Source organism: Rheinheimera sp. SA_1 (genome assembly GCF_001669775.1).
In the GTDB taxonomy this organism is placed as follows: domain Bacteria; phylum Pseudomonadota; class Gammaproteobacteria; order Enterobacterales; family Alteromonadaceae; genus Pararheinheimera.
The window spans coordinates 288,357-346,027 of record NZ_LXWK01000015.1 but is presented as its reverse complement, the minus strand read 5'-3'; the positions used below and the strand labels follow the sequence as shown (position 1 = coordinate 346,027).

Here is a 57,671-nt window from a genome sequence, read left to right as displayed (position 1 = left end):
GCGCCATCCAGGAGTCGCTGTTGCAGACTTTCCGGCAATAATAATTCATCACTGACATCAATCACTTGAAGACCAATAAAATGTGCGGCTTTGGAAAAAGCGGTAATCTCATCCACCGGATTGTCTACTTGCGACAGCGGATGATAGCTATTCGCAACATACTGCATCGCGACATCAGATCCATCGCAATAAGCACTAAAACGAGAACGCATCAATTGTTCGGCTGTTGCTGGTAGCTGTTGCCCCTGAATAAACAGCTGACAACAGTCATCAAAATCCCGGCCTGATTGGCAATAACAATTCATTTTTCACTCCCAACATTTGATCTGCGGCAGTGTACTGTGTTTATCCATGGTTGCCCAAATGCTCTGGCTATATCACTCAGTGTGTGGTGGTGACTGTATGTTGGTTGTTGGTATTTACATTGACTAAAGCGGTACCATATTTGGCAGAAAGATACTGATAGTCTTCCAGTTGTGGGTGTTTTGCAGCTAAAAAGCTGACGACGGCGCAACAAGTGGAACAGGTTAGCGCGTCCCGCATCAGATTATCAAAATGGCTAATTTGACGTTGTTGAATGACTAATATGCGATTGCTGTTGATATTCAGCTGTCCGAGTATTGATTTAGTCAGTGGTTGCGGTGGGGCAATCACCAACAACCAACCTTGTTGGGTATCGGTTTGCGCGGCGAGAGCACCAATAAGCTGTAACAGATCCGCGGTGTCGACCTGATTGCTGCCGGAGTCAAACTGTCCGGCAGATGAGCGGCCCAGTAACGGGTTGACGAAAGTACCACTTTGAAACTGATGGTTCTGACTGATTAACATGTGCTGCTCCGCCCTTGATATGAAACTGTGCATTTATACAGTGGATGTATATACAGTAATCAAGGTCGGTATAAAAAGCAAGCATGAACTGTTTAAATATACAGTGTTATTTCACCAAAGTACTGTATGTGAAAACTGTTTGAGATTATTTTACGTCAGATCAGTAGCTTAGTGGATTTTGCTCGCAACTTCGGTTAGCTTGGGTATAACGAAGTGTTTGGTCAGATACTGGTTAAACCATTTACCGCAGCCGGCTGAGGTAAACTTCCCGGCTGAAGTTGAGGAAGAGATAAAAAATGTTGTTACAGAATTTTGTGCAGCAGCAGGGTGAACTATTCTGGTTCAGCCGGCAGCAGGCCAGTCAGTTTGCCAAGCAGGTGGCGACGGATTTTAATCCGATCCACGATGAAGACAGTAAGAGATTTTGTGTGCCCGGTGATCTGTTATTCGCCTTTTTACTGCACAAATATGGTCTTTCTGAGCAGTTGAGTTGCAGTTTTAACGGCATGGTTGGTTCCGATGTGCAGTTGCATTGCCAGCAGCAAGGCGACACAGTGCAAATTCTTGATCAGAATGACAAATCTTATCTGAGCTTGACGCAAAGTGGGCAGGTTCATCATAGCTGTCAGTTTATTGAAGCGTTGATCCGCGATTACGTGCGTTTTTCCGGTCAGAATTTCCCGCATATTTTGCAACCTTTGATGGAACAACATCAGGTCATGATCCACCCGCAACGGCCGTTGGTGATTTACCAAAGTATGGCTTTGCACTTTTTCCGATTCAGTGACAACTGTCCGCAATTGCAATTGTCTGGTTCTAGTCTGCAAATTGAAGGTAAACGTGGCAATGTGCTGTTGGAGTTTCAATTGCTGGATGGTGACGAAGTGATTGGCGCTGGTGAAAAACGGATGATCTTAAGTAATCTGGTGCCCTACGATGCCGTGCTCATGCAGGGTTTAGTTGATCTTTATAATGAGCGAAAAGCAACTTTAGCGATTGCCAGTTAAGCCAACACCCACTGCCTGCGCTACGCAGGCAGTCTTTTTTACTGATGTTCCCGCGTTATTATCCATAGAGCACTCTGTCCCCATTCGACTATTGTCCACGCAATGTTAGGTAATCTGCCTGATCAGCAAGCTCACTGCAGTCTTAGCTTATACCTTTAAATCAATATTTTATCTTTGAAGTGACTGGCAAAAGCAACCAGTCGTTTAACGCAGTCAATTGGAAAATGCGGTGGCTATCTGGTATCTTCGAACAAAGCGCAAAGGGAGCCGATATGTATTACATGATCTATTCTGAAGATGTTGCCAATAGCCTTGCCCAACGCAAATTAACGCGTCCGGCGCATCTGGAGCGTTTGCAACTACTTGCTGCTGCAGAGCGGTTGTTACTGGCCGGGCCATTACCGGCAATCGATGCCGAAGATCCACAAGATGCCGGATTCACCGGATCACTGGTGGTGGCGCAATTTGATTCACTAGCTGAAGCCGAGCAGTGGGCGGCAGCCGATCCGTACCTTGCCGCTGGTGTATATGCGCGCAGCACCGTCAAACCATTTCGCAAGGTTTTACCAACAGTTTTGCCATAAGGAAGACCAGGATGTCGACAATTTTATTGACCGGCGGTGCCGGCTATATTGCCAGCCACACTGCAATTTGCCTGCTTGAGGCTGGTTTTGAGGTGATAGCACTGGATAATTTCTCCAACTCTTCGGCCGAATCGGTGCGAAGAGTGGAGCAGATCAGCGGTCGTCAGGTAAAACTCATCGCGGGTGATATTCGCGACGAAGCGGCGCTTACTCAGTTGTTTAGCAGTCATCACATCGATGCAGTGGTGCATTTTGCCGGGTTAAAAGCAGTCGGAGAATCAACCGAAAAACCTTTGGCTTATTATGATAACAACGTCGCTGGCACCGTCACTTTGTGTCGGGTGATGGCCGCGCATGGCGTGAAACAGCTGGTGTTCAGTTCTTCGGCAACCGTCTATGGTGACGCCAAAGTGATGCCTATTCGCGAAGATGCACCTCGTTCAGCCACCAACCCATATGGCCAGAGTAAGTTGATGCTGGAATATATTCTGGCTGATTTACAGGTATCAGATCCAACCTGGCGCATAGCAGTACTTCGATATTTTAATCCGGTCGGCGCGCACAGCAGCGGCCTGATTGGTGAGGATCCAAACGGTCCGCCAAATAATCTGATGCCGTTTATCAGCCAGGTGGCGGTTGGCAAACGTGCGCAATTATCGGTGTTTGGGGCTGATTATCCGACTATTGATGGCACCGGTGTCCGCGACTATATTCATGTGATGGATTTAGCCGACGGTCATGTGAAAGCGCTGCAATATTTACAGCAAAATCAGGGCTTTGTTGCAGTCAATCTAGGCACTGGCCAAGGCTACAGCGTACTGCAGATGGTCAAGGCGTTCAGCGAAGTGAATGATGTGGCGGTGCCTTATCAGGTGGTTGCTCGCCGGCCCGGTGATATCGCGGTTTGTTATGCCGATCCGGCTTATGCCACCGCTTTGTTAGGCTGGCAGGCGCAGCGTAGTCTGACCGATATGGTGCGCGATGCCTGGCGCTGGCAACAACAAAATCCGGATGGTTATCCGGCTGCAGGGTAATCCGCAGCGCTATTGCAGTCGCGGCGATAAATAATAAGGAGCTGATGGTTGTCTGATCCGAATCCAACACAGTTAAAATATTTTCAGACACAACGCCAAACATGGCGTCAGTTGGCTGAGAGGTACTGTGTCGGATGGGCATTCGCCAGCTTACTGAGTTACTCCGGTTTGTCGTGGGCCGGCGACAGTACGAAATTCGATCAGTTAATTTTGCAACTTGAACAAGGTGAAATCATTTTCACCAATCGTACCGAGCTGGATGCGTTTACCCAACAGTTAAAAGCGATGGTACCGGTTGATGATCCGGCTCGTGTGCTGCGGTTAAATCGCGAACTTTGTTTTGGTGATTACCTGGACAAACCAGAGCAAGGTATTGTTTTTGCAAACAAATTTATTGGAGAATTGGCAGAAAAACAGGAAGTGGTGAATTTAAGCCACTTTTATCTGTGCCGGGCGCAACATTATGCCAGCCAGAACCGCAACCAAGAGCAGGAGCAAGATTTAACCAAAGCGCTGGAACTGGCAAACCGCAGTGAAGACGCGCTGTCTCAGGCACTGATGTTGTCAGGCAATGCTGAAATGTACTCCGCGCGCGGCCAACACGCTGATTCATTGGTGTTGTTATTCAAAGCACATGATTTATATAAAAGACTGGGTCATCGTTATGGCATTGGTTTTAGCGTTGAAAATATTGCCACCGCTTTTCGGCGAATGGGCGAATATGAAAAAGCCATTGAATATTTAGATCTCAGTGAAAAAGAATTTGCGGCACCAGGTGACCAATACCGTCTTGGATTTTTACTGCAGCAAAAAGCATTTGTCTATGGTGAACTGGGTAAACCTGCCATCGCCAAACAGTTGTTTAGCCGGGTCCGGCAAATTTATCAGCAAATTGAAGAACCAGCTTTTGTAACGGCGACCGACATCGACCTGATGTGGATTGCCAATATGGAGCAACGCTACAGCGAAAGTCTGGAACTCGCAGATAAAGTCAGCGCGCAGCTTGCGATTTATCAGCAACAAGGCGAAGGTCAACAAGTGGTCAACCAGGGATTATTTCAGCTGTACCGTGCTGAAGCTCTGGCGGGAACCGGTAAGTTGCCGCAGGCATTGCAGCAATTTGAACAAGCGAATCAAGTGATTGGCGCGTTGAATAATCCGCGTTACATGTTGTGGCTGCTGCGTGCCTGGTCAAAGGCGCTGGCTGATGCTGGTATGCATGATCAGGCTTATCAGCGGCTGCTGCAGGCAAATCAATTGCAGGACGAACTGAATTCACAGTCCAAACAGCAGCGTGAGTCGTTGTTGCGTTATCAGTTTGATACGGCGCTACAGGATGAAAAAAATAATCAGCTGAAAGCGGAAAATCAGCTGTCGGCGCAGCAGGTTTTGGTACTTGAATCGGCACAACGTTGGCAATATATTGCGATAGGCTTGTTTATTATTCTGGCGCTGATCGCGTTGTTTTATGCGATATCGCAAATCCAGCGCAACCGCCAATTACATCGTTTGGCGATGACCGACGAACTGACGCAGGTTGCAAACCGTCGCAGCATCTTGTGGTTTGCGGAACAAACCCGGCTTAAAGCCATCAATCAACAACAAACTTGGTGTTTATTGTTGATTGATATCGATTATTTTAAACAGTGTAATGATAGTTTTGGTCATGATGCCGGTGACCAGGTGTTGGTGCAAACCGCGGCGGCGATGAAAAGTTTGCTTCGAAACTCCGACCGGGTTGGTCGCACTGGTGGTGAAGAATTTTTGCTGGTATTGCCAGATTTGGATCTTCACGCTGCAACTGCCATTGCCGAACGATTGCGTCAGGTCGTCGCGCAACTGACCTTTGCACCTTATGGCGAAGTTAAAATTACCGTCAGTGTTGGCGTGGCTGAAGCGGGTCGACACGAAGATGTACGTGAAGCCATGAGCCGCGCCGATGCTGCGCTGTATCAGGCTAAATCATTAGGCCGTAACAAAGTAGTTTCAGCCTGAGTTGTTTTCGCCTGAACTGTTGCCCTGTCTGACAACTTCTATCAAAAAGGACTTACTGGTTGTTTAACCCCCACCTGACTGCACTGACCCCCGGTTTTTTAGTGGTTCATGCCAATTTGCCCGAACAATTGCGTGCTTTGGTCGTTTCCTGGACCAAAGCGTACCCGTTGGCGGTGCTCGAAACCGAAACTGTGCTGGTGCAAAGTAATGGTATAGCGCAGTGGTTAAAACTGGCGCTGGCGGCTGATCCTGATTTAAACGACCCAACCGAAGGTGGTGCCGGGATTGCCAGCAACCTGAGTCTGCAAATGCCTGGCCGTTTTATCTGGCATCTGTACCGCTGGTTATTACCTGCTTCTGAAATTCCGGAACAATCCGGATTTGATAAAAATCAGCTGCGCTGGCGCTTGTTTCGGTTGTTGCCAGTGCTTGCATCGCAGGAAGAATTTTCGGTGCTGCAAAGTTATCTGGCGGCAGATGAAGGGCAGCGCAAACAGCAGCAACTGGCGTTTAAGCTGGCCGATTTATTTGACCAGTATCAGGTGTATCGGGCGGACTGGCTGGCGGCCTGGCAACAAGGCAAAGATGTGCTGTTGGATCACCAGGGTCAAGCAACGCCGTTAACCGCAGATCAGCGCTGGCAAGCGGCATTATGGCGCGCCATTATTGCTGATGTGCCAAGCGCCGAGCAGCAATTTAGCCGGGCGATGTTGCACCGGAATTTTCTGCAAGCCGCGAAAAAGTACAGCATGGATAACCGACCTGCCGGTTTACCACGGCGGGTGATTGTGTTTGGCATTTCCAGTTTGCCACAACAGGTGTTGGAAGCGCTGGCAGCTATCGCGCCTTATACCCAGGTGCTGCTGGCGGTGCATAACCCTTGTCAGCATTATTGGGCTGATATTATTGCCGACAAAGATTTACTGAAAACCCAGCAACAACGGCAGAGTCGTAAAACGCCGCTGCCTGAGACATTGGCGACGCAAGGCCTTGCTGCTGAGCAATTAGTGCCGGAGAGTTTAGCGCCAGAGCAACTGCACAATCATGCCCAGCCATTGCTGGCAGCCTGGGGTAAACAAGGCCGGGATTACATCCGGTTGCTGGATCAATTTGATGACACCCAGGCTCATCTTGATTTATTCCGCGGTCAGCGGATTGATTTATTTAGCGCCAACCCACCAACGCATCTATTGGCACAGCTGCAAAACGATATTCTGGAGCTGCGTCCAGCGGCGGAAAGTGCCGCACATTGGCCAGCATTAAGGCCGGCGCAGGCGCAAAGTTTGTGTTTTGCCACGGCGCATAGTGCAATGCGGGAAGTGGAAATTCTGCATGATGATTTATTGGCGCAATTTTCTGTTGATCCGCAATTGAAACCGGCTGATGTGATGGTGATGGTGCCGGATATTCATTTGTATGCCGCCGCCATTAGCGCGGTGTTTGGCCGGATCAGCAAAGACGATCCCCGTTATATTCCTTTTACCATTGCCGACCAAAGCGCCGTGCAGCAAGAGCCGTTATTACAGGCGCTGCAATTATTGCTGCAACTACGCACCGAGCGTTTTACCGCCAGTACCGTACTGGATTTATTGCAACTACCAGCACTGCAACTGCGGTTTGGTTTTACCGAAACTGATATTCAACTACTAAAAAGCTGGATTGAAGCAGCCAATATTCGTTGGGGCTTAAATGCCGCTCAGCGCGAAAGTCTGGGCTTGCCGGAAGGTTTTGCTCAGAACAGCTGGCATAGCGGCTTACAGCGGATGTTATTGGGGTATGCCATTGGCCAAAGTGAACCCTGGCAGGGCATTGCCCCTTGCGCGCAAGTCGGGGGGCTGTCGGCAGCATTGGCCGGGCAACTGGCGCAGTTACTGGATAAATTACAACAAGCCTGGCAGCAAAGTGCGATAAAACGCTCACCGCAGCAATGGGCGGCTTGGCTGCAACAGCTGTTGATCGATTTTTTCGAAGCCGACGACGAGCCGCAACAAAGCTTGTTGGATAAATTGCAACTGGCACTGACAGAGTGGCTGGAGCAATGTCAGCAGGCGGATCTTACTGATGAGCTGGAACTCAGTGTGGTCAGCGTGGCCTGGCTGGAAGGTTTTTCGGCGCAAGGGCTGGCACAGCGCTTTTTGGCCGGCGCGGTGAATTTCGCCACTTTAATGCCAATGCGGGCTATCCCTTTTGCCCAAATTCATTTGCTCGGCATGAACGACGGCGATTTCCCACGGCAAATGATCAAACAGGATTTTGATTTGATGGCGCTGAATTATCGGCCGGGCGATCGCTCGCGCCGCGATGATGATCGCTATTTATTCCTCGAAGCGCTGCTATCTGCCAGACAGCGGCTGCGGATCAGCTGGGTTGGTTATAGTGTGCATGATAATAGCGAACGTGCGCCGTCGGTATTGGTGGGGCAGCTAAGAGATCATCTGGCCGCGGTGTGGCGGGTTGACGCTGGTGCAAGCCAGGTGCAGCAAGGTGAAGCTGTGCTTGATGCCATCACCGTGCATCACCCGTTACAACCATTTAGCCGGCGTTATCTGGCGGCAGATTCAACACTTGTAAGTTATCAGCATGAATGGCTGGCGCTGCATCAGTCAGCGACAAGCACAGACGTTGCTCCTGCCAATAACCTACTGAGCGCACCAGACCAAGTGCTGGTGTGGGATCTTGACCGGCTCAGCGGCTGGCTAAAAGATCCGGTGAAGTTTTTCTTCCGCCAGCGGCTGAAAGTTAGTTTTGAAACTGACAATCTCAGCCAGCAAAACACCGAAAATTTTGGGCTTGATGGCCTGGAACGTTGGCAACTACAACAGCGATTACAGCAGAAAATCAGCAAAGCCATTACCGCTGGCGCACCTTGGCAGAGCGCGTTAACCCAGGAATTAGCACTGATCGGCGCCGAAGGTTTATTACCGGTGGCGTCAGCGGCCACTTTACTGGCGGAGCAATTTATACAATTGTTATCGCCGCAAGCCGAGCAATTACAGCAGTTAGTCAGCCGCTATGGCGCACCTTTGCCGCAGCCAAACTGGTGTGAGTTTGCAGCGGACGGCCAACAAGCCGGTGACTGCTTGCGGGAGCTGCGGCCGTTATCAGTATCCGCTTTGCATGCAACAGATCCACAGCAGCCGATGGCAAACTTTGTCCAGCTGCATTGGTTAGTCGGTGCTTTATATAAAGATAAACAACTGGATTATAAGCAGCTATTAAAGCCATGGTTGCAACAACTACTGGCGGCAGCCAGTGGCGTAGCGCTGCAAACTGACATTGTGGCGGTCGATGCGGTGATTAGTTTACCGGCATATCAGGCTGTGCAAGCAAAAACGCAGTTACAACAACTATTTGGCTGGCTCAATCAGAGTTTATGCCGACCACTGCCAGTAGAATTAGGTTGTGCCCGGCTGGTATTGCAGGCTGAACTGGCAGTGGGTACTGCACCGGATGACAAGTTACTAAATCAGCTGGAAAAGCGTTATCAGGGCGATGGATTTAACGCTGGCGTGCTGGCGCGTAACCCATATCTGGCGCGGGCTTTTCCGGACTTTGCTGCCTTATGGGCGGATGGCGAACTGGTGCCGGTATCGATGGCGCTGTATCAGGGGCTGCGTGATTATCTGGCAAAAGCCGGTATTGCGGAGCGGCAATAAGATGCGCCAGGGCTGGAGCCACTTTTTATGCAAAAACTAGATTTACTAAAATTACCGCTGGTCGGCAATGCGCTGATTGAAGCGAGTGCCGGTACCGGTAAAACTTACACCATTGCCGCTTTGTATTTGCGAGCCGTGCTTGGTCATAGCGGCGGACATGGCGAGCAGCGGCCATTGTTACCACCAGAAATTTTAGTGGTGACTTTCACCGAAGCCGCCACCGGCGAATTAACCGAGCGGATCCGCCAGCGACTGAATGGCGCGGCGCGCTATTTTCGCGGCGAGCTGCCGGACGCCGATCCGGTGCTGCAACAGTTGGCGGCATCTTACCCGCCAGGGCAGTGGCCACATTGCGCCATGCAACTGGAGCTGGCGGCGCAGTGGATGGATGAAGCGGCGATTTCTACCATCCACGGCTGGTGCAACCGGATGTTGTCCGAACATGCCTTTGATAGCGGCAGTCGCTTTGAAGAAGAACTCAGTACCGACCAATCCGAGCTGATGACTCAGGTGGTCGAAGATTATTGGCGCTGTTTTGTATATCCGCTATCCACCGAAGCGTTATTACGCTGGCAACGCAGTTTCCAAAACCCGGCTTCGCTGCAAAAAGCGCTATACGCGGTGTGGCGGGAGCAGCCGTTGCCGGTCAGCAATGAGCCCAAGGTGTTAATCAGTACCGAACAACAGCTGAGGCAACAACAGCTTATTGCCCTCAAAAAACCATGGCCAGCCTGGGTGCCGGAGCTCGCGGTACTGATTGAACAAGCGCGCAGTGAAAAAAGGCTGAACGGCACCAAAATGCGTGCCGATTATGTGCAAAAGTGGCTGGATGGCATTTTAAAGTTCGCCAATGATCCGGCGGCAGATTCGCTGGATATTGGTAGCGGCAGCAGCCGGTTAACACCGGAAGGTATCGCTGATGCCTGTAAAGGTGAACCCTTGCAGCATCCGGCTTTTGCCGCGATGGCTGCTTTAGTCGAAGCGCTGCAGCAACTACCGGATTGCACTGAAGATTTACGTCAGCACGCCCTGGCCTGGTGTCAGCAGCGTTTTGAAAATACCCAGCGCCAGCTGGGTTGTTTTGGCTTTGATGACATGCTGGACCGGCTGCATCAGGCGCTTAAAAGTGAACGGGGCGCGGCTTTGGCCGAACGAATTCGCGCGCAATTTCCGCTGGCATTGATTGACGAATTTCAGGACACCGACCCAACACAATACGGCATTTTCCAACAGATTTACCCGCTGGCGACGCCACGTACCGATTGTGGTTTATTGCTGATTGGCGACCCCAAACAAGCGATTTACGCCTTTCGTGGCGCCGATATTTATACCTATTTGCAGGCAAAACAAGCGACAGCGCCACGGCATTATTCGCTGGATACCAATTTTCGTTCCACCAGCGCGATGGTCGAAACGGTGAATTTATTGTTCTTAAAGGCCGAGCAGCGTGACAGCGGCTGTGGCGCCTTTTTATTTCGCCAGCAACAAAATCTGGTGCAGTTTGAGCCCGTCAAAGCCAAAGGCCGCGACGAGCAATTGGTGCAAAACGGCGAACCGCTACCGGCGCTGGATTTGGTGTATCTCGACAGCTCTGACAAAGTGCTCAGCAAAGCCGCTTATTTTGACGCCATGGCCAGGCACTGCGCCGGACAAATCAGCCAGTTGTTGCAGGAAGGGCAGTTGCAGCAAACCGGTTTTTGCAAAACCGCCGCAGATGGCAGCAGTAGTTTTAGCCCGTTGCAACCGGCCGATATTGCAGTGCTGGTGAATAATCAGCAGGAAGCATCGGCGATCCGCAGCGCGCTGGCGCGGGTTGGCGTGCGTTCGGTGTATTTATCCGATCGCGGTTCGGTGTTTACCACCGCCATCGCCCACGATTTATTGTTATGGCTGGAAGCCTGCGCCGATCCTTTGCATGAACAAAAAGTGCGTTCGGCGCTGGCCAGTCAAAGCCTGGGCTGGAGCTATGCTGAACTTGCCCGGTTACAGCAGGACGAGTGGTTTTTCGAACACTGGTTAGCCCGTTTTAGCCATTTTTCGCAGCTATGGCAACAGCAAGGGGTACTGCCGTTGGTGCGGCAGTTATTGCTGGAATTCCAACTGGTACAGACTTTTGCAGCGCAAGCCGATGGCGAGCGGCAACTGACCGATTTACTGCATTTAGCCGAGTTATTACAGCAAGTTAGCCGCACCTTAGAAGGTGAGCTGGCGCTGTTACGTTATTTTAAAGAGCATTTAGCCGGCGAGCAGCAACTGGATGCCGATCAGCTAAAACTACGGCTGGAAAGTGACGAAGCGCTGGTACGGGTGGTGACCATTCACAAATCGAAAGGGCTGGAATATCCGCTGGTGTTTTTGCCATTTATCACGGCGGCTCGATCGCTGGATCCAAAGCAGTTGCCGTATCGTTATCACGACGAACAACAGCAATTACAGCTTTGTTATCAACAGGATGAACAGATTTTTGCGCAAGCTGAATTCGAGCAACTCGGCGAAGATTTGCGCAAATTATATGTGGCGTTAACCCGCTCGCGGCATTATTGCTACCTGGGTTTGGCAGCACTAAAAGAACGTTCCGCCATTGGTTATTTATTAAGTGACAGCGGTTTGTTGGAACCTACCGGACTGGCGGCACGATTGGCGTTATTGCAACAGCCGGATCCACATGCTGCACTTTTGATCCGGCCCTGGCAGCTTCCAGAATCGCCAAACTTGGCAACTGTGCCGGATCCCCAGTTCGAAATTCAGCCGCCGTTACGTAGCTATGCAATCATGCCACAGCGCCCACGGTATCAATGGTGGGCGGCCAGCTACAGCGCTTTGGCTGAAGGCGCCGGTGAATCCAAAACCTCGGCAACTCAGCCGCTGGCGCCGGGCGGGGAGTGGTCTGGCGTTGATTTAGTTAAAAATGCCGAGCTCTATCAGGAGCTTAAAGCTGAGAAAACGCTACAGGCGGAGCCTGGTAGCCAGCAGATGACTGATGTTGCCAGCATTGCAGTCGTCGCTACCACTTTGCCGAGCCGAACTGACGCAACAGATTTCAGCCAGCTGTATCTGCGTGGCGCTAAAGCCGGTACCTTTTTACATGACACGCTAGAATGGGCGGCGGAACAGGGTTTTACTACGGTGTTGGCTGATCCATTGCTGCTGCAAAAGTACTTGCTACAGCATTGCCAGCAACAACATTGGTTGTGGCTGGAGCCTGGAACAAATCGCTGGCAACGGCGGTTATTGGTGAGCGACGCCACCGATCTCACCAGCTTCGACACGGCCGAACAAGCGATCGAACCTTTGTACCAATGGTTGTTGGTGCTGCTGCAAAGTCAGTGGCTTTGCAGCGACAAGCCAACGTCGTTGAGCAGTCTGACGTTGTATAAAGCCGAACTGGAATTCTGGTTTGCCGCCAGTGAGGTGCCAACCCGCGCTATTGATGCCTTGTTGCAGCAATGGTTATGGCCAGCCGAGCCACGCCCAGCCTTACAACCACGCACCGTCAACGGTATGCTGAAGGGGTTTATCGATTTAACCTTTGCGCAAGATGGTCGTTATCATGTGCTTGATTATAAAAGTAACTTTATCGAAAGTGGCCAATATAGCGCCGATAATATGCGACTGATCATGCTGGAAAAACGTTACGATTTACAAGCCGCTTTATACGCGCTGGCTTTACACCGGTTATTACGCAGCCGTTTACCGGATTATGATATCAGCCAACATCTGGGCAGTGCCTGGTATTGGTTTGTGCGCGGTTGTCCGCTTGAAGCAACGGCAGCAGCATCGGTTGCAGCAACCGCAGACCAAGCAACGCAGGGTATGCTGCAACTGGAAATTCCGCCACAGCTAGTGCTGGCGCTGGATGCGTTATTTGCTGGTTGTAAAATCAAACCGCTGGCGGAGGTCGAATGACGAGTGTAGCGACATATCCTATTACAGAAACAGCAACCCTCAGGCCGAAACTACAACGCTGGCAGCAGCTTGGTTTATTGCGGCCGCTGGATGTGGTGTTGGTGCAGATGTTACAGAGCACAATGTTACAAAGCACTTCGTTACAAAATCAAGCGTCAGCGCAGCCAACAGCGGTTGCAACGAATGAAATGCCGGACGAATTTTGGTTATGGCTGGCCCTTGGCAGCAGCCAATTGGCACAAGGCCATCTTTGTCTCGATTTGACCCAGGCCTTTTTAAAGCCCGATTGCTTACAAAGTGCCAGTCAGTTTGCCAAAGCCGGTAGTGCTGAACTACATGCTTTTGTCCGCAAGCAACAATTGCCAAAAGTGCTGGAGTTATTCAGTCAGGGGCATCCTTGGGTTGAAGTCTGCAACGGTGCAGCTAGTTCCAGCACAGCTATCCACGCCGCAGCGAGTAACGAATCGGCAAAACTGCCGTTAACCACACCTTTTGTGCTCAGCGGCGAACGGTTATATCTGCGCCGTTATTGGCAGTATGAACAACATATCGCTGATTTTATTCAACAAAGCAGCCAGCTGACGCAGCAAATGCGGCAACAATTCCCGGCGAGCCAGGTGCAAAACTGGCTGGCCCAGCTGTTTCCGGCAGCTGGCAAATCTGCACAGCCGCACACCGATTGGCAGCAACTCGCTTGCGCGATGGCGGTCAGCAGCAGATTTGCGGTGATTACCGGCGGCCCCGGCACCGGTAAAACTACGACTGTGGTGAAGTTACTATTGTTGTTGCAGCAAGTGCAAAACGCTTTGCATCAGGTCTCCCGGCCACTCACCATCCGCTTAGCCGCGCCAACCGGCAAAGCAGCAGCGCGGCTTAGTTTGTCGGTAACGCAGGCGCTACAAAAACTCACACCAGATCTGGGCTGGGACCCCGCGGTCACCATCAGTATTCCCACTGAAGCACAAACGCTGCACCGGTTATTGGGCAGCGGCCCGGATCGGGCGCAATTTCGTTATCATCGTGATTTTCCATTGCCGCTGGATGTGCTGGTGGTCGATGAAGCTTCGATGGTCGATGTGACGATGTTTGCGGCCATGCTTCAAGCACTGCCTACCTCAGCGCGGTTAATTTTACTGGGTGATAAAGACCAACTAGCTTCAGTAGAAGCAGGCGCGGTGATGGCGGAACTGTGCCGTGACGCGCAGCAGGGCGGTTACAGCCAGCACACTGCCGACTGGTTGGCGCAGCTAACCGGCCAACAGCTGCCGGCTCAATTTATCAGCGCAGCGCCACAATTGCTGGAGCAACAACTGGTGATGCTGCGCACCAGTCATCGTTTTGGCGCCGACAGTGGCATTGGGCAGCTGGCGACTGCAGTCAATCTTGGTGACGATGTAACAGCGCTTAAAATTTTACAGCAACCGCCTGCGGACTTGCGCTGGTTACAATTCAGCCCGGAAAGCGCTGATTTTAGCTTTTTAGTGCAACACGGTTCACCAGATCAAGCGCTGGCCGAGGGATTTGCAGGTTATTTAGCCTTGGTTAAAAATCCACCGGCGGCAACGGCGACCGCCGCTGATTTTGATCGCTGGGCGCTGGCGGTGCTGCAAAAATTCGCAAGTTTTCAGGTGCTGGCGGCGGTGCGGCAAGGTAAGTTTGGTGTTGAGCAGCTAAATTTACGGATCGCCGCTATTTTGGCGAGGCAGCAATTGATCCCGCGCACCGAAGGCTGGTACCCGGGGCGGCCGGTGATGGTGGTGCAAAATGACTACAGCACCGGGCTGATGAATGGCGATGTGGGCATTTGCCTGCCACGCGCAGAAACGGCAGCTGGCGAGCCACAGCTACGGGTGGTGTTTGTCTCGGCCGATGCGAAAACGCCGGTGCGCTGGCTGCTGCCAAGCCGCTTGCCGCAAGTAGAAACCGTCTATGCGATGACAGTGCATAAATCCCAAGGATCGGAATTTGGTCATGTGGTGTTGGTATTACCGGAGCAGGGCAGCAGTTTGTTAAACCGTGAGCTGATTTACACCGGCATCACCCGGGCTGCCCGGCAATTCAGTTTATTATGTGCCGATGGCAATGTGCTGCAACAAGCAGTGCTTCAGCGTACCGAACGTAGTGGCGGCTTGCGCTTGTCGTCTTGATATACCCGTCATCCTTGAAGGTTCGGGGTTGTTGCCTTCGCTCTCTCGCTGAAGCGTCAGTCCGACCCGTCACATAGACAGCTATGCTCCTGGGGTCTCGCTTACTCGTCGCCTACCCGAATCTTCAATGATTTTGGGTATATTAAGCCGAGATCAACAGTGTCAAGCCTTTGATAACAGCGCCAGCTCCGGCAATAACGAGCTGGCCGCCTGTTGTTCCAGCCAATCGGTGAATACACCAATCGCCTGACGTTGCAAACTGTCCTGACGAAAATGGATTTGATACTGGCCCCAGGGCAGCAAATATCGCCAGTCGGTAATGGCGTGCAATAAACCCTGCCGAATGGCGTCACCGGCGATAAAACTGTTACTGAGTGCCAAGCCGCTGCCAGAACTGACCGCTTTGGTAGCGAGCAGCGCTAAACTCACCTGAAACATCTGGCTATTGGCGGGCTCGCGTAATTGCAGTTGTTGCCGCCACAGTTGCCAGTCTTCGCCTTGCTCCGAGCTATACAGCGGAAACTCAAACACCGACTCTGGCTTGGTTAAATCGAGTTTTTTAAATTGTGCTGGCGCACAGACCGGAAACCACCATTCAGTGCGTAGGCGTTTGGCGACAAAACCTTCAGGTGTTGGCCAGGTGCCGATGATCACATCAGCTTGCGCCGGTTGCAGGCTGTCGGCGCTCGATTCCATATGGAGTAAAGTGGCGATGTCCGGATACTGTTGCTGAAACAGCGGCAAGCGTGGCGCCAGCCATTCCACCGCGATTGAAGTTTGCGCGACAATCCTAAGCGGCTGGCTTTTGCTTTTGGTCAGATGGTGACTGACCGAATGTAGCCGGAAAAAACAGTCACCAACCACCGTATATAAAGTGGCGCCAGCTTCGGTCAGCTGCAGTGGTTTGGCTTGTCGCAGCAACAAACTACAACCGATAAAATCTTCTAAGCTTCTGATTTGATGGCTGATGGCACTTTGACTGACACAAAGTTCGTCGGCAGCTTTACTGAAACTTTTTAAGCGGGCGGTGGCTTCAAATGCTTGTAATGCTTTAAGGGGCGGTAAACGCGACGGAAACATAGTCTGTGCCTTTAGTTTTTTTACTGTTCGTTGGTTTGCTGTTCGTTCATTTGCAGCTACAGCGTGAATCTAATTCATACCAGGCTGAATTCATATCATTTTTATTCATAAGCCTGCATGGTGATACTGAATGCATCCTCGAAAAAAATAATCCCGGAGCAAAGTATGACCTTAGGCGTGGGTGGAACCAGTAAAGAGACGGCGTTAGCCAGTTTGCACAATATGACCGGCGGCGCAACGCCGATTGGCCGGGATGAATATCAGGCGCGAATTAACAAAGCCTGTGCGCTGATGCAAAGTCAGCAATTGGCGGCGGTGTATTTAAATGCCGGCACCAATTTAAAGTATTTCACCGGCACCGCTTGGTACGCCAGTGAAAGACTGGTCGGCGCTATTTTAACCGCAAGCGGCGAGCTGCATTACATTGCGCCGGTGTTTGAGCTTGGCACCTTGCGGGATTACTGGGTGATCGAAGGGCAGTTACACGGCTGGCAGGAAGATGAAAGCCCGTATCAGCTGGTGGCCAAAGTGTTGCAGCAGCTTGGAATTGCACCTGATGCGGCGGTCGGTCTTGATGAAAGTACCGCATTTTTTATTGTTGATGGCCTGCGTCAGGCCGCACCAGCGCAGCGCTGGACCAGCGCCAAAGCAGTGACCGCTGGTTGTCGCCAGCAAAAATCCGCGGCAGAACTGGCGTTGATGCAACAGGCGATGGATATGACACTCGCAGTACATCGCGCCACCGCCAGTATGTTATATGAAGGCATCAGCACTCGTGAAGTAGAGGCATTTATTGCTGAAGCGCACCGCAAAGTCGGCGCGCCTGGTTCGTTTTTTGTCATCGTACTATTTGGACCGGCCACGGCATTTCCGCATGGCGTGAAAGAGCCACAAGTGCTGAAAAACGGCGATACCGTGCTGATCGACACCGGCTGTAAACTGCATGATTATATTTCCGACATCACCCGCACCTATGTGTTTGGCGAACCATCAGCGCGCCAGCGTGAAATCTGGCAACTGGAAAAAGCAGCTCAGGCAGCGGCTTTCGCCAAAGCGCAAATTGGTGTTGCTTGTGGTGAAGTCGATACCGCAGCCCGCGCGGTATTAGCTGCTGGTGGTTTAAGCAAAGATTACGACTTGCCTGGCCTGCCACACCGCACCGGTCATGGTATCGGTCTTGATATTCACGAATGGCCTTATCTGGTGCGCGGCAATACCCAGCCGTTATTGCCCGGCATGTGTTTTAGCAATGAACCGATGATTTGCTTAGAAGGCGAATTTGGCGTGCGCCTGGAAGATCATTTTTACATGACCGAACAAGGCCCGCGTTGGTTTACCGAACCTGCGTACAGCGTCGACGATCCTTTTGGTCTCAATAAAGTTTAACGAGCTCGAGACTGGCGTTGCCTGATGGCTTTTCCACGGCAACGCCGGTGTTGTCATCGACAATTTACTTGCCTGTTTGGCAAAAGCCTTGATAATAGCCGCCTTACCTGTCAGCGAACGGAGCAAACATGGATTGGTGGTTGTTAATTCAGGCCTTTATTTTGGGTATAGTCGAAGGCTTAACAGAGTTCTTACCGGTGTCCAGTACCGGACACTTGATCGTCGTCGCCGATTTAATCGGATTCCAAAATGACGGCCGGGTCTTTGAAATTGCCATCCAGTTTGGCGCCATTTTAGCCATCGTGGTTGAATACCGGCAGCGCTTCACCAGTGTCGCCACCGGCATGTTCAGCGACAGCAAAGCGCAAAAATTTATACTGAACCTGTTTATCGCATTTCTACCTGCTGCGGTGATCGGTTTGATGTTTATCTCTTTGATTAAACAATATTTATTTAACCCAATTACCGTCGCCGTGATGCTGGTGCTGGGTGGTTTGGTGATTTTATGGGCCGAACGCCGCGCCCATCAGGTGCGGGTAGTGGATGTCGATGACATCAGCTGGAAAGACGCCTTAAAAATCGGTTTTGCCCAGGTCGTCTCGATGATCCCTGGTACTTCCCGTTCCGGCGCCACTATCATCGGCGGTTTGTTTATTGGGCTGGATCGCAAAGTCGCCGCCGAGTTTTCGTTTTTCCTCGCCGTACCCACCATGTTCGCCGCCACTTTTTACGACTTATTTAAACACCGCGATTTGCTGGGTTCAGAAGATATCCCGATGTTTGCGGTCGGCTTTATCACCGCATTTTTTGCAGCCTGGCTTGCAGTGCGCACCTTAGTGAAGTTTGTCAGCAAGCACAGCTACGAAGTGTTCGCCTGGTACCGCATCGCCTTTGGCGGATTTATCCTCCTGAGCTGGCAGCTGGGCTGGATCGATTGGGCGACTGCGGCTTTCTGATTGGTTGCTTTGGGTTTTGCCTGAAAGCTGTAGATGCTTGCCGGCAAAGGTTGATTTGTTGGATTTAAAGAACTTGGCTTGATGCCGGGTTTTTTTATTTTTTTGTTGAATTGAAATTCGCGGGCTATCAACAATGCACTATTTTTCCGATTCTTGCGGGCTTAAAACCTGCCTTCTTGTCCCTTGAATAAAAACTTAATTTTTCATATTGTTGAAGTTGGTTCCACAAGCGGCTAGTTTGAGATATTCACTTTCTTGAAAGACGGCAGCAACTTACGAGTTCTTAGCTGTATAAAAATACTCAAGTTCTCGCGTTTGGGAATTCAAAAGGGAGTCGATGTTGGTGAGTAAGCTGCTTAAAATATTGATGTTTATACCGAACATGTTTGCCGCAATTGCATTAACTGTGTGGGTATGGTCTGTAATGGTTGTTCTTTTAGTGTTCAAAGGACGAAGCGCAATGAATCACTACCATGAACAGTGCATGTCAAAACAACTGAGCTTTGACGAACGATTAAAGTGGGCATTCGTCGGTGCAATTATTTTCAATGGAATATTATTTTGTATCGCGTTTCGTTGAACAAAAAATGTGGGAGCCATTGATTGCCTGTTGCTTATTTGTTTGGTCGCCAGAGTCTCCTTTGCGCTGCTCGAAATTTTGAGCATATATGCGAGGCGTCTTGAAGTATGCATATAAGCCGAACTGAAGCCCTTAGGCAAATAGTCAGATTTGGAGAAAATAGAGATCTTGCATACGTGGCACTGGCGAGTTTTCCGTTCGACAGCGATGTTGAATTGCTCGAAGTCAGTAAATTGGACTTAACACTCGTGCTCAATAAGTTTCTGGTAAATGAAATTTCGGCTGATGATCTCGAAATGTGGGCCAATTTCATCGAATGCCGGGACGATCTTAATTATGAAGAAATCGAAGACTATATTTACGCTTTGGCAAATCCTGAGCTGGTCGGGGAACTTGATTTGATAAAAATCAAAAAAATGGTTCAACTCGTAAACGTTTTATAAAAGTTGCTTAACTTCGTTCCGGAAACATGATGTTTGGGCTTTGTGGCGACAGGTCTTGATGTCTGTTATTCAATCAAATCCTCCAGTCCGTCCAGTCTGCGTTATAGCGCCGCAACAAGAACCAAACATCGGGAACTACAGAGTGAGCATTCAACAGTGAGCGCCGGAGGCGTGAACGGGCGAACGGCGTAGTTGCCTGTGGTTGGTTCATTTTGGTGATCATCGTGCGAAAGGCAGTTTCGGAGCGGATTGCATTACATGTTTAACGGCGGAATGTCGGATGGCGCTTTGCTTATCCGACCTACGGTTTCAATATCCGGAGAATTCACAAAACCCGTATTTGGTTCAGTGAATCAAAAGCTTACCAACATCGCTTGCCATAAAATAAAAAAGTCGGCTAACATAAGTCGCCGACTTCCTTCATGCAATTCAATGAACCAGACAAAGCCCAATTCACGCATAAAACAAGCAAAACTACTTCAGTTCAGCCCAAAGCTTCTGCCACATCAGCTGATTTTTCGCTTTCAGCGCAGCTGAGTTTTCGGCCAGTACCGGTTGAATTTGTGCTTTATTCGCCATCAGCTCAGAGATTTTCTGTGTCAAGGTTAAAGCGGATAACTGCTCGATACAATAATCAGCCATGCCAAAGTCGGTCATCATCGCGTGATATTTGTGGCTCCAGCTGGTGGCGATACAAGGCACACCCTGGCTTAGCGCATTAATAGCGCCGTGAAAACGTGAGCTGACCGCTAGTTCGGCTTTACCAATAAAGGCTTTTACTGCGAGTGGATCTTCAATAGCAATGATTTGGCATGGCGCCAGCAGGGCGATCTCTTTGCAGAGCAAATCATCTTCTTTGCCTTCGTGATTCACCAACACCACTTGCATACCAAGCTCAGTCAGCTGATTAGCCGCTGCGGCAAAAGCTTCCACATAGCGGGTGCGCTGGGCTTCGGCATTAGCGTGGTTAAATTTTGAGATGACTTTATTGTTGGGGATCAGCGCAGCAAACGGGCCATCGATGGCAGGCAGCTCCGCAGCTGTATTGCCTTTGAGGCCCACGGTAAAATCTGGAGTTAACACCACTGAGTCCGGCAGCACATCAATACAGGATTTCACATGCTCTAACGACACCGGGTCGCGCACAAACACCAGTCGGGCATGAGTAATGATATCGCGCATTGCTGCTTTGCTTTCTGCCGACTGAAATGGTCCAAAGGCTTGTGGCATAAAGATAAAAGGCTTGCCAGCTTCACCAAAGCGTTTCACTTCACGGGCGGTATTTTGCAAAAATTGCAGTGGCCACTGATCGCCATAGGCAAAACCAGAGGCTTCTAAAATCACATCCACATCACGCTCGGTCACAATGCCATAACGGGCAAAGGTATTGCGGATAGCCGCTGGCAACTTGCCAAACCACGGCGTTAAATCGATGCTTTTACGCCGGAACGACAATTTTTGCCAGGCGCCAAGCTGCGCGCGTTCGCGATAGGGCAGGTTTGGGCCAGGCGATAACACCAGCTCAAATGGCCGGCCTAATTGCTGTAAACCCTGCAAGCAACCCAGCAGCATCAGATAAGCGCCTTTATTACGAAATTGCACGCCTTTGACTTCAATTTTTAATGTTTTTGCATCAGACATAACTGAGTAATCCATCAGGAGATTTCTTTTCAGAATGTGGAATTAGCGCATCCGGGTCCGGATATCCGACCGCGATGAGCATTACCACTCGTTCAAAAGGCTGCAGTTTCAGCAACTTGGCAATTTTAATTTCGTAGTTTTCAATGTCCGGCCAGTTAATAGAGCACGAAGCCAAGCCTAAAGTTTCCAAAGCCAGCATCAATTGCATATTGGCAAGGCTGGCATCAATGTAAATCACATGGCGGTCGCGTTCAAACGGATAGGCACTTAAATCACCAACCACTGCCAGCACACAAGGTAAACCATCAGCATAACCAGCGGTGCCCATTGGCAAATTCGCCAGCTTGTTCAGCACGGGTTGCTCCATCGCTGCCACATATCGAAATGGCTGGCGGTTACAGGCACTCGGCGCCTGGCTGGCAGCAGCGACCGCTTGCGCCAGTACTTCTTTAGGCACCGGTTTTGGCAAGAAAGTCCGCACCGAACAACGCTGCTGACAAAGGACTAAAAATTCGTCATAAGAAATGGCTGCCCGTGGACGGGTCTGGTATGGCGCTGGTGCGGCTAACCGCTGTTGCTGGCAACTCGTTGCCAGCTGAGCAGCCAATTTCGGTTTAATCTGCAGGCTTAATTGCTGATATAACCCAGGTTGGCTGGCTGTTTCCGGCCACTGGGTCACAGCAAAATAACTTTCCAACACATCGTGGGCGTATTTCAGCAGGATCAGATCAGGCTTGTCGTCCTGCAACAAGTTACCAAGGGCGGTTAAGGTTTCGTCGATATAGTCCAGCGCAAACAAGCTTTTACGCGGCACCATACTTAAACCTTTTTCCAGCCGGTGGATATTGCGGCGGATAATCACCGTGGCGATGGTCGAGCTTTCTTCGTGTAAACGGTAGTGCTGGCGACCGGCGGCGGTGGCATGCATTTCGCGGCGAAAATGCGGGTTGAAAAATGCGTAATACACGCCGGCGAATTTACGGTTACGAGCAGCCAGCGGCAGCAACATCAAATCCAGTCGGGCGTACAAACGATGTATTAGCTTCTTCATCACAAATTCTTACTCCGGAGTCACTGCAGGCACTTTGGGCTTGGCTTTGACTTTGCAAAGCTGCCACAAATGCTGCCTGGTACTTTTGGCAAACAATAAAAAGAAAAACGAGGCATAAGCATAGGAAATCAGCGTCGCCCAGGCGGCACCTTCGATGCCGTAAATTGGAATAAGCCACATATTCAGCAGCACATTCAAAATGGCACCTACACCGTGGCTTAATAAACTTAAGGGTTCATTGCCGGTAATGATCAGATGCTGGCTAATCAGCGCCCGCACAAAAATAAAACAACCGGCCCAAACGTGGATTTGCAGTACGGTGGCCGATTCCACAAACTTCTCACCGTAGGCCAGCAACATGATCCACTTGGCGGTCAGCGTCATGGCGATGGCAATCACCACCGCCAATGCAAAAAACTGGATACTACGTTTTTTCAGGATTAATAAATAACTGTCCCAGTTGTTGTTATAGGCTTTGAGCAGATCTGGATAATAACGAGCCGCCAACGTCACCGGGATCACGTACCAAAGCTCTGATAATCGCGCAACCGCAGTATATTGACCGGTCGCGGCAATACCAATCATCTGTTCAATCATAATGGTATCGATTTTCAGGTAAATCACCGACACAATAGCCGACAACCACAACCAGCTCGAGCGTTGTAGCATCGCTTTGGCGGCCGACCATTCTAACCATCGCCATTGCAGACCTGGTTCGCTTGGCGCATAGCGGCGGTACCAGTAATATTGCACCGCACCGGTCAGGAATAATTCAATGCCGACCACCAGAAACAGCATGTCGATGCTGGCACCGTACAGCAGAGCAAAGATCCGGGCGCTGAGTGTCAAAATGGAAACAACCACTTTTGACAAGGCTACGGCGCGAAAATGACCACGATAATTTTGTTCATATTCGCAGAGCATCATGGCACTGAATGCTTGCAGGATAAACAAGCTGCTAATTTGCCAGGGGCCGGTTTTGAAATAATGCGGGTAGAACAGGGCAAAACCTAGAATCATCAACAAACCAAACACGAGCCCAGCTAATAACCTGAGCCATAAGGCAGTTTGCAGGTAGACCCGGGCTTGTTCCGGACTTGTCTGCGCACTGGCCATTTTCTGCACCAGATTATTAAGACCCATGCTGGAGAGTGGTGCTAAAAACGCTGCCCAAACCATCACTACACCATAGGTACCCAGTGCTTCAGCACCGAGCATCCGGGCCACCATAAAGGTTGCAATAGCACCGGCACCTAAGCGGAAAAAACGCTCCATCAACATAATGATGGCGCGCGCTTGCAGCAGTTTATGAATGGTTTTTAGCACGATTTTTCGCTTTGTAGCGTTTTATGAAACGAGTGATACGCCAGATATATTGCAGTGACAGTGAATAAAGACTGAACATCAATAAAAACAGCAATAGCATCACCAGGTCCGGCACCATCAGGTATTCGCCGACAATGCCGATCGTTGCCAGCATACTGGCCAGGCTGGTAATCAACACCAGTGACTGGCGTGAAGTTAAACCCAGGCGCAGGAAAATATGATGTAAGTGCTCGCGGTCGGCCATAAAAGGCGACTGACCTTTACGCATGCGGCGGATCATAATCGCCACCATATCCATCAGCGGCACGGCGATCACCCACAGTGCGGTCACGGGGCGGAAACTGGCGGTGCTGCTTTGACTACCAATGATCAGCAGCCAAATCACTGACAGGCCAATCAGCATACTGCCAGCATCACCCATAAAGATTTTGCCTTTCCCTTTGCCAATCAAATCCAGGTTAAACAGCAGGTAGGGGATCAGTGCAAACACCAGCACCATTGGCAGTAACGCATGTTCCAGTTGACCGCCAATGCCCATCATCAACGTCAGCGAGACAAAGCTGACGCCGCTCAGCATCCCGGCCAGGCCGTCGATACCGTCGATCATATTAAAAGCGTTAATAGCAGCAATCACCGCAATCAGCGTCAGTGGAATACCGATATAACCGAGTTTGACATCGCCAAGGCCAACTAAATCGCCAAGATTGGCAAGGTACAGTTGCAGGCCGTAAATCATCACCGCGCCAATAACCAGTTGCGCGCACAACCGTAGTTTTACACTTAAATCGAGGAAATCATCAAACACGCCCAGCAGCACGATGCTGCCACCGCAAAGTAAGTAGTACCAGTGGTTGTCTTGTGGCAGGCCGAATATCAGTAAGGTCACGGCCACACCACTAAAAATTGAAATACCACCAATTAATGGAATAGAACCGACATGTTGTTTGCGGCCATGCGGCTTATCGACCAGGCCAATTTTATGGGCCAGTGGGATTAGAATAAAGATGGCAAGCAAGGTGAGGACGAAGGTGGTCGAAAACAACACAAAGTGTTCGCGCATAGAAAGTCCGCTAAAGAATTGATTTTTGTTGTTATTGCAGGTCTGAAGACCTCTGTAACGCCGATTATAGGTGAAGTTATCCGGACTTACTATCCGGCTGTGACGAAAGCCGGACGTGGATTGCCTGAATTTTGCCCGTTCGGTGCAAGCACGCGATAATTCGCAGTATAACGACTGACATTTGTATGAGTGGCAGTTGTTGTCGACAGAGCTTCCGCAGTATGATCAGCAAATTACGCTCTAATTGATGCCGGTATGAATAAGAAGATCCTGATTGTAACCAACATGGGCCCAAAGCTTTCGGCGCCGTTTCAGGGGCAGTTTGTCAAAAATCAGGTTGATGCGTTAGCAGATCTCAATCCAGCCTATTTTTATATGCGTTGGCATAATGATTCGCTGGTCAATCGTTTGCTGAAATATCCGGTGCTATGGTTGCAGTTTTTTGGTCGCTTCGTGCTGAGTCGCTCCACCTTTGACTTAATTCATGTTCATTATTTTTATCCCACCATTTGGCTGGCGTTAACGTATCGCTGGTTACGAAATCCCAAAGTTAAAATCGTCGTCACTTGTCATGGCAGTGATATCTATTTATATCAGCCGGAATCGGCGTTATATAAGTTCGCCGCCAAAGCGGTCGATTATTGGATTTTTACCAGCGCCCAGCTTAAAGCCCGCTTTTTTAATCAGCAGGTTGCCAGTACCGTGTTACCGGCCGGCATTCACCCGGTGTTTGGTAAGGCTCTGCTGAAATCCCGGGATGAAAAAACATTCGACCTGTTGTATGTCGGCAGCCTGGATCACAACAAAGGTATGGACCGGCTATTAGCGTTGTTACCGGCGCTGTTCGCTGCTGCGCCGGCATTGAAAATTGCGCTGGTTGGGCAGGGCAGTTATCGTCCGCAGCTTGTTGCCGCCGCTTTGCAATATCCAGGGCTGCAATTATTCAGCCCAAAAAGCCCGGCAGAATTACAGTATTATTATCAAGACAGCCGCTGTTTTTTAAGCTTGTCGCGCAATGAATCCTTTGGATTGGTGATGACCGAAGCGATGGCCTGCTACACTCCGGTGATTGCAACAGCCACCGATGGCTCGCAGGCGCAAATCAATCATGGCGTCACCGGATATATTTTGTCACAGCAGGATGAAACGGAATTGCAGCAACAGCTGCTAAATTCAATTCAGCTGCTATTAACCATGCCAGCCGCAGATTACCAACAGTTGCAGCTGGCGGGCCGACAAAACGCCGAACAATACCTGGTCAGCCAGGTGGCTGGCCAGTTGCAACGTCTATATCAATCATTATTGGATGTTGAATAATACCAAGCTCTGTTGAGCCTTTTACGTTCAATCGTGGTCGTCATTTGTAACAGGAATAAACTATGTCTTTTCAACCGGAAGTGGTCAACGTCGGCGGTGTCGAAGTGATGGCATTCGAAAGTATGCAACAACTGGTCAATTTTATAGTGCATGACGATGGCACTGTATTTGCCGGTGCTGCTGTCGCGATAAATCCGGAAAAAGTGATGAAAGCACGCCAGGATCCGGCAATCAAAACAATGCTGAACAACGCCGAACTGCGTTATGCCGATGGCATGGGTGTGGTGAAAGTGATGCGGCAAAAACTGGGAAAAGCGGTGCAGCGGGTACCGGGTTGTGAAACCTGGGAAGCGATTATGGCGCGGGCAGCCAGCAAAAATGTACCGGTATTTTTAATTGGTGCCAAACCAGAAGTGTTGGCGCAAACTAAACAGAAACTGGAAGCCAATGGTGTGCCGGTCGTCGGTGCCGTTGATGGCTATTTTAAAGATGCGTCGGCGCTTATCGAACAAGTCGTCCAAAGTGGCGCCAAAATTGTCACCGTCGCGATGGGATCACCCAAGCAAGAGCAATTTATTGCCCTGGCCAAACAAAGCCTGCCGCATGCCTATTTTATGGGGGTTGGCGGTACTTATGATGTGTTTACCGGCAATGTAAAAAGAGCACCGGAGTTTTGGTGCAAATTGAATTTGGAATGGGCTTATCGCCTAATCGACCAACCATCAAGAATCAAACGCCAATGGAACCTGGTGGAATATTTATGGTTGTATCTGCGCGGTAAGTTATAGTGCCCCAGGTACAGTGTTGTTAAAATCGGTTTTCATATATACCGAAAATCATTGAAGATGCGGGATGGCCACGGTGGAACCGCGACAAGTAAGGCAGTCTGGAGCGCCAGTCCGACCCAGAGCATAGCTGTTCTATGTGACTGGGTCGGACTGACGCTTCAGCGATCGAACGAAGGCAACAACCCCGAATCTTCAAGGATGACGGGTATAACAATTATTCAAGAGACTACAGCTTTGTCAGATCAACATTCAGTCAGTGCGACCGTGGTTTCGCCACCACTTATTAGCGTGTATATGCCCACCTACAACCGCAGCCAGATGGTGCAGCGGGCGATAGCCTCGGTATTGGCACAGGATTACCCCCATTACGAGCTGCTGATCGTCGACGATTGCTCGAAAGATGATACCTGGGAAGTGCTGAATCAATTGTATGGCGACAACCCAAAAATCCGCTTGTTCCGTCAGGAAAAGGGTCAGGGCGCCTGTGCTGCGCGAAATCTGGCGATTAAAGCCGCTGCCGGCGACTTTGTTACCGGCCTTGATGATGACGATGAGTTTTTGCCCAATCGGCTATCAAGCTTGATGAATGCCTATGACGATCAATATTCCTGTGTTTGTTCCAGTTATTTCTGGGACTACGGCACGATTCGAAAGCAACTTTACCCGGAAGAAAAAATTGTTCGCTTACCAGAATTACTGGATGTGCATTGCTTATCAAATCAGGCCTTAGTGCGTAAAAGCCGGATGTTGGCACAAGGTGGATTTGACGAAACGCTGGCCGCTTTTCAGGATTACGATATGTGGTTGCGGATGGTCGCGGCTTATGGCCCGGCGCTGCGGTTATCTGACGCAACTTATGTGGTGCATGTTGGTCATGAATTAGGCCGTATCACCCATTCGCCCAAACGTCTGGACGCACAAGCGCAATTTGTCGATAAACATCAGGGGTTGATGAACGAACGCAATTTGCATAATCAGGCCTTTTACCGGCGCACCATGCAACAGCTGCCAATGTCATTTACCGAATTATTGTCATCGGTTCGTTATGGATTGGTGGAAATTAAAGTCCGTTATTATTTCAAATATAAAATGCAGTGGGCGATTAAGCTTCGAAAAGAGATTTTAAACAAAGGCCTTAAGTTGTGGATAAAGGGACTGTTCGGACACAAATGAATCAATCTTCAATGCTGAGTCAGGAACGGGATCTGGCAAATCTGTTGTTACAGGCGCTGTGGCAATTTAAATTGTGGATTGGCGTATTTGCGCTGGCAGGGGCTTTAGGTACTGTGGTGGCGCTGAAATATCTGCCAAAAACCGGTATTGCTAAAGCCAGTTTCACCCTCGCCGATGCCAGAGTGCAGGAGCTTGCAACTGTTTACACCAGCTTGCCTGCCAATACCCAGTTGATGCTGGGCGCGCTGGAAATTGATGAATTGTCGCGTTTTAGTTTGCTGCTGCAGCATCCGCAAGTGTGGCAACAACTGTGGTCAACACCGTTGTTATGTCAGCCAGTCACTGATTTTTGCGCGGTCAATGATCCTGAAAAAGCCAAGGCGCAAACACAAAGCTGGCGCAGTGGATTTCAATTTGAACACAAACGTCGTGGTAATGTACTCAGTGTGCAGTGGCGTCATGCGGATGCCAAAAATGCCGGTCTGTTACTGAACGCTTTAGTACAAAGCGCCACTTTGCAGTATCAGCAGCAACGATTACAGCAGCTGACGCAACAGCGGGACGCGTTACAAAGTGCGCTGGCAACACTTAATTCCATTGGTGAACGTACCGAACTAAGCCGTCGGCTGGACCCGGTACTCGCCGACATGCATTTATGGCAACAAGGAGCGCAGCAAGTACTGCATCCGCTGTTGCCGCTGCAAGTGCAAGCGGCCAAATCCAGACCGCTACTGTTTAGTGCATTGGTTGGAGCACTACTTGCAGCCTTGCTGGCCATGTTATTGGCACTGGTTTTTGCCCGTCGATGATCAGCCAATATCTGACCACCACTAAGCCCTACAACACTGCTGCGGTGCTGGATTTATTGATTTTATTCATGGCCAAATGGTACTTGCTGGTTGATGCCGGCAATGGCGTTTTGTTGCAGCTGTTTGGGCAAAGTGTGCCGATGTCTGCGGCCTATAAAAGTTTATTATTGCTGCTGATCACTGGCGCCTTGTTATGGCATCAGGTGCGTGGGTTGATCCTGCCGCTGCTGTTATTGCTATTGATGCTGCTGGGGCCGTTTTACAGTTTGCTGCAATCGGGCAACAGTGCCGGCTTTAGTTATGATGCCGGGATGTTGCTGAAAATAATGTCACCGTTATTGGCTGCACTCTACTTTTATAATCTGGTGCAACGTGATCCTATTCAGGCCAGACATGCCCTGCATCAAATCATGGTGTTCAGTTTTGGTATTTTATTGTTGAACCTGCTGCTGGGGCGACTCGGTTATGGCTTTGAAGCCTATTTGCCAAACGATTATTTGCCGGATCAGAATTTAGGCACCAAAGGTTTTTTCAAAGCCACCAATGAATTGTCGGCCTTGCTGTTGGTGCTGTCAGGTTATTTGTTTGCCAGTTACTGGCCACAAGCGAAGTTGAAATTCGCACTGGTGCTGGGATTAAGTCTGTTTTGCGCCAGTTCAATGTTGACCAAAACTGGTATTGGCGGCGTGTTATTGTTGGCTGTATTGATTCCGTTGTTGCAAAGCAAGCAATATTGGCAACGCTATAGTCGTGCCATTGCTGTGTCGGCGTTGCTGCTGACCTTATTTGCAATATTGCTGCTGTGGCAATTGCCAGTGATTCTGGAGACGCTGGGCATTGGGCAGAAACTACTTTGGGTTTATCAGCAACAGGGTTTGCTTGGGGTTATTTTATCGTCGCGCGACCAATATGCAGTACAAAACTGGCAGCTTGCCGCAGCCTATTTTCAGCATTGGCATCTGCTGGCGGGCATCGGCGTGACCGGACTGGAACTTTATACCTCAAAACCGCTGGCGGAGCTGGATCCGGTTGATTTGTTCATTTGGTACGGCGGTTTTGGCCTCGGATTTTTCGTGTTGTGGTTTGGTTTTGTACTGAGTCAAAGTTATCGCAGTTACCAAAAACATCCTGCCAGCATGATGGCTGGAGTACTGACGGTCAATGCGGTGCTGTTGTTGGTGGCCTGCATGGCAGGGCATGTGCTGACGTCCGGTATGTTATGGATCCCATGGGGCATGCTCAATGGCGCTTATCTGTTATGGCTGCAGCAGACGCCGGAGCAAGTATCATGATCCGCAGTGATTTCGCCCGTAAGATGATGAGCAACAGCGTGGCGCAAGGTCTGAACTTCGGCTCGCGTTGGCTATTAAATCTGGCGCTGGCACGGCACTTTCTGGAAGTTGAATTTGGCGTGTTCAGCTTTGTTTATATGCTGGCGAATTTGTTTTTTCCGGCCATTGCCTTTGGGGCGAATTTTTATTTAATTCATCAGGCGGCGACGTTCCGGCAAGTCAGCGACCTCGTCAGCAGTATCACCATCAGCTTGTTGATGTTTACATTATTCAGTCTGTTATTGCTGGGTTATGCGGTGTGGGATCAACAGGCGCTGGATTATCAGCTGTATTTATTAAGTCTGGCGATTGGTCTGGTCTGGGCGCTGCATCAGGCGCTGTTTTGTTATCTCAAAGGCGCACAGCAGTTTGCGATTGAAGTGAAAAGTCAGTTGCTTGGTGGTTGTCTGATGTTATTGCTGGTGGTAGCCGTGTGGTTCGAAACTATCGACGAAACAGCCACTGTGCTTTGGTGTATTTTGCTGTTAAGTCTGGCTCCGCTGGCAGTTGGTGTGCGCGCCATCTGGCCTGAGCTGCAGTTACAAAATTTGCAACTGAGCAAACTTTGGCGCGATTTATGGCAAAAATCGGTTTGGCGCGCCCGGCTTAGTTACGCCTGGCACGACGTTTTTGCCATTTACCTGACTAATATTCCATTTATCTTCCTGGCAATTTTCAGCAGCCTGACCGCACTTGGCCAGTTCCGCAAAGCCTTTATTTTGTTTATGCCGGTGACGCTGTTGCCCGTGGTGTTTTCGCAGGTGTTATTGTCGAAGCTGTCGCATAAAACGTTACTCGCCGATAAGGTTGTGCTGTTCCGGCGCAGTTTTTTACTAACCTTTCCCCTATTATCATTGCCTTATGTGTTGTTGCTTGTGTTTTACCCCTGGTTGTATCCATGGCTGCTGAATGAACAACTGACGCCGGAGTCTGAACTGGTCACAATGTTGGTGGTGATTACGTTGTGGCTGACGCTGCTTAAAACCTATTTTGAAGTCTGGATTACGGCGGTGGGGCGTACCGATTTACGCGCTGCAAATGTGACGGTCGTCGCGATATTAAGCTCGTTGGCCTATATCTGGCTGAATTCCGAGCTGGATCCAGCAGCTGCTGCCTGGATTTTTGTGTTGTCTAATTTGGCGGCCGTGGTGTTATTGCAGCTGATTTGCGGCTGGTCGTATCGGCAGTTAAAAGCAAAGTCGGGTCAACAGCCATAAAAAAAAGCGCCAAAAACCGGCGCTTTTTCAATCAAAACAGTTATTACTCGCCAACGACATTAATCAGCGTTTTGCCTTTAAAATCACAAGCGTTAAACGCTTTGTGTTTCACCAGGATCACGATGATATCGGCTGCTAAACCTTGCTCGATGCTAACAAGTTCAGCGTTAGCATGCAGTTTATTGGTGCTGTGAATGTTTGGCTCAACCGCCAGCACTTTGCCGTTATAAGCTGCGGCCAGTTTATTCACAATGTGTAACGCCGGGCTTTCACGTAAATCGTCGATATCCGGTTTAAATGCCAGACCAAAACAAGCCACAGATGGTTTGTTCAGGCTGTGATTGGCAACCGTTGACAGGATTTTCTGTAATACCCACTCAGGTTTGAAGTCGTTCACTTCACGCGAGGTGCGAATAAGCTTGGCTTGTTCCGGCGCTGAATGCACGATAAACCATGGGTCAACTGCGATACAATGGCCACCCACACCAGCACCAGGTGTCAGGATATTGACCCGCGGGTGGCGGTTTGCCATCCGGATCAATTCCCAGACGTTGATGTTCAGCTTGTCACAAATCAGCGACAGCTCGTTGGCAAAAGCGATGTTGACGTCGCGGAACGCATTTTCAGTCAGTTTTGACATTTCAGCGGTACGGGCATCAGTCACCAGCAATTCACCGGCAACAAAAGTGCTGTACAGTGCTTTGGCCATTTCTGAACATGCGGCTGTTAAACCACCGATGATCCGGTCATTTGAAATCAGTTCATGCACCACTTTGCCTGGCAGCACGCGCTCTGGACAATAAGCAACATGTAAATCCGGCGTGTTTGAATCTGTTGGTAAAGTTAAATCCGGGCGGATTTCTTTGATCCATTTGCACATCAGTTCGGTGGTGCCAACCGGGCTGGTTGATTCCAGTACAATCAGATTGCCTTTCGTTAGCACAGGTGCAATAGATTTAACTGCGGCTTCTACATACGAAAGATCCGGGGATAGATCATCAAAAAAAGGCGTTGGTACTGCAATCATAAAAGCGTCAGCGGCGGCCGCTTTGGTTTGCGCTGATAAATAACCACCGGTCACAGCAGCGTGAACCAGTAAATCCAGCTCTGGTTCAACGATATGAATTTTACCCTGATTAATGGTATCGACTGCGTGCTGGTTCACATCGACGCCGATGACCCGCAGCTTGCGTGATGCCAACATGGCGGCTGTGGGTAAGCCGATATAACCTAAACCGATCACTGAGACTGTCTTCAACATAGCTTCACTCCGATTGCTTGCTATTTCACGCTGGTTGGTGCGCAGATTTTGCGCCAGATCTTACCACAGCTCAATGTTTTATAAGCATTAGCGAATAGGTTGCTGCAAAAATATTTATGCTGTGCGCCCGGCTACTGGCAGTAGCTGCGGCAAACTGTCATGATGCGCTTGTATCTTTGTTGTCATGGAGTCTGCTGTGAAAGACTTAATTGAACCCTTTTTGTACCCGCATAATATTTTTTTATGGGGGCTGCTCTTTGCCGTACTCCGTTATCGCAAAACCGGTTTGTTGCTGTTGTTCGTGTGGTTTTATGCTTTTGGCAATGGTTATGCTGCCAATCAGGTTCGCAGCTGGTACAACAGCGTGATCAGTACCGATACTGTGGCTGCTGATTTTAGCGGCAATTACGTCGTGCTGGGCTGTGGCGGCACAGCGACGACAATCCCGGATTGCGCCCGCAGCCGATTGGATCAACTCAGCAGCATTATTTCAGCGCGTACTGATCAACCGACAGTGCATATCACAACGTTATTTTGCCAACCCTATCTGGATTATCTGCGGCCAAAAATACCGGCTGGTGTCGAGCTGGATTGTTTTTATGGTGGTGCAACCACATACCACGAATTTTATCAGTTGGCGGATCGGTTAGATCGACAACATCCGCTGGTGTTTGTCAGCAGTGACTATCACGCCTTTCGGGTGAAAAAGTTGGCAGATCAGTATTTATTTAATGCCAAAGTATTTGCGTCACCCAGTTCAACATTCCGCCAGGTGAACTGCGGTGCGGTGTGTTTTCTGACGGTGAATTTGTCGAATTATGATTTGTTTGCCAAGTTAACGGCAGAGATGAGTAGCTATTATGTGTATGCCATGACCAAAGGCTGGCTGAACTGGTACAAAACCTCAGAAACAAAAAACCGCCCATAACGGCGGTTTTTGCTTTGGTGCGGGTCGAAAATTACTTTTTGCCGCGGGCAATAATTTCCTGCGCCATTAAATCTGCTACCGCATTGGTTGGTTGCTGTTCAGCATCGGCGCGCTTAAAAATATTCAGCAGGGTGTTGTAGATTTCCATCACTTTGGTCGTCGACCAGGCTTCATCGTAGCCTTGTGGGCTCATTTCTGAATAGACGTTGATAATACCGCCAGCGTTAATCACATAATCCGGCGCGTACAAAATGCCTTTTTGCCGCAACACTTCACCATGGCGCGCTTCTTTTAGTTGGTTATTGGCACAACCGGCGATAATTTTGCATTTGAACTGTTCAATGCTGTGATCGTTAATGGTTGCACCCAGTGCACATGGTGCATAAATATCACATTGCTGGCTGTAAATTTCATCAAGACCCACAGCAGTGGCATCGAATTGCGCGACAGCGCGGCTGATAGCATCCGGGTTGATATCGGTCACAATCAGTTTGGCGCCTTCTTTGTGCAGATATTCACACAGATAAAAACCAACACTGCCAAGACCTTGCACGGCAACGGTTAAACCCTGCAGTGAGGCGGAACCAAATTTGTGCAGCGCTGCTGCTTTTAAGCCCTGATAAGTTCCAAGAGCAGTAAAAGGACCCGGATTGCCACTTTTCCCTTCTAAACCAGCGACATAAGGTGTTTCTTTATGCACAATCGAAATATCGGCAGTGGTAATGTTGACGTCTTCGGCACTGATATAACGGCCGCTTAATGAATGCACATACTGACCAAATTTACGGAACAAAGCTTCAGATTTGATGGTTTTGGCATTACCGATAATGACTGATTTGCCACCACCAATCGGTAAACCGGCCATGGCATTTTTGTAAGTCATACCCCGTGATAAACGCAATACATCAACCAGCGCATCTTCATCGGCGACGTAGTCCCACATCCGGCAGCCACCAACGGACGGGCCGAGTTTGGTGCTGTGAATGGCGATAATGGCTTTGAGGCCAGTTTCTTTATCACTACAAAATACCACTTGTTCATGGTTATCAAATTCTGGGTGGTTAAATACTGCCACGTCTGGTTCTCCGTTGAGTGAAGCGTGCTGCGTTGGGTAAGTACAGCAACGAATAATAGCGCGCTGAGGGGTAGGGTACAGCTGCGCCTTCGGTCCGGTTTTTCGCGGCGGAATGTATCACTTCGGCTGAATTTTCGCTATGGATCTGCAAAAATATCCGCTGGTCAGTCCAGTGGATTGTCGACAATTTATCGTGTGACTTGTCATCAGGCAGCTGCTGGCTTAGAGTGTCATTTTTGACCTGAATGAAAGAGCAGTATCATGGAATCCACTAACCAACAGCCTGCGGCCACTTTAGACGCAGCACAAATCAGCGAATGGGTCCGCGCCCAGTTTCAAAAAGCCAACCTTTTTCTGGCGGAAAAAGGCATCCTGATGGATAGCGTAGCCGTGCAGGATTCGCGTTATTTACCACCGCTGGTGGCGGTCTGGAAAATTAACGGTTTGGACCGGCAAAGTTACTGGGTGATTTCCGGTGATTTACCCACAGATCACCTGGCATTGACGGCTGCCGCTGATGCCCGTGAGGCACTACGTGCCTTTTCGTTTAGATGGCAAATGAAAGCTCAGCAGTTGATCGATGCCGGTGTGCAGGATCAAACGTCAGCAGACTATGTCAACTTACTGATTTCCAGAGCCCATTCCCTGTACGATTTGTTTGAAAATGAGCAGTTTTGGGCGAAAGCCAATACCTCAAATGCTTAAAATGTTTAGCTGTAAAAAAAACCGGCAATGCCGGTTTTTTTATGTCAGGAGCTAAAAAGCTGTTAATCCGGTAACGGCTTATTCGACAAAATACCAATATCCTTGATTGATCAGCATTGTCAGTAATTTTAGCTTGGCCGGATCTTCAGCAAAGCGGATACAGGTCTCGGCATCCAGTTGAATTTGCTCACAAAGCTCTTTGACTGTCGACAATTCAGTGGCTGGTACTGTAATGGTATGGCCATTAATAAACAGCGAAATATCATCTTCAGCATTTGCCTGAATATAACAACAACGTAAACCACCGAGTCTCGCCAGTACCGAACCTTCCAGTAAATATTCAGCAATTTCATCCAGATGGTAATGTGGATCAGGCTCGGTTGCGTCCAGCTCATGTTTGGCATGGGTGATATAACTGCCAAAATATTGCGCCAGCAGTTTTGGATCGTTAATCAGGCCTTGCAGCATCTGCTGCACTGAGGCCAAATCAGCGGAGGTGATTTCACCAATGTTGGTGGCGACAGTGCGGCCGGCGTCGGTATAACGTTCGCCCTGAATTTCGTTTTCGATCAGATAATCGGCCAGGCCGGTTAATAAATCTTTTTGCGCTGGAGCCCGAAATCCAACTGAATAATTCAGGCTGGCGTCAACCGAAATACCTTCGTGCGGGCATCCTGGTGGAATGTATAAAATGTCACCAGGTTCGGTGATCACATCAATACAATCGACAAAAGGGCTGATTTGCAGCAAACGCGGATGCGGGCAATGCTGCGTCAGCGTAGCGTCCGGCATGCCAACGCGCCAGTGGCGTTTACCCATGCCCTGAATGATGAACACGTCATATTGGTCTAAATGCGGGCCAACACCACCGCCAGGCGTGGAGAAGCTGATCATCAGATCATCAATCCGCCAATTTGGGATAAAGCGAAAGGGTTCAATCAGCACGGCTGATTCCGGATGCCAGTGATCAACGGCCTGCACCAGTAAGGTCCAGTCTTGTTCGCCAAAAGCACTGTAATCTTCAAAAGGACCGGTTTCGAGCTGCCATTCACCTTTGCTGTTACTGACAATTCGCGATTCAATTTCTTCTTCAGCAGCAAGGCCAGCCAGTTCATCCGGGCTGATCGGATCTTCGAAATTAGCGAAACCACCTTTGATTAATAAAGGTTTTTTCTGCCAATATTCGGCGAGAAATTGCTCGACAGTTAAATCATGCAGCTTGAGTTGATACATGGCTAAATTCCGGAAATAAGGTGAAGAAAGAAAAGGCAGCGCATCCTTAAAGGACACGCTGCCTCGAAACAACAGACGATGCAGCCAAGATTAGTTCAGGCTGTCGACCAGCGCGATGGCCGCGCCAATATAATTGTCTGGCGTGAATTGCTTCATTTGCACTTTGGCGTGCGCCGGAACGTCCAGCTTATCGATAAAGGCATGCAGATCGGCTGGGGTAATGCGTTTACCGCGGGTTAGCTCTTTTAGTTTTTCGTAAGGCTTTTCAACGCCATAACGACGCATCACCGTTTGCACCGGTTCAGCCAGCAGTTCCCAGTTTTGATCAAGTTCCTGCAGCAGATTTGCTTCGCTGACTTCCAGTTTGCTGATGCCTTTGAGCGTGGCGTGGTAGGCGATGACCGTGTAACCAAAACCAATCCCCAGATTACGTAACACTGTTGAGTCGGTTAAATCACGCTGCCAGCGCGAAATCGGCAGTTTACTGGCCAAATGTTGGAAAATAGCGTTGGCCAGACCCAGGTTGCCTTCGGAATTTTCGAAGTCAATCGGGTTCACTTTATGCGGCATGGTCGAAGAGCCAATTTCACCGGCGATGGTTTTTTGCTTGAAATGCCCCAGTGCAATATAACCCCAAACGTCGCGGTCAAAATCAATCAGGATGGTGTTAAAACGCGCCACCGCATCAAACAACTCAGCAATGTAATCATGCGGTTCAATTTGGGTAGTGAACGGGTTCCATTCCAGGCCGAGGCTGGTGACAAATTGTTCAGAGATCTGATGCCAGTTTAAATCAGGGTAGGCAGATAAATGCGCGTTGTAGTTACCGACGGCGCCGTTAAATTTGCCCAACATCTGCACAGCAGCAATTTGCTCACGTTGACGCAATAAGCGGATGTAAACGTTGGCCATTTCTTTGCCAAGGGTGGTTGGTGACGCTGGCTGACCATGAGTACGCGCCATCATTGGCATGGTTTTGTAACGAACCGCCAACTCTTTTAACGCGCCAAGTAACTGATCACACAGTGGTAATAACACTTCGTCACGAGCCGTTTTTAACATTAGACCGTGCGATAAGTTATTGATATCTTCAGAAGTACAAGCAAAGTGAATAAACTCGCTGACTGCCGCCAGTTCAGGCACATTAGCAACTTTTTCTTTCAGCAGATATTCAACCGCTTTGACATCGTGGTTGGTGGTGCGCTCAATGTCTTTCACGCGCTGGGCATCTGCCAGGCTGAAATTGTCGACAATTGAATTAAGCAGGGTGTTCGCCTCAGCGCTCAGAGCCGGAACTTCCGCAATACCGGCAATGCCAGCCATTTGCTGTAACCAGCGCACTTCAACAGTGACCCGGTATTTAATCAAACCGAATTCACTGAAAATGTCTCTCAGCTCAACAGTGCGACTGCCGTAACGACCATCGACCGGGGAGATGGCGGTTAATGCGTTCAGTTCCATGGAAACTCCTATGCTTGGGCTAATTGTTGTAAAACGGTTTTCACTTCCTGCAGCAGTTGTTTACGCTGCAGAATAAAATGATATTTGCGGCCACCCGCCTGGCGCCATAGTACTGCAGCGCGGATCGCGGCCAACAGCAATGCGCGGATTTTATGTTGTACCATTGGTTGTTTTAATGCCGCAGGTTGTCCGGCAATTTGAATGCGCTGACCTAATGGGCTGACATGCTCGATATAGATGTCGGCCATGCTCGCCAGAATGGTCTCATCAAGTAATTGAAAATGCTGCAGTTGCTGTTGCAGGCGCTCAATGCGTTTCCCCACGGCCTGCAAACTGTCACCACTTTTTGCCAGTTTACGTTCAAGCGTGATCACCGCCATCGCGTAGCGGGTCAGTTCCAGATCTTTTTTCGGGTTATCGCCAAGCTGCGCTTGCAGTACGTGGTAGCCGCTTTCCAGATTGGCCAGTTTGCCGCCAAAAATATCCACCGGTTCTGCTGCGTCCTGAATGGTGACGCTTTTCAGACATAATTCCAGTTCAGAGTTGTTCGCTTCATCACCGCGGGCGATTTGCTGGACTAAACGAATTGCCTGGCATAAAGCGGCCAGGGCTAAAGTTTGGGTGGTATAAGAAAATTGCATGCTCAGAGTACCGCCTGATCAATAATGCCGCCACCAAGGCAAACATCATCTAAATAAAACACCGCCGATTGACCGGGGGTGACTGCTTTTTGTGGCTGGTCGAATAATACCGTGACGGTGCCGTCGGCATTGGGTGTTAACGTACATTCGATATCATGCTGGCGGTAGCGGGTTTTTACGGTACAGCGCAGCGTAATTGCCGGGCCTTGACGATCAACCCAGTGCAGCTGATCGGCCACCAGACCTTTGGCAAATAAACTTGGATGATCATGGCCTTGCGCCACGATAAGGTGATTATTGACTAAATCTTTGGCCACCACGTACCAAGGATCTTCCGCACCATCTTTTAACCCGCCAATACCCAAGCCTTTGCGCTGACCCAAAGTGTGGTACATCAAGCCTTCATGACGGCCAATGGTATCGCCATCGACAGTGACGATGTCGCCTGGTTGCGCCGGCAGGTATTTTTGCAGGAAGTCTTTAAATTTACGCTCGCCAATAAAACAAATACCGGTGCTGTCTTTTTTATTGGCAGTGATCAAACCTTGTTGTTCGGCGATGGCGCGAACCGCTGGTTTTTCCAGATCGCCAACCGGAAACAAAGTTTGGGCAACATGCTGTTCGCCAATAGTGTAGAGGAAATAACTTTGATCTTTATTGCCATCGAGGCCACGTAATAACTGCCAGTGGCCGTCGACTTCCCGGCGCTGCACATAGTGACCGGTCGCAATATAGTCCGCCGCTAAGGCTTCAGCAGCAAACTCGAGAAAGGCTTTAAATTTGATTTCTTTGTTGCACATGATGTCCGGATTTGGGGTCCGGCCGGCTTTGTATTCTGCCAGGAAATATTCGAATACATTGTCCCAGTATTCGGCGGCAAAATTTACTTTGTGCAGTTTGATGCCAAGCTTGTCACAAACCAGCTGCGCGTCTTTTAAGTCTTCGGCGGCAGCGCAATATTCATCGTTGTCGTCTTCTTCCCAGTTCTTCATAAACAGGCCTTCGACCTGATAACCTTGCTGAAGTAACAAATAGGCCGACACCGACGAATCAACGCCGCCGGACATCCCGACAATGACTTTTTTACTGCTGTTTGCTGACATATTCCTAGCTTCGAGACGAAAACGAGGCGCGGATTATAGCACTGTTTTAGACGCTGACACAGAGCTGACCGGGCTTTTAATCAGCGCTAATGGCAGTCTCACCCCTTGTTGATATTGCAACATAGCATCTGAAACCAGCTGGCTACGCTCAGGCAGTTGATGTTCGGTCAGCTGTTGCAGTGTCAACCAGTGCAGTGCCAGAATATCGGCATCCTGTGGCTGATACGCCACTGACAAGGAGTCAGGTTCAAAGTAAAAGTTGACCCGCACGTAACGGTGACCATTGCCGGCAATCAGTTGCGAAATACCCAGCCAGCCATCTGCTTTTAGCACCAGGCCGGTTTCTTCAAACAATTCCCGCTCCACAGCAGTGATTAAATCTTCGTTGCTTTCGACGTGACCGGCCGGCTGATTCAGTACCAGTTTTTGACTTTGTTTGTCCCGTTCTTCGACCAGTAAGAATTTTCCTTGATATGCGACCACTGCGGCCACGGTTAAATGTAATTGACTCCGGTCCATCGTGATCCTTGTTGGGTTCATTACTTTGCATTTAGTAAGATTGCGTCAAAGTTTTATCATACGGCCAAAACTTATCGCCGGTCCAATTTCTGTCACTGAACTTACAGCCAGCATTTTATGTCGCTTAATTTGTCATTAAAAGCCGATCAAAAACCAGAAAATAACCGCCAACCCCGACATTTTTCACTGAATTTACCGTTTTTTCGAAGTGGTCAGGCCACGAAAGGTTTTGCTCTTTATTTGAAGTCTGTACTATGTGCAGGCTGTTTGATTCATCAGTTGTTCCATATCTGATATCTGCATAGCAAAAGCTTCCGGCATTTGCAGTCACTGCAGCGGTCGCTCTACTGTGGTGGGAACTTAACTGATAAACTTATTCAACAAATCCAGCTGGTATTGGACGGAAATAGCGCCTTGACGCCCCAACTCTTGGTGGTGATATCGCTGTAACTGAAGCCAGTATCGGCATCATTGTTGCTGATCCAGGAAATTACATGACCACTGAAACTTCAAAAATCATCTACACCCAGACTGACGAAGCACCAGCGCTGGCAACCTATTCACTGTTACCGATTGTGCAGACCTTCGCCAAAGCGGCCGGGGTATTGGTTGAAACCCGTGATATTTCGTTGTCTGGCCGTATTATCGCCGCATTCTCTGACTACTTAGCGCCGGCCCAGCAACAGGCTGATGCCTTGGCTGAGTTGGGCCAGTTGGCAACACAACCTGATGCCAACATTATCAAATTGCCAAATATCAGTGCTTCTGTTCCGCAGTTAATTGCTGCCATTAAAGAATTACAGGCCAAAGGTTATGCGCTGCCGGATTATCCGGAAGAAGCCCGCACCGATGCTGAAAAAGACGCTAAAGCACGTTACGACAAAATTAAAGGCAGTGCGGTAAACCCGGTACTGCGTGAAGGTAACTCGGACCGTCGTGCGCCGTTATCGGTCAAGCAATATGCCCGTAAAAACCCACATTCAATGGGCGGTTGGTTATCAACGTCAAAATCTCATGTTGCTCATATGAGCGGCGGTGATTTCTACGGCAGCGAAAAATCAGTGACTGTGCCAAGTGCAACAGCAGTGCGGATTGAGCTGGCGCAAGCCGACGGATCAGTAAAAGTTCTGAAAGAAAAAACCAGTCTGTCAGCAGCAGAAGTGATTGATGCATCGGTATTAAGTGTCAGCGCGTTACGTGAATTTCTGGCGGCTGAAATCAGCAATGCCAAGGCACAAGGTGTACTGTTTTCTGTGCATTTAAAAGCCACCATGATGAAAGTTTCTGATCCGGTGATTTTTGGCCATGTCGTGACGGTATTCTTCGCTGATGTATTCGCGAAACATGCTGCGGTATTAAAAGAATTAGGCGTCGATGTAAACAACGGTTTTGGTGATTTACTGGCGAAAATCCAACAATTACCAGCAGAAAAACGTGCCGAAATCGAAGCGGATATCGCTGCTGTTTACGCCGCACAGCCAGCGTTGGCCATGGTGAATTCTGATAAAGGTATCACCAACCTGCACGTGCCAAGCGATGTAATTATCGATGCTTCGATGCCGGCCGCTATTCGTACTTCTGGCCAAATGTGGGGCCCGGACGGTAAGTTAAAAGATACCAAGTTTGTGATCCCGGACCGCTGTTACGCTGGTGTGTATCAGGAAACCATTAATTTCTGTAAAGAAAACGGTGCTTTTGACCCGAAAACGATGGGCTCAGTACCCAACGTTGGTTTGATGGCGCAAAAAGCTGAAGAATATGGTTCGCATGACAAAACATTTGTCATTCCAGCTGCAGGTACTGTGAATGTGATTGATGCGGCAGGTACAGTACTGATGTCGCACAAAGTAGAAGCAGGTGATATCTGGCGGATGTGCCAGACCAAAGATGCGCCAATTCAGGACTGGGTAAAATTAGCAGTCAGCCGTGCTCGCCTCAGCAACACCCCTGCAATTTTCTGGTTAGATGCAGCGCGTGCCCATGACGCACAGCTGATCACTAAAGTGAACACTTATTTGGCGCAACATGACACTGCTGGTCTTGATATCTCTATCATGACACCAGAGCAGGCGACTAAAGCCAGTCTGGTGCGGATCAAACAAGGTTTGGATACCATTTCTGTGACCGGCAATGTGCTGCGCGATTATCTGACAGATTTGTTCCCAATCCTCGAATTAGGCACCAGTGCGAAAATGTTGTCAGTGGTGCCTCTGATGAACGGCGGTGGTTTGTTCGAGACCGGCGCCGGTGGTTCTGCACCAAAACATGTTGAGCAATTTGTCGAAGAAAACCACTTACGTTGGGATTCTTTAGGCGAATTTCTGGCGTTAGCGGCGTCACTGGAGCATTTAAGCCAGGTTGCCGGTAACAAAGGTGCCAAAGTGTTGGCTGATACTTTGGACGAGGCAACTGCGAAGTTTCTGGATACTGACAAGTCGCCAACCCGTAAATTAGGTCAGCTGGATAACCGTGGCAGTCATTTTTATCTGGCAATGTACTGGGCGCAGGCGTTAGCCGGTCAAAGTGCGGATGCAGCATTGCAACAACGTTTTGCACCATTAGCTGCATCGCTGGTCGAGAACGAAGCGAAAATTGTGCACGAACTGAATTCAGTGCAGGGCAATGCGGTTGATATCGGTGGTTATTACCGGTTAGATGATGCTAAAGCGACAGCAGCGATGCGTCCAAGTGTCACCTTTAATCAGGCTCTCGCAGCAGTGTAAGTTTTGTTAATCGTCATTGACGTTAAATAAAAATCCGGTGGCGACACCGGATTTTTTTATGTTTGTTATTGCGAAATAGCCAATGAAATTGGTACTGGATTCAGTCTCAAACCAAAGTACAGATAAGTAATAGCGGCGAAGACTCAAAGGTCAGCAAAAAAAAAGCGAAACTGAAATGAAATCAGTTTGAATGAGTGTCAGGCAGGTCCCCCTGCATGGCTGCTGCCTGTCACTAACTGGTGCAGTGTTATTCCTGTTTGCCGTCTTCAGGCAGGGCAATATTCACCGCATGCAGGCCTTTGGGGCCCTCTGATAATTCAAAGGTTACATCCTGGCCAGCTTTTAACGTGCGGTAGCCGTCCATGCTAATGGTTGAGTAATGGGCGAAAATGTCTTCGTCACGACCATCTTCACGAATGAACCCAAATCCTTTGGCATTATTAAACCATTTCACTTTACCGGTAGCCATACTACATACTTCCTTCTCTTAGTTAGCTAATTTCTGTATTCTAAGATGACAACGTCAAAGCTTATTCAAGCTCCATTAGTTACTGTAGATAATTTGTTCAGCTAGTCAAGTTTTTTACCGAACTAATCAAGATTGAAAAGCGTAGATATAACCTCCACATCCTTTGATGGATCAACCAGGCGTGACTATAGTTTATGAGCGGCATCAAACAGACCAAAGGACAGGGCGAAGGCTTAGCGGAGTTAATCCGACAGAAAGTTGAACCACCTCCAATGTACAAAGTGGTTCTGCACAATGATGATTACACCCCAATGGATTTTGTCATCGATGTGCTAACCCGTTTTTTTAACCTACAGTATGAACAAGCCAGTGAGATCATGTTAAAGGTGCATTACGAGGGCAAGGCGGTTTGTGGTGTGTTCACTGCTGAAATCGCTGAGACCAAAGTACAACAGGTCAGCAGTTATGCCAAAGAGCACGAGCATCCGTTGCTGTGCACGATGGAAAGGGCTTAGCCGGTACTAATACCTAAAGTCATTGAAGACGCGGCCAACAACCCCGAATCTTCAAGGATGAAAGGTATATCAGTCAGTAACTCAGGTGGATTAGGAGCTGTGCATGTTAAATAAAGATCTTGAGTTGACGCTGAATCTGGCATTTCGGTTTGCCAGGGAACGCCGCCACGAATATATGACCGTCGAACATCTGCTGTTAGCGTTATTAGATAACCCTGCCGCCGGTGAAGCATTAAAATCCTGTGGCGCCAATATCGACCGGCTACGCAGTGAACTTTCAACTTTTATCGATTCAACCACGCCGTTGATCCCAGACGGCGATTTAGATCGTGATACCCAACCAACCCTTGGTTTTCAAAGGGTATTACAACGTGCTGTTTTCCATGTGCAATCTTCCGGCAAAGCCGAAGTAACCGGTGCCAATGTGCTGGTGGCTATTTTCAGTGAACAAGAATCACAAGCGGTTTATTTGCTGAAAAAAATTGATATCAGCCGGCTGGATATTGTGAATTACATTTCACACGGCGTGATTAAAGCTGACAAAATTGAACCTAGCGATGAGCAACATGAAGACTCGTCCGATGTTGGTGTTGAAGATAATAAATACCTTGAGAACTTTACCGCCAATCTGAATGTGCTGGCCAAAAATGGCCAGATTGATCCTTTGGTTGGTCGAGATACCGAGCTGGAACGCACCATTCAGGTGTTATGCCGTCGTAAGAAAAACAATCCGTTATTAGTCGGCGAAGCTGGGGTCGGTAAAACCGCCATTGCTGAAGGTCTGGCGTACCGGATTGTGCAAAATCAGGTGCCGGAAGTGATCGCCAATGCCACCATTTATTCGCTGGATATGGGCGCATTGCTGGCAGGAACTAAATACCGCGGCGACTTTGAAAAACGCCTGAAATCGTTATTAAAAGAAATTGAACGCGAAAAAGACGCGGTGTTATTTATCGATGAAATTCATACCGTGATTGGTGCAGGTGCGGCTTCTGGCGGTGTGATGGACGCGTCCAACTTAATTAAACCGTTATTATCGAGCGGTCGATTACGTTGTATTGGTTCCACCACCTATCAGGAATTTAAAAGTATTTTCGAAAAAGATACTGCTTTGGTGCGGCGCTTTCAGAAAATTGATATTACTGAGCCAAGCGTTGATGACACCACGCAAATTCTGCAAGGCCTGAAAGAACGCTACGAAGCGCACCATGGCGTGCGTTACACCCAAAAAGCCTTGCGGGCGGCGGCAGAGTTGTCGGCAAAGTACATCAACGAGCGGCATCTGCCAGACAAAGCTATTGATGTGATCGATGAAGCAGGTGCCAGCCAGCGTCTGTTACCGCTCTCAAAACGCAAAAAAGTCATCAACGTGCCTGAGATAGAGCATGTCATTGCCAAAATGGCGCGTATTCCGGAAAAGTCGGTCTCTGCTTCGGACAAAGACGTACTGGCCAATTTAGACCGCAATTTAAAACTGGTGGTATTTGGTCAGAACGAGCCAATTGAAGTGCTGACTTCGGCGATTCGGCTATCGCGCTCTGGTCTTGGCAATGAAGAAAAGCCGATTGGTAATTTTCTGTTTGCCGGCCCGACCGGGGTTGGTAAAACCGAAGTCACCAAACAACTGGCAAAAATCATGGGCGTGGAGCTGCTGCGTTTTGATATGTCCGAGTATATGGAGCGGCATTCGATCAGCAGACTGATTGGCGCGCCTCCTGGCTACGTAGGATTTGATCAGGGCGGCTTGTTAACTGATGCCGTGTCGAAACATCCATATTCAGTAGTGTTACTGGATGAAATCGAAAAAGCCCATTCTGATATTTACAACATTTTGTTGCAGGTGATGGACCACGGTACATTAACCGACAACAACGGCCGTAAAATTGATTTTCGTAATGTCGTGCTGGTGATGACCACCAATGCCGGCGTGCAGGAAACAGTGCGTAAAACTATCGGCTTTAAACAACAAGACCATAGCTTTGATGCGTTGAAGGAAATTAACCGGACTTTTAGCCCGGAGTTTCGGAACCGGCTCGATGGCATCATTTGGTTCAAGCATTTGTCGCGCGATATTATTCTGCAGATTGTCGATAAGTTTATTTGTGATTTGCAAGTACAGCTGGATAAAAAGCAAGTATCGATGGAATTGTCATCCGCTGCACGCGCTTGGTTAGCTGATAAAGGTTATGACCAAGCCATGGGCGCCAGACCAATGGCCCGGGTGATCCAGGAGCAGCTGAAAAAGCCGTTGGCCAATGAAATTTTGTTCGGACGGTTATTGCACGGTGGGGATGTCAGAATTGATTTGGTGGATAACGAACTGAGTTTTGATTATCTGGATTCGGCAGTACCTGCCTAGTCATATACCCGCCATCCTTGAAGATGCGGGGTTGTTGCCATCGTTAATTCGCCGCAGTCACATAGTTCACTATGCTCCTGCGGTCTCATTCACTCGTCGCGGTTCCACCGTGGCCATCCCGCATCTTCAATGATTTTGGGTATAGCGCTAGCCATAGAGATGATAAAAAACGATTAGCTTAAATCATAAGCTAATCGTTCTTTTTGCATTATTTCGTTGCAGTATTTCTTAGCAGTGTCGCTGTTGAACCACTGAAAAAAACAAACAAAAAAACACCCGGTGATGCCGGGTGTTTTTTTACGTTAGTGCAGCTTAGTTTGTTTTATGCAACAGTGACCAAGCTTTATCCACTTAACGTTGACGGAATACGATCCGACCCTTGGTCAAATCGTATGGCGTCAGTTCTACAGTGACTTTATCGCCGGTCAGAATACGGATGTAGTTTTTCCGCATTTTACCCGAAATGTGCGCGATAACCACGTGACCATTTTCGAGTTCGACCCGGAACATTGTATTTGGCAAGGTATCCAAAATTGTGCCTTGCATTTCAATCACGTCTTCTTTCGCCATGCAGCGTACGAGCCCCTTTAGAAAAATATGTTTAAACTGGAAAAAAACTGCGCAGATTGTGCCGAAATCACGAGGATAAGTAAAGCAACTCGGGTCTTTTTAATCAAAAGACTGCCAATTACCTGCGATCAGCCGTTGTTGTGGACCAAAATCAGCTTTATAGGCCATTTTTTGGCATTCTAAAATGTAGTAGCCAAGATATAACTGAGCCAAAGGCTGGGCGGCGAGGTAATCAAGTGCCGCCAGAATGGCTAACTTCCCAAGTGCTAACTTGCTGTCTGGCTGATAGAAACTATAAACCGCTGACAAGCCATCCGGTAATTGATCAAGGATCATCACGCCGACGAGCTGCTCTTGCTGATATTGCTCCAATACCAGGATATCCAGCCAGTCGCAGTGAAACATCGAGTACAAATGCTCCGGATCCGGCGGATCCATGACGCCGCCTGCATGTTTACCCCGAATATATTGCTGATATAAATCAAGATATTGCATGCCATCGCCAGCTGATATTACCCGATAATGCCACTGGGCTTTTTTGGCTTTGTTCAGTAATTTACGCTGCGAAGTGCTGATCACAAAATGCTCAGCTGCAATACGTACCGCTTGGCAAGCCTGGCAACTACTGCAATAAGGCCGGTAGAGCTGCTGGCCGGTACGACGGAAATTGTAGTTCATCAGTTGTTGATACACTGCCGGGCTCAGCGGTTGATCGGGTAGGGTAAATACCAACCGTTCGGACTGTTCAGCTAAATAACTACAGTCGTGTTCACCAGTGAGACCTAACTGAATTTGGCGTAAATCCATCAGTGAAATTCCAATACAGCCGGTTCCCAGGCGGTTGTGGGAACAGGCGCATCACGCAATTGCTGCAGCAACTTCAGATACTTGGCTTTGGGTAACGGCTGAACCCCCAATTGCAATAAAAACGGATTGGGCATCTGGCAGTCAATCCAGCCTTCAGAGTAACCGGATAATTGTTGTTGCAACATACAAAGTGCCAATTTTGCCGTGTTCGGTTGCAGATTAAACATCGACTCACCACAAAATAAACCACCGATCACCACACCGTATAAACCACCAACCAACTGACTATCGCGCCAGACTTCAATACTGTGCGCCAGACCCACCTGATGTAATGCCAGATAGGCTTGCTGCATGTCACCGACAATCCAGGTACCAGCTTGGTTGCGCCGTGGTAATGCAGCGCAATGGGCAATGACCTGCGCAAAAGCTAAATTCCGGCTGTAGTGAAATTGTTGTTGTTTTTGATATTTACGCAGGCTGCGATTAAGCTGCAATTCGCCGGGCGCAAACACGGCTCGGGTGGATGGCGACCACCACAAGAGTGGATCGCCATCGCTAAACCAGGGAAAGATGCCGCTGCGATAAGCCTGATGTAACCGTGCCACCGATAAATCGCCGCCCATCGCCAGTAAACCGTCTGGGTTTTTCAGCGTCGAGTGTAGCGGCGGAAACCACAGTGGATCCGCCGTCAACTCAGGGAGATAAATAGCCATCGGCCTCCAGGCGTTGCGCGAAAGGCAATTATTTGGCCAGAGCGTCCAAATAACGTTCGGCATCAAGTGCGGCCATACAACCGGTGCCGGCTGAAGTAATGGCCTGACGGTAAATATGATCCGACACATCACCTGCCGCAAACACACCTTCGATGCTGGTCTGAGTGGCGTTGCCTTCGATACCGCTTTTCACCATCAGGTAACCGCCTTTCATCTCCAGCTGACCGGCAAAAATGTCGGTATTTGGCTGGTGACCGATAGCGATAAACACGCCTTGCAGTGCCAATTCTTCATCACTTTCGCCTTTGGTCGATGTCAAACGCACGCCGGTGACGCCCATATCATCGCCCAGCACTTCATCTAATTGGCGATGGGTGTGCAACACGATATTGCCAGTGGCAACTTTGGCGTTTAAGCGGTCCACCAGAATTTTCTCTGCTTTGAAGCTGTCACGACGGTGAATTAAATGCACTTCAGCCGCGATGTTTGACAAATACAGTGCTTCTTCAACGGCGGTATTACCACCACCAACAACAGCAACTTTTTGATTGCGATAGAAAAAGCCGTCACAAGTTGCACAAGCAGACACACCACGGCCACTGAATTTTTGTTCAGATTCCAAGCCCAGATATTTAGCCGAAGCGCCGGTGGCGATAATCAGCGCATCACAGGTATAAACACCATTGTCACCGGTCAGTGTAAAAGGTCGCTGTTTCAGGTCAACTGTGTGGATATGGTCGAAAATAATTTGGGTATTAAAGGTTTCAGCATGTTCGCGCATCCGTTCCATCAGCGCCGGGCCGGTCAGACCATGTGGGTCACCTGGCCAGTTTTCCACTTCTGTGGTGGTGGTCAACTGACCGCCTTGCTGCATACCGGTGATCAATACCGGATTTAAATTGGCACGGGCGGCATAGACCGCAGCCGTATAACCGGCAGGGCCAGAGCCCAGAATCATTAAACGGCTGTGTTGTGGATTTGACATAAAAACTCCGGAAGGTCTGCAAAATTAAGTTATTACCCGCTTAGATGGGGCGATTTTATGGGATTGCAACGGTTGGCGAAAGTAAGCGGACGAAATTAATTGGCTGAACCTGTAAAGCGGGCTTTGCTGTGCTAAGGTGAAACGGGTTGTCCCATGAATCGGGTTATACCCTTCATCCTTGAAGATTCGGGGTTGTTGGCCGCGTGCTCTCGCTGGAGCGCCAGCGCGGCCAGTCGCATAGAACAGCTATGCTCCCGGGTCGGGCTGGCGTTCCAGGCTCGGTCACTTGCCGCCTACCCGAATCTTCAAGGATTTTGGGTATATTGCATGAATCGGGAAGTTTAATGTTGTGTTGCGGCCTGGTCGGTTTGGGCTGGCTGGTTCTGGAAAGACATGCGGAGGTCATGCTGAATTCTCATCGCCCGGCTCTGAGCTGGAGCCAAAAGCTGTTTTATCTGCTGATCACACTGACTTTTTATACTTCAGCGGCTTTCGGCTATACCGAATTTAAACGCATTGGCGTCGATGACGGCTTGCCCAACGCCACTATTTATAGCGTGGCGCAGGATCAACATGGTTATATCTGGCTGACATCAACCAATTCCGGGCTATTAAGATACGATGGTTATAGTTTTTCTGAGTTTCCGATACTGACCGTTAGTGAAATGCAGCATCTTGGCCATCAGGATGTTGGGGTGTTACTGATTGATCGGAAAAATAATATCTGGGCCGGCACCTGGGGTTATGGACTGAGCCGGATTGATGCCGTCACCGGCCAATTGAGCCGTTATGTCGTGGATAAAAATTCTGATCAAGGTATTGCCGGCATGCAGGTGCAGGCGCTGTTTCAGGATCAAGCTGGTAATTTGTGGATTGGTACCACCAGCGGCCTGAACCGACTGAGCCCGGATGGCAAAATGACGCAAATCGGTGCTGCTAATTCACTCCAACCACTGCAGCATCAGCGGATCTGGAGTCTGCAGCAAACCGCTGATGGCACTATCTGGATTGGGACGGCCGAAGGTTTACATTGCTGGCGTGAACAAACCGGCTTGTGTCCGGTTGTGTTGCCATATGCCAACGCGGCTGTAGGTAGCCGTGATAATGAGATCCGGGCTCTGATCACCAAACAAAATACCCTGTGGATTGGTACCCGATTAGGTTTATTCAGTCTGGATGCGACAACCGATGACATCAGCCCGGCACCTGTTGCTGACTCGATGACCACACCGATCATCAATCATTTGTTGTTTGATACCGATGGCAATTTATTGCTTGGCACCTACAACGGTCTGTTTCGTTATAATCCGCAGCAGCAAAAGTTTCTGAAATTCCGCAGACAAGATTCATTATTACCCACGGTGAATGTGCGTTCGATGTTTATCGACCGTACCGGTGTATTGTGGCTGGGATCCCGTGAAAATGGCTTATTTTATGCCAGACACAGTGCTTCGGCATTTTCGTCGTTAACATCTTTGTTGCCGGGCGAACAAGCCGAGGATTTGAGTTTTACCGTGACCTCGGTATTCAACCAAGGCGATTTGTTATGGCTTGGCAGCGCTGAATATCTGTACCGGATTGATCGTAAATTGGAGAAGATGCAGCGTTACCAGACGTCAGGTCGGGTAAATACTATTCGTAGTGACAATCAGGGGCGGGTATTCGCAGCCACTGATGTTGGCTTATTTCGTTATGAGCCGGCATCGGATCAACTGCAGCGTGTGGATCAGCCATTTACGCTTGCTAAAGCCAGAAATGACAATATTCGCGATCTGATTATTAATGACCAAGGCCAGTTCTGGTTTGGCTTATGGGGTGAAGGCATCCTGTTTTGGGATCCGGCCACCCAACAAACAAAGCTGCTATTAAGTGACGTGATGCGGCAAAAAGTAGGTGATGCAGTACAGGCTTTGTATCAGAAGGGCGACTTTTTGTGGGTCGGCACCCGCTATTCCGGCTTGTTTCAGATCTCCACCAGCACCGGCGAGTTACGTCACATCAGTGAGGACAAAACGTCCGGATTATCGTTACCAAGTCAGGATGTCCAATGTGTTGAACCGGGGCCAGCCGACAGTATTTTGATCTGTACCGAGCAAGGTTTGGTGGTGTATCAACCGCAAACGTTAACCCAGCAGTTGTGGGATGGGCGATCCGGCCTGTTAACCCAAAATATCGTCGGCGCGCATACCGATGCCGACAGCAACGTTTGGTTGTTGTCGGCCAAAGGTCTGACGCTGAAACCAGCCGGTAGTTCGCGTTTTATTACCTTTACCCGCCAGGATGGCCTGGTGGCGACGGAGCTGGTGTTTAAAGCTATTTTTAATGACCAGAGTGGCACAATTTTTCTTGGAACCATCGCCGGCCTTGCGATTGTTGAACCCAAATTGTTGTGGGTTAATGAATTGTCGCCGACGGTCGCGGTGCCTGAAATTTTAATTAACCATCAACCGTTGCCGATGCTGGCGCACAGCAATGACTGGCCGGCTATTGTGCTGAAACCGACTGACAGTAGCGTTGAGTTTAAATTTGCCAGCCTTGATTATCATGATGTCAGCCGCAATCAGTTTTTATACCGGTTGCGTGGCTTTGATCCGGACTGGATTTTACAATCCGATAAACGCGCCGCCTATTATTCAAATTTACCGGCCGGCGACTATGTATTGGAAGTCAAAGGCTCCAACAATCACGGTTTGTTTAGTGATAAAACCGTCGAAATTCAGCTGCAGGTGCTGCCGCCCTGGTGGCAATACCGCACCGTGCAGGTGCTGATGGGCATCATCACCTTGCTGTTAATCCTTGCCGGGCATCAATACCGGTTGCGGCATGTCCGGCAAATCAATCGTTTATTGCAAAACTCGGTACAGGAGCGTGCTAAAGCACAGCTGATCCTCGAAACTAAAGTCGCCGAACGAACCAGTGCGCTGGAAGAAAGCTCGTTAACGCTATCGCTGCGCAGTAAGCAGTTAGAAAAAAGTCTGCAGGAAGTGGCTAAAGCCAACCGTGAGCTGAAACGGCTCGACAAGCTCAAAGATGAATTTATTTCAGTGGTGTCGCATGAACTGCGTACGCCGTTAACCTCCATTCGTGGTGCTGTTGGCTTAATCGCGCAGCGGGTGGTGGAGCCGGGATCTGATCCATATCAGTTGTTAATTCAAACTGCCGTTAATAATTGCGAAAGATTATCAAGTATTATCAATGATTTGCTTGATGTTCAAAAATTTGAAGCCGGCAAGTTTGTGCTGCAATTAAAGCCGGTTGATTTGGTCGATTTAGTGCAGCAGGCGATCAGCGCCAGCAATGCTTATGCCCATAAGTACCAGGTTAGTGTGACGTTGCAGGCCGATCTGGCGATGCCGTTGACGGTGAATGTTGATGCATTGCGGATTCGGCAGGTGGTCGATAATTTATTGTCAAACGCTATTAAATTTTCGCATCAGGGCGGCGCAGTGTTAGTGGAGCTCAGTGGCGACGAGCAGCAGGTTAAAGTCGCCATCACTGATCAGGGGGTCGGTATTCCGGAGTCTTTTCATCAGCGGGTGTTTGATAAGTTTAGTCAGGCTGATGCATCAGATAGCCGTACCCAGGAAGGTACCGGGCTTGGCTTGACCATTTGCAAAAAGATTATTGAAAGCCATCAAGGGCAAATTGGTTTTGTCAGTCAGGAGCAGCAGGGCAGCTGTTTTTGGGTGACGCTGCCGCGTCTGGCGAGTTTACCCTGAACTCCTACCCTAAATACCTGGCAGGCGTTAAAGCACATAAAAGTAAATAGACACGAAATGACAAACGCTGCCAGCGACCACCCACAGATGCCAGATCACATGATGCAAAAACAACGAATGCCAGAGGTAAAAAATCACCCCGAACGTATAACACAAACCACCGGCCAGTAACCACCACAGGCCTTCGGCAGGCACCGTTTGCATCAGCGGATTGGCGGCAACTAACGCCAGCCAGCCCATTACCAGATAAAGCACCAGACTGAGTTTCTGAAATTTAAGATGGGCGACAAACTCCAGCAACACGCCGATGATGGCCACGCCCCAAACGACTGCAACCAGCCAGAAACCCCAGCTGTCGCGTAAACTGATAAGAGTAAAAGGTGTATAACTACCGGCAATCAGCACGTAGATGGCGGCGTGATCAAGTTTTCGCCACAAGGCTTTGCGTGCTGGCTGCACCGAGCCGTGGTAGCAGCTTGATGACAAATACAATAAAAATAAACTCAGACCAAATGCCAGACTGGCAAATAGTGCTTGCCCACCCAGATGCCAGCTTTTGGCGACCAGTAGACCACAACCGACTAAACTCAGGGCCGCTGCAGCGGCGTGACTGAGGCAATGCAGTTGTTCTTCCGTTGGGTGGTAAGTTTTTTCAGTAGTGCTCATTTGGGATCCGTTGCTGCAGAATGAAACTCATCATACCACTGTTGTTCCGCTAGCTGCCAAGGTCAGTTTGGCGCGAGACCAAAGCCAAGGTAGAATGCGCAGGAACTGGCCGAAATGTAGGGTACTATAAACATGTTATTAGTGGTACTAGGTTATGTCTGGCCTGAGCCTGATTCATCAGCCGCCGGACGGCGGATGCTGAGTTTGTTGCAGTTGTACCGGCAACAGGGTTGGCAGATCATTTTTGCCAGTCCGGCCGAGCAGGGCCCGCATCGGTTTGAGCTGGGGCAATGGCAAATTGAAGAAAAACAAATTCCACTGAACGACAGTGCTTTTGACCAATGGTTAAGCCAGTTGCAACCGGACGTGGTGTTGTTTGACCGCTTTATGCTGGAAGAGCAGTTTGGCTGGCGGGTCGAAGCCGCTTGCCCACAAGCAGTACTATTGCTCGACAGCGAAGATTTACACTGTTTGCGCCAGGCGCGCCAGCAGGCCTATGTAGCGAAGCGCCCGCTACAACAAACTGATTTATATAGTGAAATGGCGCAGCGTGAAATCGCGGCCATTTTGCGCTGTGATTTGACCTTCACCATCTCGCGTGCTGAAATGACGTTGTTAACCGAACAGTTTCAGGTCCCTGCCAGCCAACTGCTGTATTGCCCGTTTTTACTCGACGAGCCGTTGTTAGTGCCGGGTGCTGACTTTAGCGAACGCCAACATTTTATTAGCATCGGCAATTTTCGACATGAACCAAACTGGCAAAGTGTGTTGTGGTTAAAACAGCAAATTTGGCCGTTAATCCGGGCACAGTTGCCCGGCGTCGAGTTGCATATCTATGGCGCTTATCCACCACCGAAAGCAACTGCTTTGCATGCGCCCAAACAAGGTTTTTTCATCAAAGGCTGGGCTGAAAACGCCCATCAGGTGTTGCAGCAAGCCAGAGTTTGTCTGGCACCGCTGCAGTTTGGCGCCGGGCTTAAAGGCAAATTTATCGACGCGATGCAAACCGGCACGCCCAGTGTGACCACCGCTATTGGCGCTGAAGGTATGGGGGACGGCAACACACTGCAGGATGCATGCTCTGACCATTGGGCTGGGCTTTTAGCAGAAACCGCTGAGAATATCGCCGCAGCAGCAGTGAGGTTGTATCAGGACGAGCAGCTCTGGCATACCAAACAACTGCTTGGATATCAGATTTTGCAGCACAATTTCGCCCGATCGAAATTGGAACCTGCCATTTGGCAGCAGCTGGAAAGCGTGCGCCTGCAACTGACCGAGCACCGGGCGCAGCATTTTTATGGCGCGATGCTCAGATTTCATCATCACCGCAGTACCCGTTTTATGGGGCAGTGGATTGAAGCCAAAACTAAATTGGCGGCGTTGCAACAGCAGCTAGCGCCGCCAGAATTAAAGGAGTCGATATGACCCAGCCCCACATCAGCCTGAGCGCACTGGTGCAATTACTGAATACCGAACTTGTAAGTAGCAGCATCAAAGATTATTGCCCCAACGGTTTACAGGTTGAGGGCAAAACCCAGGTCAAAAAAGTGGTGACGGGCGTGACCGCTTGCCAGAAATTACTTGATGCGGCCATCGCGCAAAACGCCGATGCCATTCTGGTGCATCACGGTTATTTCTGGAAAGGCGAAGCCAGCGAAATTACCGGCATGAAAAAACGCCGTCTGCAAAGCCTGCTGCGCCACGACATCAGCTTGCTGGCTTATCATTTACCGCTGGATGTACATCCGGTTCTTGGTAATAACGCACAGCTGGGGCAATTGCTGGGCCTGAGCAATATCCGACCACTTACGACAGTTGAGCCGCGTGGCGTGGTGATGTTGGGGGATATTGCTGTGCCTGCCAGTGCAGCTGAGATTGCCGCGCAACTGAAGCACTTACTGGGGCGCGAACCTTTGCTCCATAACGCTGGCGGCGCTCAGATTCAGACGCTCGCCTGGTGTAGCGGCGGTGGACAAGGCTACATTCAGGCAGCTGCTGATGCCGGTGCTGAGTTGTTTTTCAGTGGCGAAGTATCCGAGCAAACTATTCATTGTGCTGATGAGCTGGGCATTCATTTTATCGCCGCTGGCCATCATGCCACGGAACGTTATGGCATTCAGGCGCTGGGGCAGTGGCTGGCTGCACAGACCGGGATTGAAGTTTGTTTTATTGATGTGCCCAATCCGGCCTGAGTGGATGCTGCGCTGGTTCTGTCACAGGCAGCCAGTGGCCTTGGCTGATCCGGTCTCATGACGGGTGCCGGTGCGGTGTTCGTCAGACATCAGCTGTCCATATTGTTGCACCAGCCCCATGTATTCGTAAAAGACATAGCTGAGCGCATGCAGGCTCTGCGCCGTTGGCATCCAGCCCTGCCAGCCGATATCGGTGGTGTTTCGGCGGACATAAAAGTCGGTGGGGGCGGCAATCACCCGGCCGTCATAGTGGGCAAACCAGTTGCAGGTCCGTGGCATATGCATGGCTGAAGTGACCACCGCGGTGGGCTGCTGCGCAATAGCTGCAATCAGCGTTTGCACTTCGCCCCTGGTATTGCTGGCGTTGCCATGGCTGACAATTTTCGCTGGTGCAACGCCCATGGCGATGGCATATTGCCGGGCAAATTCGGTATGGGATTGGCTTCGTTCGGCGATATGACCACTGACATGCAGCACCGCTTGCGGATAAAGATGCCAGAGACGAATTGCTTCACTTAACCGGGCTAATGAACAGGGTTCAGCTTTGCTGGTCAGTGGTAAAAAGCTGCTGTCCTGATGATTGCAGCCGAGCACCAGAATATGCGCCAGCGATGGTGTTGTTGCTGTTGTAGCGGTAAAAGCCGGATAGGCCAATTCCAGTGGTTTCGCCAGTTGGTCAACGAAAGGCTTGGTGCAAAATAGCCAAAATAGCAGGAAAGTGATCGATGCCGCGCGTGGTAACCGGCGTTGTTGCGGTAATTGCGCTCGCCACTGCTGTAGCACGGTAAATAGCAGCAGCGCCCAGATGATCATCACCGGCGTCAGTAACAGTTTGACAGGAAATTCCATAACTTTATGACTAAAACCTATGACTAAAAAGCAGACTGACCGCAATTTTGACAGCATCGCTGCCAAATTCCAGCAGAATATTTATCAGACCACCAAAGGCCGCTTGCGCCAGTTGGTGCTGCAACGTGATCTTGCTGAATTTGCATCATTAGCGACACCAACACAAATTCTGGATGTCGGCGCCGGGCAAGGACAACTGGCATTGTGGCTGGCGGCGCGTGGCCACCAGGTGCGGCTGACTGATTTGTCGCTGGAAATGTTGCAAATGGCGCAAGCCCAGGCCGCGGAGCAGGGTCTGTCGGCACAGGTAAGCTTTGCCAATCTTGGTTTGCAGCAACTGGTACCAGAGCAACAACAATATCCGGTGGTGCTATGTCATGCAGTGCTGGAATGGCTGGCCGATCCGCAAGCTGCTATTGCTGATTTGTATCAACTGGTGGCGCCAGGCGGGGCGTTATCGCTGATGTTTTACAACGTTGACGCGAAACGATTTTCCAATATTGTCTATGGTAATTTTAACTACGTGCTGCGCGATTTAGCCTATAAAAAGAAAGTCAGTTTAAGCCCGCAACAACCATTGAATCCACTGGACGTAGTGGCCTGGTGCCAGCAACAAGGTTTTATCCTGCACAGCAAAACCGGCGTGCGCTGTTTTCACGATTATCTGCGCGACCGTTCCGAGCAGGAAACACAATTTGATAAGTTGTTGGAAGTGGAACTGAAGTACAACCGCACTGAGCCTTATGCGTCCTTGGGGCGGTATCAGCATTTGTTGTTGTTGAAGCCGCTGTGATATTAGCGTTTTGCTTTGCGGCAGCTGTCAGTCGTTACCAGCGGCACGGGTCACAGCAACGCAGACACGC

Annotated in this window: 46 protein-coding genes (1 of these 46 only partly in view); 25 read left to right on the top strand and 21 right to left on the bottom strand. The window is 49.5% G+C overall.

From position 1 onward, the window contains the following. Together A5320_RS08760 and A5320_RS08755 are read right to left on the bottom strand one after the other, a co-directional pair. Window positions 1–305, bottom strand: the 5' portion of a protein-coding gene (locus A5320_RS08760; RefSeq protein WP_068063558.1) for a YchJ family protein. 244 nt of this gene lie to the left of the window's left edge; the window shows 305 of its 549 coding nt (coding positions 1–305); its start codon is at window positions 303–305; its stop codon lies off the left edge, out of view. Between the two features lie 76 nt (window positions 306–381). Then, on the bottom strand, window positions 382–828 hold the full coding sequence (locus tag A5320_RS08755; RefSeq protein ID WP_068063555.1) for a hypothetical protein: 447 nt from the start codon (window positions 826–828) through the stop codon (window positions 382–384). Between the two features lie 296 nt (window positions 829–1,124). Between A5320_RS08755 and A5320_RS08750 the strand changes: the two genes are divergently transcribed. From A5320_RS08750 to recD, 7 genes are all read left to right on the top strand, one after another. Then, entirely contained in the window at window positions 1,125–1,835 is a 711-nt protein-coding gene (locus tag A5320_RS08750) for a DUF3581 family protein (RefSeq protein ID WP_068063553.1), read from the top strand. 272 nt (window positions 1,836–2,107) lie between these two features. Then, window positions 2,108–2,419 carry a YciI family protein gene (locus A5320_RS08745; RefSeq protein ID WP_068063551.1) on the top strand — a complete coding sequence of 104 codons (312 nt, stop codon included), beginning with the start codon at window positions 2,108–2,110 and terminating at the stop codon, window positions 2,417–2,419. 11 nt (window positions 2,420–2,430) lie between these two features. Next, entirely contained in the window at window positions 2,431–3,453 is a 1,023-nt protein-coding gene (galE, locus tag A5320_RS08740) for a UDP-glucose 4-epimerase GalE (protein ID WP_068063549.1), read from the top strand. A 48-nt stretch (window positions 3,454–3,501) separates the two neighbouring features. Continuing rightward, window positions 3,502–5,448 (top strand): GGDEF domain-containing protein, encoded by a 1,947-nt coding sequence (locus A5320_RS08735; RefSeq protein ID WP_068063547.1) that lies wholly within the window; start codon window positions 3,502–3,504, stop codon window positions 5,446–5,448. Window positions 5,449–5,507: 59 nt separating this feature from the next. Then, entirely contained in the window at window positions 5,508–9,104 is a 3,597-nt protein-coding gene (recC, locus tag A5320_RS08730; protein ID WP_157605745.1) for an exodeoxyribonuclease V subunit gamma, read from the top strand. Window positions 9,105–9,131: 27 nt separating this feature from the next. Then, window positions 9,132–13,010, top strand: a complete 3,879-nt coding sequence (gene recB, locus A5320_RS08725; protein WP_068063545.1) for an exodeoxyribonuclease V subunit beta — start codon at window positions 9,132–9,134, stop codon at window positions 13,008–13,010. After that, window positions 13,007–15,157, top strand: coding sequence for an exodeoxyribonuclease V subunit alpha (recD, locus tag A5320_RS08720; protein WP_068063544.1), 2,151 nt, complete (start codon window positions 13,007–13,009; stop codon window positions 15,155–15,157). Before recB ends, recD begins: the two co-directional genes overlap by 4 nt. Before the next feature lie 162 nt (window positions 15,158–15,319). On the opposite strand, the gene A5320_RS08715 is transcribed toward recD, so the two are convergent. Further along, window positions 15,320–16,237, bottom strand: a complete 918-nt coding sequence (locus tag A5320_RS08715; RefSeq protein WP_068063541.1) for a LysR substrate-binding domain-containing protein — start codon at window positions 16,235–16,237, stop codon at window positions 15,320–15,322. A gap of 165 nt (window positions 16,238–16,402) precedes the next feature. On the opposite strand from A5320_RS08715, the gene A5320_RS08710 reads away from it, so the two are divergent. From A5320_RS08710 to A5320_RS08695, 3 genes are all read left to right on the top strand, one after another. Next, window positions 16,403–17,623, top strand: a complete 1,221-nt coding sequence (locus A5320_RS08710) for a M24 family metallopeptidase (RefSeq protein WP_068063540.1) — start codon at window positions 16,403–16,405, stop codon at window positions 17,621–17,623. A 128-nt stretch (window positions 17,624–17,751) separates the two neighbouring features. Continuing rightward, window positions 17,752–18,579, top strand: a complete 828-nt coding sequence (locus tag A5320_RS08705; RefSeq protein WP_068063539.1) for an undecaprenyl-diphosphate phosphatase — start codon at window positions 17,752–17,754, stop codon at window positions 18,577–18,579. 687 nt (window positions 18,580–19,266) lie between these two features. Further along, window positions 19,267–19,602: a hypothetical protein gene (locus tag A5320_RS08695; protein ID WP_197490045.1), complete on the top strand. Its 336-nt coding sequence runs from the start codon at window positions 19,267–19,269 to the stop codon at window positions 19,600–19,602. 474 nt (window positions 19,603–20,076) lie between these two features. On the opposite strand, the gene A5320_RS08690 is transcribed toward A5320_RS08695, so the two are convergent. Genes A5320_RS08690 through wecA form a run of 4 tightly spaced genes read right to left on the bottom strand, consistent with a single transcriptional unit; the run spans window position 20,077 to window position 24,680 of the window. Then, a complete protein-coding gene (locus A5320_RS08690; protein ID WP_068063536.1) occupies window positions 20,077–21,243 on the bottom strand; it encodes a polysaccharide pyruvyl transferase family protein in 1,167 nt (388 codons plus the stop codon). Continuing rightward, window positions 21,236–22,294: a nitroreductase family protein gene (locus A5320_RS08685; RefSeq protein WP_068063535.1), complete on the bottom strand. Its 1,059-nt coding sequence runs from the start codon at window positions 22,292–22,294 to the stop codon at window positions 21,236–21,238. Before A5320_RS08685 ends, A5320_RS08690 begins: the two co-directional genes overlap by 8 nt. 9 nt (window positions 22,295–22,303) lie before the next feature. After that, the gene (locus A5320_RS08680) at window positions 22,304–23,620 is read right to left on the bottom strand and encodes a flippase (RefSeq protein ID WP_231916686.1); all 1,317 of its coding nucleotides are present in this window, start codon (window positions 23,618–23,620) and stop codon (window positions 22,304–22,306) included. Continuing rightward, window positions 23,601–24,680 (bottom strand): UDP-N-acetylglucosamine--undecaprenyl-phosphate N-acetylglucosaminephosphotransferase, encoded by a 1,080-nt coding sequence (wecA, locus tag A5320_RS08675; protein WP_068063533.1) that lies wholly within the window; start codon window positions 24,678–24,680, stop codon window positions 23,601–23,603. Before wecA ends, A5320_RS08680 begins: the two co-directional genes overlap by 20 nt. A 255-nt stretch (window positions 24,681–24,935) precedes the next feature. Here wecA and A5320_RS08670 point away from each other — a divergent pair, with 255 nt between their 5' ends. The 6 genes from A5320_RS08670 (at window position 24,936) to A5320_RS08645 (ending at window position 31,315) form a co-directional block, all read left to right on the top strand. Next, window positions 24,936–25,997: a glycosyltransferase family 4 protein gene (locus A5320_RS08670; RefSeq protein ID WP_197490044.1), complete on the top strand. Its 1,062-nt coding sequence runs from the start codon at window positions 24,936–24,938 to the stop codon at window positions 25,995–25,997. 62 nt (window positions 25,998–26,059) lie between these two features. Then, the gene (locus A5320_RS08665) at window positions 26,060–26,785 is read left to right on the top strand and encodes a WecB/TagA/CpsF family glycosyltransferase (RefSeq protein WP_068063531.1); all 726 of its coding nucleotides are present in this window, start codon (window positions 26,060–26,062) and stop codon (window positions 26,783–26,785) included. Between the two features lie 234 nt (window positions 26,786–27,019). Continuing rightward, window positions 27,020–27,958, top strand: coding sequence for a glycosyltransferase (locus A5320_RS08660; protein ID WP_231916685.1), 939 nt, complete (start codon window positions 27,020–27,022; stop codon window positions 27,956–27,958). Then, on the top strand, window positions 27,955–28,767 hold the full coding sequence (locus tag A5320_RS08655) for a hypothetical protein (RefSeq protein ID WP_068063530.1): 813 nt from the start codon (window positions 27,955–27,957) through the stop codon (window positions 28,765–28,767). Before A5320_RS08660 ends, A5320_RS08655 begins: the two co-directional genes overlap by 4 nt. Further along, window positions 28,764–30,059 (top strand): O-antigen ligase family protein, encoded by a 1,296-nt coding sequence (locus tag A5320_RS08650; RefSeq protein WP_068063529.1) that lies wholly within the window; start codon window positions 28,764–28,766, stop codon window positions 30,057–30,059. Before A5320_RS08655 ends, A5320_RS08650 begins: the two co-directional genes overlap by 4 nt. Beyond that, the gene (locus A5320_RS08645) at window positions 30,056–31,315 is read left to right on the top strand and encodes a lipopolysaccharide biosynthesis protein (RefSeq protein ID WP_068063527.1); all 1,260 of its coding nucleotides are present in this window, start codon (window positions 30,056–30,058) and stop codon (window positions 31,313–31,315) included. Before A5320_RS08650 ends, A5320_RS08645 begins: the two co-directional genes overlap by 4 nt. 43 nt (window positions 31,316–31,358) lie before the next feature. Here the strand turns inward: A5320_RS08645 and wecC are convergent, their stop codons facing one another. After that, on the bottom strand, window positions 31,359–32,576 hold the full coding sequence (gene wecC / locus A5320_RS08640; protein WP_068063525.1) for a UDP-N-acetyl-D-mannosamine dehydrogenase: 1,218 nt from the start codon (window positions 32,574–32,576) through the stop codon (window positions 31,359–31,361). Window positions 32,577–32,772: 196 nt separating this feature from the next. Here wecC and A5320_RS08635 point away from each other — a divergent pair, with 196 nt between their 5' ends. Next, window positions 32,773–33,504 (top strand): hypothetical protein, encoded by a 732-nt coding sequence (locus A5320_RS08635; protein ID WP_068063523.1) that lies wholly within the window; start codon window positions 32,773–32,775, stop codon window positions 33,502–33,504. A gap of 31 nt (window positions 33,505–33,535) precedes the next feature. On the opposite strand, the gene A5320_RS08630 is transcribed toward A5320_RS08635, so the two are convergent. After that, window positions 33,536–34,579, bottom strand: coding sequence for a Leu/Phe/Val dehydrogenase (locus A5320_RS08630; protein WP_068063521.1), 1,044 nt, complete (start codon window positions 34,577–34,579; stop codon window positions 33,536–33,538). A gap of 261 nt (window positions 34,580–34,840) precedes the next feature. Between A5320_RS08630 and A5320_RS08625 the strand changes: the two genes are divergently transcribed. Continuing rightward, entirely contained in the window at window positions 34,841–35,284 is a 444-nt protein-coding gene (locus A5320_RS08625) for a DUF4826 family protein (protein ID WP_068063519.1), read from the top strand. 78 nt (window positions 35,285–35,362) lie between these two features. Here A5320_RS08625 and A5320_RS08620 read toward each other — a convergent pair whose 3' ends face one another. From A5320_RS08620 to A5320_RS08600, 5 genes are all read right to left on the bottom strand, one after another. Then, window positions 35,363–36,517, bottom strand: coding sequence for a ribosomal protein uL16 3-hydroxylase (locus A5320_RS08620; RefSeq protein WP_068063517.1), 1,155 nt, complete (start codon window positions 36,515–36,517; stop codon window positions 35,363–35,365). Between the two features lie 90 nt (window positions 36,518–36,607). After that, window positions 36,608–37,978: an adenylosuccinate lyase gene (gene purB, locus A5320_RS08615; protein ID WP_068063515.1), complete on the bottom strand. Its 1,371-nt coding sequence runs from the start codon at window positions 37,976–37,978 to the stop codon at window positions 36,608–36,610. A gap of 8 nt (window positions 37,979–37,986) precedes the next feature. Then, window positions 37,987–38,619, bottom strand: a complete 633-nt coding sequence (hflD, locus tag A5320_RS08610) for a high frequency lysogenization protein HflD (RefSeq protein WP_068063513.1) — start codon at window positions 38,617–38,619, stop codon at window positions 37,987–37,989. A gap of 2 nt (window positions 38,620–38,621) precedes the next feature. Continuing rightward, on the bottom strand, window positions 38,622–39,722 hold the full coding sequence (gene mnmA, locus A5320_RS08605) for a tRNA 2-thiouridine(34) synthase MnmA (RefSeq protein WP_068063511.1): 1,101 nt from the start codon (window positions 39,720–39,722) through the stop codon (window positions 38,622–38,624). 33 nt (window positions 39,723–39,755) lie between these two features. After that, window positions 39,756–40,241 (bottom strand): NUDIX domain-containing protein, encoded by a 486-nt coding sequence (locus A5320_RS08600; RefSeq protein WP_068063510.1) that lies wholly within the window; start codon window positions 40,239–40,241, stop codon window positions 39,756–39,758. A gap of 494 nt (window positions 40,242–40,735) precedes the next feature. Here A5320_RS08600 and A5320_RS08595 point away from each other — a divergent pair, with 494 nt between their 5' ends. Further along, the gene (locus A5320_RS08595; protein WP_068063508.1) at window positions 40,736–42,964 is read left to right on the top strand and encodes an NADP-dependent isocitrate dehydrogenase; all 2,229 of its coding nucleotides are present in this window, start codon (window positions 40,736–40,738) and stop codon (window positions 42,962–42,964) included. Between the two features lie 247 nt (window positions 42,965–43,211). Here A5320_RS08595 and cspD read toward each other — a convergent pair whose 3' ends face one another. Beyond that, window positions 43,212–43,433, bottom strand: a complete 222-nt coding sequence (gene cspD, locus A5320_RS08590) for a cold shock domain-containing protein CspD (protein ID WP_068063506.1) — start codon at window positions 43,431–43,433, stop codon at window positions 43,212–43,214. 194 nt (window positions 43,434–43,627) lie between these two features. On the opposite strand from cspD, the gene clpS reads away from it, so the two are divergent. Further along, complete coding sequence (gene clpS, locus A5320_RS08585; protein WP_068063505.1) at window positions 43,628–43,948, top strand: ATP-dependent Clp protease adapter ClpS; 321 nt, start codon at window positions 43,628–43,630, stop codon at window positions 43,946–43,948. A gap of 103 nt (window positions 43,949–44,051) precedes the next feature. After that, on the top strand, window positions 44,052–46,307 hold the full coding sequence (clpA, locus tag A5320_RS08580; protein WP_068063504.1) for an ATP-dependent Clp protease ATP-binding subunit ClpA: 2,256 nt from the start codon (window positions 44,052–44,054) through the stop codon (window positions 46,305–46,307). 351 nt (window positions 46,308–46,658) lie between these two features. Here the strand turns inward: clpA and infA are convergent, their stop codons facing one another. From infA to trxB, 4 genes are all read right to left on the bottom strand, one after another. Then, entirely contained in the window at window positions 46,659–46,877 is a 219-nt protein-coding gene (gene infA / locus A5320_RS08575) for a translation initiation factor IF-1 (RefSeq protein WP_068063502.1), read from the bottom strand. A 99-nt stretch (window positions 46,878–46,976) separates the two neighbouring features. Further along, on the bottom strand, window positions 46,977–47,684 hold the full coding sequence (locus A5320_RS08570) for an arginyltransferase (protein ID WP_068063499.1): 708 nt from the start codon (window positions 47,682–47,684) through the stop codon (window positions 46,977–46,979). Then, window positions 47,684–48,397 (bottom strand): leucyl/phenylalanyl-tRNA--protein transferase, encoded by a 714-nt coding sequence (gene aat / locus A5320_RS08565; protein ID WP_068063497.1) that lies wholly within the window; start codon window positions 48,395–48,397, stop codon window positions 47,684–47,686. Before aat ends, A5320_RS08570 begins: the two co-directional genes overlap by 1 nt. Window positions 48,398–48,425: 28 nt before the next feature. Then, entirely contained in the window at window positions 48,426–49,382 is a 957-nt protein-coding gene (trxB, locus tag A5320_RS08560) for a thioredoxin-disulfide reductase (RefSeq protein ID WP_068063495.1), read from the bottom strand. A gap of 404 nt (window positions 49,383–49,786) precedes the next feature. Here trxB and A5320_RS08555 point away from each other — a divergent pair, with 404 nt between their 5' ends. Continuing rightward, on the top strand, window positions 49,787–53,101 hold the full coding sequence (locus tag A5320_RS08555; protein ID WP_197490042.1) for a sensor histidine kinase: 3,315 nt from the start codon (window positions 49,787–49,789) through the stop codon (window positions 53,099–53,101). A gap of 27 nt (window positions 53,102–53,128) precedes the next feature. Here A5320_RS08555 and trhA read toward each other — a convergent pair whose 3' ends face one another. After that, the gene (gene trhA / locus A5320_RS08550) at window positions 53,129–53,767 is read right to left on the bottom strand and encodes a PAQR family membrane homeostasis protein TrhA (RefSeq protein WP_068063491.1); all 639 of its coding nucleotides are present in this window, start codon (window positions 53,765–53,767) and stop codon (window positions 53,129–53,131) included. 132 nt (window positions 53,768–53,899) lie between these two features. On the opposite strand from trhA, the gene A5320_RS08545 reads away from it, so the two are divergent. Together A5320_RS08545 and A5320_RS08540 are read left to right on the top strand one after the other, a co-directional pair. Then, window positions 53,900–55,192, top strand: a complete 1,293-nt coding sequence (locus tag A5320_RS08545; protein WP_068063489.1) for a glycosyltransferase — start codon at window positions 53,900–53,902, stop codon at window positions 55,190–55,192. Continuing rightward, window positions 55,189–55,959, top strand: a complete 771-nt coding sequence (locus A5320_RS08540; RefSeq protein ID WP_068063487.1) for a Nif3-like dinuclear metal center hexameric protein — start codon at window positions 55,189–55,191, stop codon at window positions 55,957–55,959. Before A5320_RS08545 ends, A5320_RS08540 begins: the two co-directional genes overlap by 4 nt. Window positions 55,960–55,980: 21 nt before the next feature. On the opposite strand, the gene A5320_RS08535 is transcribed toward A5320_RS08540, so the two are convergent. Beyond that, entirely contained in the window at window positions 55,981–56,808 is an 828-nt protein-coding gene (locus A5320_RS08535) for a YdcF family protein (protein ID WP_068063486.1), read from the bottom strand. Window positions 56,809–56,827: 19 nt separating this feature from the next. Here A5320_RS08535 and A5320_RS08530 point away from each other — a divergent pair, with 19 nt between their 5' ends. Beyond that, window positions 56,828–57,601, top strand: coding sequence for a methyltransferase domain-containing protein (locus A5320_RS08530; protein ID WP_068063485.1), 774 nt, complete (start codon window positions 56,828–56,830; stop codon window positions 57,599–57,601). The last annotated feature ends 70 nt before the right edge of the window (window positions 57,602–57,671 follow it).

Coding starts and splice junctions, on each gene's coding strand:
- A5320_RS08755 (WP_068063555.1), bottom strand. CDS start 828: ATGTTAATCAGTCAGAACCATCAGTTTCAAAGTGGTACTTTCGTCAAC.
- A5320_RS08750 (WP_068063553.1), top strand. CDS start 1,125: ATGTTGTTACAGAATTTTGTGCAGCAGCAGGGTGAACTATTCTGGTTC.
- A5320_RS08745 (WP_068063551.1), top strand. CDS start 2,108: ATGTATTACATGATCTATTCTGAAGATGTTGCCAATAGCCTTGCCCAA.
- galE (WP_068063549.1), top strand. CDS start 2,431: ATGTCGACAATTTTATTGACCGGCGGTGCCGGCTATATTGCCAGCCAC.
- recB (WP_068063545.1), top strand. CDS start 9,132: ATGCAAAAACTAGATTTACTAAAATTACCGCTGGTCGGCAATGCGCTG.
- recD (WP_068063544.1), top strand. CDS start 13,007: ATGACGAGTGTAGCGACATATCCTATTACAGAAACAGCAACCCTCAGG.
- A5320_RS08715 (WP_068063541.1), bottom strand. CDS start 16,237: ATGTTTCCGTCGCGTTTACCGCCCCTTAAAGCATTACAAGCATTTGAA.
- A5320_RS08710 (WP_068063540.1), top strand. CDS start 16,403: ATGACCTTAGGCGTGGGTGGAACCAGTAAAGAGACGGCGTTAGCCAGT.
- A5320_RS08705 (WP_068063539.1), top strand. CDS start 17,752: ATGGATTGGTGGTTGTTAATTCAGGCCTTTATTTTGGGTATAGTCGAA.
- A5320_RS08695 (WP_197490045.1), top strand. CDS start 19,267: ATGCATATAAGCCGAACTGAAGCCCTTAGGCAAATAGTCAGATTTGGA.
- A5320_RS08690 (WP_068063536.1), bottom strand. CDS start 21,243: ATGTCTGATGCAAAAACATTAAAAATTGAAGTCAAAGGCGTGCAATTT.
- A5320_RS08685 (WP_068063535.1), bottom strand. CDS start 22,294: ATGAAGAAGCTAATACATCGTTTGTACGCCCGACTGGATTTGATGTTG.
- wecA (WP_068063533.1), bottom strand. CDS start 24,680: ATGCGCGAACACTTTGTGTTGTTTTCGACCACCTTCGTCCTCACCTTG.
- A5320_RS08670 (WP_197490044.1), top strand. CDS start 24,936: ATGAATAAGAAGATCCTGATTGTAACCAACATGGGCCCAAAGCTTTCG.
- A5320_RS08665 (WP_068063531.1), top strand. CDS start 26,060: ATGTCTTTTCAACCGGAAGTGGTCAACGTCGGCGGTGTCGAAGTGATG.
- A5320_RS08655 (WP_068063530.1), top strand. CDS start 27,955: ATGAATCAATCTTCAATGCTGAGTCAGGAACGGGATCTGGCAAATCTG.
- A5320_RS08650 (WP_068063529.1), top strand. CDS start 28,764: ATGATCAGCCAATATCTGACCACCACTAAGCCCTACAACACTGCTGCG.
- A5320_RS08645 (WP_068063527.1), top strand. CDS start 30,056: ATGATCCGCAGTGATTTCGCCCGTAAGATGATGAGCAACAGCGTGGCG.
- wecC (WP_068063525.1), bottom strand. CDS start 32,576: ATGTTGAAGACAGTCTCAGTGATCGGTTTAGGTTATATCGGCTTACCC.
- A5320_RS08625 (WP_068063519.1), top strand. CDS start 34,841: ATGGAATCCACTAACCAACAGCCTGCGGCCACTTTAGACGCAGCACAA.
- A5320_RS08620 (WP_068063517.1), bottom strand. CDS start 36,517: ATGTATCAACTCAAGCTGCATGATTTAACTGTCGAGCAATTTCTCGCC.
- purB (WP_068063515.1), bottom strand. CDS start 37,978: ATGGAACTGAACGCATTAACCGCCATCTCCCCGGTCGATGGTCGTTAC.
- hflD (WP_068063513.1), bottom strand. CDS start 38,619: ATGCAATTTTCTTATACCACCCAAACTTTAGCCCTGGCCGCTTTATGC.
- mnmA (WP_068063511.1), bottom strand. CDS start 39,722: ATGTCAGCAAACAGCAGTAAAAAAGTCATTGTCGGGATGTCCGGCGGC.
- A5320_RS08600 (WP_068063510.1), bottom strand. CDS start 40,241: ATGGACCGGAGTCAATTACATTTAACCGTGGCCGCAGTGGTCGCATAT.
- A5320_RS08595 (WP_068063508.1), top strand. CDS start 40,736: ATGACCACTGAAACTTCAAAAATCATCTACACCCAGACTGACGAAGCA.
- cspD (WP_068063506.1), bottom strand. CDS start 43,433: ATGGCTACCGGTAAAGTGAAATGGTTTAATAATGCCAAAGGATTTGGG.
- clpS (WP_068063505.1), top strand. CDS start 43,628: ATGAGCGGCATCAAACAGACCAAAGGACAGGGCGAAGGCTTAGCGGAG.
- clpA (WP_068063504.1), top strand. CDS start 44,052: ATGTTAAATAAAGATCTTGAGTTGACGCTGAATCTGGCATTTCGGTTT.
- infA (WP_068063502.1), bottom strand. CDS start 46,877: ATGGCGAAAGAAGACGTGATTGAAATGCAAGGCACAATTTTGGATACC.
- A5320_RS08570 (WP_068063499.1), bottom strand. CDS start 47,684: ATGGATTTACGCCAAATTCAGTTAGGTCTCACTGGTGAACACGACTGT.
- aat (WP_068063497.1), bottom strand. CDS start 48,397: ATGGCTATTTATCTCCCTGAGTTGACGGCGGATCCACTGTGGTTTCCG.
- trxB (WP_068063495.1), bottom strand. CDS start 49,382: ATGTCAAATCCACAACACAGCCGTTTAATGATTCTGGGCTCTGGCCCT.
- A5320_RS08555 (WP_197490042.1), top strand. CDS start 49,787: ATGCTGAATTCTCATCGCCCGGCTCTGAGCTGGAGCCAAAAGCTGTTT.
- trhA (WP_068063491.1), bottom strand. CDS start 53,767: ATGAGCACTACTGAAAAAACTTACCACCCAACGGAAGAACAACTGCAT.
- A5320_RS08545 (WP_068063489.1), top strand. CDS start 53,900: ATGTTATTAGTGGTACTAGGTTATGTCTGGCCTGAGCCTGATTCATCA.
- A5320_RS08540 (WP_068063487.1), top strand. CDS start 55,189: ATGACCCAGCCCCACATCAGCCTGAGCGCACTGGTGCAATTACTGAAT.
- A5320_RS08535 (WP_068063486.1), bottom strand. CDS start 56,808: ATGGAATTTCCTGTCAAACTGTTACTGACGCCGGTGATGATCATCTGG.
- A5320_RS08530 (WP_068063485.1), top strand. CDS start 56,828: ATGACTAAAAAGCAGACTGACCGCAATTTTGACAGCATCGCTGCCAAA.